The 55,287-nt window shown below is 58.9% G+C and carries 63 protein-coding genes and 4 pseudogenes (2 of these 67 only partly in view); 34 read left to right on the top strand and 33 right to left on the bottom strand.

The window, feature by feature from the left end:
• From JOE56_RS01910 to JOE56_RS01920, 3 genes are all read left to right on the top strand, one after another.
• Positions 1-251, top strand: the 3' portion of a protein-coding gene (locus JOE56_RS01910) for a 5-oxoprolinase subunit B/C family protein (protein ID WP_204514587.1). The gene continues 1,312 nt to the left of window position 1, outside the view; the window shows 251 of its 1,563 coding nt (coding positions 1,313-1,563); its start codon lies off the left edge, out of view; its stop codon occupies positions 249-251.
• Between the two features lie 2 nt (positions 252-253).
• The gene (locus JOE56_RS01915; RefSeq protein ID WP_204516047.1) at positions 254-2,020 is read left to right on the top strand and encodes an acetyl/propionyl/methylcrotonyl-CoA carboxylase subunit alpha; all 1,767 of its coding nucleotides are present in this window, start codon (positions 254-256) and stop codon (positions 2,018-2,020) included.
• Between the two features lie 65 nt (positions 2,021-2,085).
• Positions 2,086-2,820 carry an FCD domain-containing protein gene (locus JOE56_RS01920; protein WP_204514588.1) on the top strand — a complete coding sequence of 245 codons (735 nt, stop codon included), beginning with the start codon at positions 2,086-2,088 and terminating at the stop codon, positions 2,818-2,820.
• Between the two features lie 48 nt (positions 2,821-2,868).
• Here the strand turns inward: JOE56_RS01920 and JOE56_RS01925 are convergent, their stop codons facing one another.
• A complete protein-coding gene (locus JOE56_RS01925; RefSeq protein WP_204514589.1) occupies positions 2,869-4,173 on the bottom strand; it encodes an NRAMP family divalent metal transporter in 1,305 nt (434 codons plus the stop codon).
• An 11-nt stretch (positions 4,174-4,184) separates the two neighbouring features.
• Positions 4,185-4,829 (bottom strand): hypothetical protein, encoded by a 645-nt coding sequence (locus JOE56_RS01930; protein WP_204514590.1) that lies wholly within the window; start codon positions 4,827-4,829, stop codon positions 4,185-4,187.
• Between the two features lie 287 nt (positions 4,830-5,116).
• Between JOE56_RS01930 and JOE56_RS01935 the strand changes: the two genes are divergently transcribed.
• On the top strand, positions 5,117-6,073 hold the full coding sequence (locus JOE56_RS01935) for a DUF2382 domain-containing protein (RefSeq protein WP_204514591.1): 957 nt from the start codon (positions 5,117-5,119) through the stop codon (positions 6,071-6,073).
• A gap of 234 nt (positions 6,074-6,307) precedes the next feature.
• On the opposite strand, the gene JOE56_RS01940 is transcribed toward JOE56_RS01935, so the two are convergent.
• Positions 6,308-6,772, bottom strand: coding sequence for an XRE family transcriptional regulator (locus tag JOE56_RS01940; RefSeq protein WP_239530342.1), 465 nt, complete (start codon positions 6,770-6,772; stop codon positions 6,308-6,310).
• 194 nt (positions 6,773-6,966) lie between these two features.
• On the opposite strand from JOE56_RS01940, the gene JOE56_RS01945 reads away from it, so the two are divergent.
• On the top strand, positions 6,967-7,422 hold the full coding sequence (locus JOE56_RS01945) for a hypothetical protein (protein WP_204514592.1): 456 nt from the start codon (positions 6,967-6,969) through the stop codon (positions 7,420-7,422).
• Between the two features lie 35 nt (positions 7,423-7,457).
• Positions 7,458-7,808 carry a VOC family protein gene (locus tag JOE56_RS01950; RefSeq protein ID WP_204514593.1) on the top strand — a complete coding sequence of 117 codons (351 nt, stop codon included), beginning with the start codon at positions 7,458-7,460 and terminating at the stop codon, positions 7,806-7,808.
• Positions 7,809-7,944: 136 nt separating this feature from the next.
• Here JOE56_RS01950 and JOE56_RS01955 read toward each other — a convergent pair whose 3' ends face one another.
• The 3 genes from JOE56_RS01955 to JOE56_RS01965 form a co-directional block, all read right to left on the bottom strand.
• Entirely contained in the window at positions 7,945-8,160 is a 216-nt protein-coding gene (locus JOE56_RS01955; protein ID WP_204514594.1) for a hypothetical protein, read from the bottom strand.
• Positions 8,161-8,163: 3 nt separating this feature from the next.
• A complete protein-coding gene (locus JOE56_RS01960; RefSeq protein ID WP_204514595.1) occupies positions 8,164-8,307 on the bottom strand; it encodes a hypothetical protein in 144 nt (47 codons plus the stop codon).
• A gap of 232 nt (positions 8,308-8,539) precedes the next feature.
• Complete coding sequence (locus tag JOE56_RS01965; RefSeq protein ID WP_204514596.1) at positions 8,540-9,151, bottom strand: hypothetical protein; 612 nt, start codon at positions 9,149-9,151, stop codon at positions 8,540-8,542.
• A 422-nt stretch (positions 9,152-9,573) separates the two neighbouring features.
• Here JOE56_RS01965 and JOE56_RS11420 point away from each other — a divergent pair, with 422 nt between their 5' ends.
• Positions 9,574-10,140 (top strand): SulP family inorganic anion transporter, encoded by a 567-nt coding sequence (locus tag JOE56_RS11420; RefSeq protein ID WP_275577194.1) that lies wholly within the window; start codon positions 9,574-9,576, stop codon positions 10,138-10,140.
• Positions 10,089-11,297, top strand: coding sequence for a SulP family inorganic anion transporter (locus tag JOE56_RS11425; RefSeq protein WP_338028601.1), 1,209 nt, complete (start codon positions 10,089-10,091; stop codon positions 11,295-11,297). The genes JOE56_RS11420 and JOE56_RS11425 overlap by 52 nt, the downstream gene beginning before the upstream one ends.
• A gap of 14 nt (positions 11,298-11,311) precedes the next feature.
• Here JOE56_RS11425 and JOE56_RS01975 read toward each other — a convergent pair whose 3' ends face one another.
• From JOE56_RS01975 to JOE56_RS01995, 5 genes are all read right to left on the bottom strand, one after another.
• Positions 11,312-11,554, bottom strand: a complete 243-nt coding sequence (locus tag JOE56_RS01975; RefSeq protein WP_338028602.1) for a FitA-like ribbon-helix-helix domain-containing protein — start codon at positions 11,552-11,554, stop codon at positions 11,312-11,314.
• 538 nt (positions 11,555-12,092) lie between these two features.
• Positions 12,093-12,524 (bottom strand): HEPN domain-containing protein, encoded by a 432-nt coding sequence (locus JOE56_RS01980; protein ID WP_204514597.1) that lies wholly within the window; start codon positions 12,522-12,524, stop codon positions 12,093-12,095.
• Positions 12,517-13,110, bottom strand: a complete 594-nt coding sequence (locus tag JOE56_RS01985) for a MarR family transcriptional regulator (RefSeq protein WP_204514598.1) — start codon at positions 13,108-13,110, stop codon at positions 12,517-12,519. Before JOE56_RS01985 ends, JOE56_RS01980 begins: the two co-directional genes overlap by 8 nt.
• A gap of 153 nt (positions 13,111-13,263) precedes the next feature.
• Positions 13,264-13,563: a HigA family addiction module antitoxin gene (locus JOE56_RS01990; RefSeq protein WP_204514599.1), complete on the bottom strand. Its 300-nt coding sequence runs from the start codon at positions 13,561-13,563 to the stop codon at positions 13,264-13,266.
• Positions 13,564-13,571: 8 nt separating this feature from the next.
• The gene (locus JOE56_RS01995; RefSeq protein ID WP_204514600.1) at positions 13,572-13,853 is read right to left on the bottom strand and encodes a type II toxin-antitoxin system RelE/ParE family toxin; all 282 of its coding nucleotides are present in this window, start codon (positions 13,851-13,853) and stop codon (positions 13,572-13,574) included.
• Between the two features lie 130 nt (positions 13,854-13,983).
• Between JOE56_RS01995 and JOE56_RS02000 the strand changes: the two genes are divergently transcribed.
• Entirely contained in the window at positions 13,984-14,229 is a 246-nt protein-coding gene (locus JOE56_RS02000; RefSeq protein WP_204514601.1) for a ribbon-helix-helix protein, CopG family, read from the top strand.
• A gap of 260 nt (positions 14,230-14,489) precedes the next feature.
• On the opposite strand, the gene JOE56_RS02005 is transcribed toward JOE56_RS02000, so the two are convergent.
• From JOE56_RS02005 to JOE56_RS02015, 3 genes are all read right to left on the bottom strand, one after another.
• Positions 14,490-15,089 (bottom strand): class I SAM-dependent methyltransferase, encoded by a 600-nt coding sequence (locus JOE56_RS02005; RefSeq protein ID WP_204514602.1) that lies wholly within the window; start codon positions 15,087-15,089, stop codon positions 14,490-14,492.
• A 7-nt stretch (positions 15,090-15,096) separates the two neighbouring features.
• Positions 15,097-15,396 carry a HigA family addiction module antitoxin gene (locus tag JOE56_RS02010; protein WP_204514603.1) on the bottom strand — a complete coding sequence of 100 codons (300 nt, stop codon included), beginning with the start codon at positions 15,394-15,396 and terminating at the stop codon, positions 15,097-15,099.
• Positions 15,397-15,838: 442 nt separating this feature from the next.
• Positions 15,839-16,018: a hypothetical protein gene (locus tag JOE56_RS02015; protein ID WP_204514604.1), complete on the bottom strand. Its 180-nt coding sequence runs from the start codon at positions 16,016-16,018 to the stop codon at positions 15,839-15,841.
• Between the two features lie 373 nt (positions 16,019-16,391).
• On the opposite strand from JOE56_RS02015, the gene JOE56_RS02020 reads away from it, so the two are divergent.
• Together JOE56_RS02020 and JOE56_RS02025 are read left to right on the top strand one after the other, a co-directional pair.
• The gene (locus tag JOE56_RS02020; protein ID WP_204514605.1) at positions 16,392-17,036 is read left to right on the top strand and encodes a hypothetical protein; all 645 of its coding nucleotides are present in this window, start codon (positions 16,392-16,394) and stop codon (positions 17,034-17,036) included.
• Between the two features lie 14 nt (positions 17,037-17,050).
• Positions 17,051-17,215: a hypothetical protein gene (locus JOE56_RS02025; protein WP_204514606.1), complete on the top strand. Its 165-nt coding sequence runs from the start codon at positions 17,051-17,053 to the stop codon at positions 17,213-17,215.
• A 195-nt stretch (positions 17,216-17,410) separates the two neighbouring features.
• Here the strand turns inward: JOE56_RS02025 and JOE56_RS02030 are convergent.
• Positions 17,411-17,860, bottom strand: a pseudogene (locus tag JOE56_RS02030) (DUF933 domain-containing protein); the annotation flags it as partial.
• Positions 17,861-17,896: 36 nt separating this feature from the next.
• On the opposite strand from JOE56_RS02030, the gene JOE56_RS11550 reads away from it, so the two are divergent.
• Positions 17,897-18,058, top strand: coding sequence for an LLM class flavin-dependent oxidoreductase (locus JOE56_RS11550; protein ID WP_477021225.1), 162 nt, complete (start codon positions 17,897-17,899; stop codon positions 18,056-18,058).
• A 44-nt stretch (positions 18,059-18,102) separates the two neighbouring features.
• On the opposite strand, the gene JOE56_RS02040 is transcribed toward JOE56_RS11550, so the two are convergent.
• The gene (locus tag JOE56_RS02040; RefSeq protein WP_035123387.1) at positions 18,103-18,492 is read right to left on the bottom strand and encodes a heavy metal-responsive transcriptional regulator; all 390 of its coding nucleotides are present in this window, start codon (positions 18,490-18,492) and stop codon (positions 18,103-18,105) included.
• A 106-nt stretch (positions 18,493-18,598) separates the two neighbouring features.
• Between JOE56_RS02040 and merA the strand changes: the two genes are divergently transcribed.
• The 7 genes and pseudogenes from merA to JOE56_RS02075 all read left to right on the top strand — a co-directional run bounded on the left by merA (position 18,599) and on the right by JOE56_RS02075 (position 25,307).
• Positions 18,599-20,023 (top strand): mercury(II) reductase, encoded by a 1,425-nt coding sequence (gene merA, locus JOE56_RS02045; RefSeq protein WP_204514607.1) that lies wholly within the window; start codon positions 18,599-18,601, stop codon positions 20,021-20,023.
• Positions 20,024-20,072: 49 nt separating this feature from the next.
• Positions 20,073-20,375 carry a hypothetical protein gene (locus JOE56_RS02050; RefSeq protein ID WP_204514608.1) on the top strand — a complete coding sequence of 101 codons (303 nt, stop codon included), beginning with the start codon at positions 20,073-20,075 and terminating at the stop codon, positions 20,373-20,375.
• 27 nt (positions 20,376-20,402) lie between these two features.
• Positions 20,403-21,005, top strand: a complete 603-nt coding sequence (locus tag JOE56_RS02055) for a TetR/AcrR family transcriptional regulator (protein ID WP_204514609.1) — start codon at positions 20,403-20,405, stop codon at positions 21,003-21,005.
• Positions 21,006-21,082: 77 nt separating this feature from the next.
• Positions 21,083-22,255, top strand: a complete 1,173-nt coding sequence (locus tag JOE56_RS02060) for an MFS transporter (protein WP_204514610.1) — start codon at positions 21,083-21,085, stop codon at positions 22,253-22,255.
• 72 nt (positions 22,256-22,327) lie between these two features.
• Positions 22,328-22,976: pseudogene (locus JOE56_RS02065) on the top strand (LLM class flavin-dependent oxidoreductase); the annotation flags it as partial.
• A gap of 82 nt (positions 22,977-23,058) precedes the next feature.
• A complete protein-coding gene (cmtR, locus tag JOE56_RS02070) occupies positions 23,059-23,418 on the top strand; it encodes a Cd(II)/Pb(II)-sensing metalloregulatory transcriptional regulator CmtR (RefSeq protein WP_204514611.1) in 360 nt (119 codons plus the stop codon).
• Positions 23,415-25,307 (top strand): heavy metal translocating P-type ATPase, encoded by a 1,893-nt coding sequence (locus tag JOE56_RS02075; protein WP_204514612.1) that lies wholly within the window; start codon positions 23,415-23,417, stop codon positions 25,305-25,307. The genes cmtR and JOE56_RS02075 overlap by 4 nt, the downstream gene beginning before the upstream one ends.
• A 78-nt stretch (positions 25,308-25,385) precedes the next feature.
• Here the strand turns inward: JOE56_RS02075 and JOE56_RS02080 are convergent, their stop codons facing one another.
• A complete protein-coding gene (locus JOE56_RS02080) occupies positions 25,386-26,426 on the bottom strand; it encodes an NAD(P)-binding domain-containing protein (protein ID WP_338028604.1) in 1,041 nt (346 codons plus the stop codon).
• A gap of 163 nt (positions 26,427-26,589) precedes the next feature.
• On the opposite strand from JOE56_RS02080, the gene JOE56_RS02085 reads away from it, so the two are divergent.
• Complete coding sequence (locus JOE56_RS02085) at positions 26,590-27,357, top strand: ASCH domain-containing protein (protein ID WP_204514613.1); 768 nt, start codon at positions 26,590-26,592, stop codon at positions 27,355-27,357.
• 432 nt (positions 27,358-27,789) lie between these two features.
• Here the strand turns inward: JOE56_RS02085 and JOE56_RS02090 are convergent, their stop codons facing one another.
• The 3 genes and pseudogenes from JOE56_RS02090 to JOE56_RS02100 form a co-directional block, all read right to left on the bottom strand.
• A complete protein-coding gene (locus JOE56_RS02090; protein ID WP_204514602.1) occupies positions 27,790-28,389 on the bottom strand; it encodes a class I SAM-dependent methyltransferase in 600 nt (199 codons plus the stop codon).
• Between the two features lie 7 nt (positions 28,390-28,396).
• Positions 28,397-28,701: pseudogene (locus tag JOE56_RS02095) on the bottom strand (HigA family addiction module antitoxin).
• On the bottom strand, positions 28,637-28,993 hold the full coding sequence (locus JOE56_RS02100; RefSeq protein WP_204514614.1) for a putative quinol monooxygenase: 357 nt from the start codon (positions 28,991-28,993) through the stop codon (positions 28,637-28,639). Before JOE56_RS02100 ends, JOE56_RS02095 begins: the two are co-directional and overlap by 65 nt.
• A 245-nt stretch (positions 28,994-29,238) precedes the next feature.
• Between JOE56_RS02100 and JOE56_RS02105 the strand changes: the two genes are divergently transcribed.
• Positions 29,239-30,414 (top strand): CBS domain-containing protein, encoded by a 1,176-nt coding sequence (locus tag JOE56_RS02105; protein ID WP_204514615.1) that lies wholly within the window; start codon positions 29,239-29,241, stop codon positions 30,412-30,414.
• A gap of 225 nt (positions 30,415-30,639) precedes the next feature.
• Here JOE56_RS02105 and JOE56_RS02110 read toward each other — a convergent pair whose 3' ends face one another.
• From JOE56_RS02110 to JOE56_RS02125, 4 genes and pseudogenes are all read right to left on the bottom strand, one after another.
• Positions 30,640-31,614, bottom strand: a complete 975-nt coding sequence (locus JOE56_RS02110) for an NAD-dependent epimerase/dehydratase family protein (RefSeq protein WP_204514616.1) — start codon at positions 31,612-31,614, stop codon at positions 30,640-30,642.
• Between the two features lie 133 nt (positions 31,615-31,747).
• A pseudogene (locus JOE56_RS02115) lies at positions 31,748-32,239 on the bottom strand (DUF933 domain-containing protein); the annotation flags it as partial.
• A gap of 385 nt (positions 32,240-32,624) precedes the next feature.
• Positions 32,625-33,170 (bottom strand): transposase, encoded by a 546-nt coding sequence (locus JOE56_RS11195; protein WP_338028605.1) that lies wholly within the window; start codon positions 33,168-33,170, stop codon positions 32,625-32,627.
• Between the two features lie 494 nt (positions 33,171-33,664).
• Positions 33,665-34,039: a hypothetical protein gene (locus JOE56_RS02125; RefSeq protein ID WP_239271533.1), complete on the bottom strand. Its 375-nt coding sequence runs from the start codon at positions 34,037-34,039 to the stop codon at positions 33,665-33,667.
• Between the two features lie 94 nt (positions 34,040-34,133).
• Here JOE56_RS02125 and JOE56_RS02130 point away from each other — a divergent pair, with 94 nt between their 5' ends.
• The gene (locus tag JOE56_RS02130) at positions 34,134-34,733 is read left to right on the top strand and encodes a TetR/AcrR family transcriptional regulator (protein WP_204514617.1); all 600 of its coding nucleotides are present in this window, start codon (positions 34,134-34,136) and stop codon (positions 34,731-34,733) included.
• 72 nt (positions 34,734-34,805) lie between these two features.
• Here JOE56_RS02130 and JOE56_RS02135 read toward each other — a convergent pair whose 3' ends face one another.
• Both JOE56_RS02135 and ychF read right to left on the bottom strand, forming a co-directional pair.
• Positions 34,806-35,510, bottom strand: coding sequence for a class I SAM-dependent methyltransferase (locus tag JOE56_RS02135; protein ID WP_338028606.1), 705 nt, complete (start codon positions 35,508-35,510; stop codon positions 34,806-34,808).
• 270 nt (positions 35,511-35,780) lie between these two features.
• On the bottom strand, positions 35,781-36,866 hold the full coding sequence (gene ychF, locus JOE56_RS02140) for a redox-regulated ATPase YchF (RefSeq protein ID WP_204514618.1): 1,086 nt from the start codon (positions 36,864-36,866) through the stop codon (positions 35,781-35,783).
• A gap of 80 nt (positions 36,867-36,946) precedes the next feature.
• On the opposite strand from ychF, the gene JOE56_RS02145 reads away from it, so the two are divergent.
• The 4 genes from JOE56_RS02145 to JOE56_RS02160 all read left to right on the top strand — a co-directional run bounded on the left by JOE56_RS02145 (position 36,947) and on the right by JOE56_RS02160 (position 42,725).
• Positions 36,947-38,086, top strand: a complete 1,140-nt coding sequence (locus JOE56_RS02145) for a PucR family transcriptional regulator (RefSeq protein ID WP_204514619.1) — start codon at positions 36,947-36,949, stop codon at positions 38,084-38,086.
• Positions 38,087-38,208: 122 nt separating this feature from the next.
• On the top strand, positions 38,209-39,531 hold the full coding sequence (locus JOE56_RS02150) for a short-chain fatty acid transporter (protein WP_338028607.1): 1,323 nt from the start codon (positions 38,209-38,211) through the stop codon (positions 39,529-39,531).
• A gap of 5 nt (positions 39,532-39,536) precedes the next feature.
• Positions 39,537-41,525: an acetoacetate--CoA ligase gene (locus JOE56_RS02155; protein ID WP_338028608.1), complete on the top strand. Its 1,989-nt coding sequence runs from the start codon at positions 39,537-39,539 to the stop codon at positions 41,523-41,525.
• Positions 41,526-41,579: 54 nt separating this feature from the next.
• A complete protein-coding gene (locus JOE56_RS02160; protein ID WP_204514622.1) occupies positions 41,580-42,725 on the top strand; it encodes a DNA recombination protein RmuC in 1,146 nt (381 codons plus the stop codon).
• A 73-nt stretch (positions 42,726-42,798) separates the two neighbouring features.
• On the opposite strand, the gene JOE56_RS02165 is transcribed toward JOE56_RS02160, so the two are convergent.
• Together JOE56_RS02165 and JOE56_RS02170 are read right to left on the bottom strand one after the other, a co-directional pair.
• Positions 42,799-43,314, bottom strand: a complete 516-nt coding sequence (locus tag JOE56_RS02165; RefSeq protein ID WP_204514623.1) for a ferritin — start codon at positions 43,312-43,314, stop codon at positions 42,799-42,801.
• 51 nt (positions 43,315-43,365) lie between these two features.
• A complete protein-coding gene (locus tag JOE56_RS02170) occupies positions 43,366-44,421 on the bottom strand; it encodes a 4-hydroxy-3-methylbut-2-enyl diphosphate reductase (RefSeq protein ID WP_204516053.1) in 1,056 nt (351 codons plus the stop codon).
• 103 nt (positions 44,422-44,524) lie between these two features.
• Between JOE56_RS02170 and xseA the strand changes: the two genes are divergently transcribed.
• Both xseA and JOE56_RS02180 read left to right on the top strand, forming a co-directional pair.
• Positions 44,525-45,838 carry an exodeoxyribonuclease VII large subunit gene (gene xseA / locus JOE56_RS02175; protein WP_204514624.1) on the top strand — a complete coding sequence of 438 codons (1,314 nt, stop codon included), beginning with the start codon at positions 44,525-44,527 and terminating at the stop codon, positions 45,836-45,838.
• Positions 45,835-46,071, top strand: coding sequence for an exodeoxyribonuclease VII small subunit (locus JOE56_RS02180; protein WP_204514625.1), 237 nt, complete (start codon positions 45,835-45,837; stop codon positions 46,069-46,071). The genes xseA and JOE56_RS02180 overlap by 4 nt, the downstream gene beginning before the upstream one ends.
• Positions 46,072-46,105: 34 nt before the next feature.
• Here the strand turns inward: JOE56_RS02180 and JOE56_RS02185 are convergent, their stop codons facing one another.
• Positions 46,106-46,672: a DUF4245 family protein gene (locus tag JOE56_RS02185; RefSeq protein WP_204514626.1), complete on the bottom strand. Its 567-nt coding sequence runs from the start codon at positions 46,670-46,672 to the stop codon at positions 46,106-46,108.
• Between the two features lie 116 nt (positions 46,673-46,788).
• Here JOE56_RS02185 and glpX point away from each other — a divergent pair, with 116 nt between their 5' ends.
• The 5 genes from glpX to JOE56_RS02210 all read left to right on the top strand — a co-directional run bounded on the left by glpX (position 46,789) and on the right by JOE56_RS02210 (position 50,918).
• Complete coding sequence (gene glpX, locus JOE56_RS02190) at positions 46,789-47,907, top strand: class II fructose-bisphosphatase (RefSeq protein WP_204514627.1); 1,119 nt, start codon at positions 46,789-46,791, stop codon at positions 47,905-47,907.
• Positions 47,907-48,554 (top strand): carbonic anhydrase, encoded by a 648-nt coding sequence (locus JOE56_RS02195; protein ID WP_204514628.1) that lies wholly within the window; start codon positions 47,907-47,909, stop codon positions 48,552-48,554. Before glpX ends, JOE56_RS02195 begins: the two co-directional genes overlap by 1 nt.
• The gene (locus tag JOE56_RS02200) at positions 48,551-49,957 is read left to right on the top strand and encodes an aspartate ammonia-lyase (RefSeq protein ID WP_204514629.1); all 1,407 of its coding nucleotides are present in this window, start codon (positions 48,551-48,553) and stop codon (positions 49,955-49,957) included. The genes JOE56_RS02195 and JOE56_RS02200 overlap by 4 nt, the downstream gene beginning before the upstream one ends.
• A 169-nt stretch (positions 49,958-50,126) precedes the next feature.
• Positions 50,127-50,561 carry a hypothetical protein gene (locus JOE56_RS02205; RefSeq protein WP_204514630.1) on the top strand — a complete coding sequence of 145 codons (435 nt, stop codon included), beginning with the start codon at positions 50,127-50,129 and terminating at the stop codon, positions 50,559-50,561.
• Between the two features lie 3 nt (positions 50,562-50,564).
• Positions 50,565-50,918, top strand: coding sequence for a PadR family transcriptional regulator (locus JOE56_RS02210; RefSeq protein ID WP_204514631.1), 354 nt, complete (start codon positions 50,565-50,567; stop codon positions 50,916-50,918).
• 63 nt (positions 50,919-50,981) lie between these two features.
• Here the strand turns inward: JOE56_RS02210 and JOE56_RS02215 are convergent, their stop codons facing one another.
• Together JOE56_RS02215 and JOE56_RS02220 are read right to left on the bottom strand one after the other, a co-directional pair.
• Positions 50,982-52,301, bottom strand: a complete 1,320-nt coding sequence (locus JOE56_RS02215; protein WP_204514632.1) for a PhoH family protein — start codon at positions 52,299-52,301, stop codon at positions 50,982-50,984.
• Positions 52,302-52,474: 173 nt separating this feature from the next.
• A complete protein-coding gene (locus tag JOE56_RS02220; protein WP_204514633.1) occupies positions 52,475-53,248 on the bottom strand; it encodes an isoprenyl transferase in 774 nt (257 codons plus the stop codon).
• A gap of 87 nt (positions 53,249-53,335) precedes the next feature.
• Between JOE56_RS02220 and trhA the strand changes: the two genes are divergently transcribed.
• Complete coding sequence (gene trhA, locus JOE56_RS02225; RefSeq protein WP_204514634.1) at positions 53,336-54,079, top strand: PAQR family membrane homeostasis protein TrhA; 744 nt, start codon at positions 53,336-53,338, stop codon at positions 54,077-54,079.
• Positions 54,080-54,142: 63 nt separating this feature from the next.
• Here the strand turns inward: trhA and JOE56_RS02230 are convergent, their stop codons facing one another.
• Positions 54,143-54,436 carry a hypothetical protein gene (locus JOE56_RS02230; RefSeq protein ID WP_204514635.1) on the bottom strand — a complete coding sequence of 98 codons (294 nt, stop codon included), beginning with the start codon at positions 54,434-54,436 and terminating at the stop codon, positions 54,143-54,145.
• A protein-coding gene (gene mca / locus JOE56_RS02235) for a mycothiol conjugate amidase Mca (protein ID WP_204514636.1) crosses the window boundary here: on the bottom strand, positions 54,433-55,287 show its 3' portion. Its footprint extends 102 nt past the window's final position; the window shows 855 of its 957 coding nt (coding positions 103-957); the start codon falls outside the window, past its right edge; it ends in the stop codon at positions 54,433-54,435. The genes JOE56_RS02230 and mca overlap by 4 nt, the downstream gene beginning before the upstream one ends.

Genomic DNA, 55,287 nt, shown 5'->3' on the forward strand with positions numbered 1-55,287 from the left:
CTGACGAGGGCGGTCGTGGGCTCAAACGCGCAAGCGATAAGGGGGAACACGCTAGCGAAGGTATAGTGTCCGGGGCCATTCAGGTCCCACCAGAAGGGCTACCGGTGCTGTTTGTGGCAGATCACCCTGTCACCGGCGGATACCCTGTCATCGCAACCGTTGTGGCAGAAGACTTAGACCTCGTAGCCCAGCTTTCACCGGGCGCCCACGTACACTTCGACCTCATTGACGTTCCAGGAGAGCCAACGTGACGATACAGTCTGTTCTTATCGCTAACCGTGGAGAGATCGCGGTGAGGATTGCCCGCGCAGCAGCTGACAACGGTCTGCGGTCTGTTGCAGTGTACTCTGACGTTGACGCTAACGCCCTGCATACTCGGATCGCCGACGAAGCGTACCGCCTCCCTGGGATAACCCCAGCGGACACATATATGAACATTCCTGCGATCATCGAGATCGCACTCCGCGCGCAGGTCGACTCCGTTCACCCTGGTTACGGATTTCTGTCCGAAAATGCTGAGTTCGCAGCCGCGGTCACCGAAGCTGGTCTGACGTGGATTGGACCATCGGCTGATGTGATCGAAACCCTTGGCAACAAGGTGAAAGCACGAGATATTGCAGTGCGTGTCGGCGCACCCCTGGCTCCCGGTTCTGATGGCCCGGTCACGAGTTGGGAAGACGCTTACACTTTTGCTCACAAACACGGTCTACCGATCGCGATCAAGGCCGCGTTTGGCGGCGGTGGCCGTGGCTTAAAAGTCGTCCACGAGCTTCACGAGGTTGAAGATGCATTCGCCGCTGCCGGGCGTGAGTCCCGGGCTGCATTTGGCCGTGACGAGTGTTTCGTTGAGAAATTCTTAGTGAAGCCACGGCATGTTGAAGCGCAGGTTCTTGCTGATACGCACGGCAACACGGTTGTTGTCGGTTTGCGGGACTGCTCTTTGCAACGACGCAACCAAAAACTGGTTGAAGAAGCACCCGCACCGTTCCTCACCAGTAGCCAAGAAAACCAAATCCGCCAAGCGTCCATAGACATATGCGAAGCAGTTGGCTATGTGGGAGCCGGAACAGTCGAGTTCTTAGTTGCACGCGACGGAACCATCAATTTCCTTGAGGTCAATACCCGCCTGCAGGTTGAACACCCGGTCACGGAAATGACCACGGGTGTTGATCTCATTGGTGAGCAGTTCCGGGTTGCCAGTGGTGTGCCACTGTCCTTTGTTGATGAGGTTCGTGACGGGTCGCTGCCCCAAAACGGGCACGCGATTGAGTTCCGTCTCAACGCCGAGGACGTTGCTGCTGGCTATGTTCCGTGCCCTGGCACGGTCACCCGTTTTGAAGCCCCGACAGGGCCAGGGATCCGGGTTGATTCTGGGATTACTACGGGATCTGCCGTTCCGGGTGCATACGACTCAATGTTGGCTAAGCTCATTGTGCATGGAGCGACCCGTGCACAAGCGATCAGTCGGGCACGGCAAGCTTTTCGTGAACTTGTCATCGAGGGCGTTGCGTCTGTTGCCCCATTCCACCAAGCAGTTCTGAAACACCCAGCCTTCGTCGACGAGTTCGCAGTACACACCGCGTGGATCGAACAGGATTTCACAGGCGAATTCGAGGGTAGCAAGATCTATGCCGATCACAGCACCGACCAACCACTGAAACGGTTCGGCATTGAACTGAACGGGAAGCGCGTAGAACTTGGCCTCCCCGCTCAATTCCTCACACATATGGCCTATTCAACTCACCAGGGCGACGGAACGTGCAAACCTCGTGACACCTCGGCGGATACCAGCACACCAGCGAACATTGTCACCAGTCCGTACGCTGGCAACTTTGTTACCTGGAAAGTCACGGACGGCGAAGCGGTGGAAAAGGGGCAAACAATTGCGGTCATCGAAGCCATGAAGATGGAATCAAATATTGCAGCACCGGTTGCAGGAACGGTGGCGTGTGAAAACATCAACGCTGGTGACAGCGTGCCTGCTGGAACTACGATCGCCCAGATTTCCTCAACACCCTAAGATTCGTCGCCATAGGCACGCGCGCCGAGTCACTTTTAGTGTTCGAGATTTCGTAAAATGAATACGTGAATTTCAACTTCGTTTCTGCTCATCAACGCGCCACCCGAACACTTCTCGACGAGATTTCTACCGCGCACCTGCCACCGGGCGAGAAACTCAACGAAGTTGAACTGGCGAGTCGACTCGAAATCTCACGCAACACTCTGCGAGAAGCATTTATTGCTCTAGAAGACTACGGGGTCATCGTGCGTCAACCTCACCGGGGAGTTCACGTAACACTGCCAGATGAGGATCTGGTCGACGAAATCTTCCGTGTGCGGTCATTGCTTGAACCAGCTGTTTTACGTTGGTCGCGTGGGTTGAACATTGACGCTCTCCACGAATGCGTACAAGACGGTCAGCTGGCACGCGAAGCCCAGGACCATGACGGCGCAGGAGACGCAAACCAACGTTTCCACGCAACCATCATTGAGGGCGCAGGGTCGAGCTTCGCCGATGACATGATGACGCGAGTCCTTGCCATTATGCGCTTGGTCTTCATTCAAGTGTCGGCGAAACATGACGGTTTTCACTACCCGTACGTGGAACTCAACGACGAAATCGCCCAGCTTGTAGATTCAGGGCAACGCGAACAGGCCGCAGAAAGGATGCGTAGTTACCTGGAACGGTCACGCGATGAACTACGCGAACTTCTCAACAGTCCTGCGCCTACCGAGGTGGCTGACGCTCAAGGTTCTTCTGAAGTGGCTGCTGAGGCAACAAGTGAGGGAACGGAAAAGGTCAAGCCCGCCTCGGATTGAACCAAACTGTGTGGTCTAGCCATCATTACATGGCCAGACCAGACAGCCTCATCCTTGCCAAAGGGTCGCGATACCAGTAAGCGAGTTCCAGCCCAACCAGATGGTGAGGAGCCATGTGAGGGTTCCCACCACTGCGAGCCACTTTGGGTACGCATAGCCCTTGAGAAGGTCGCGGCGGGCCCACGCAACCCAGATAACCACGGCGAAACCAATTGGCAGGATTAAGCCGTTAAATGCTCCGGCGAAAATCAAGAGTGTCTGCGGTGCTTTGTTGAGCGCCAAGTAGGCAATCGCGCATACGACGATAAATCCTACGGTGAGCAGGCTGCGAACCCGTGCGCTGGTCTTTTGGGTGGTCACGAAGCTGATCGACGTGTAGGACGCACCGATTACCGATGTCAGGCCCGCTGCCCAGAGGACAACACCAAAGAATCGCAAACCGATTTCGCCGGCAGCAGCGCGGAAAGCGTCGGCTGCGGTGTTGTCATTCGACAGGGCTACACCTCCGGCAACAACACCCAGGATTGCTAAGAAGAGCAGGACACGCATGATTCCTGTGACGATTACGGACATGACCGAAACACCGGTGATGTGACCGACGTTTTCAGCGCCTGTGATCTTGGAGTCGATCAGGCGGTGAGCACCTGCGAAGGTGATGTAGCCGCCAACGGTTCCACCGATCAGCGTGGTGATAACCAGAAAGTCCACTTGTTCGGGGAGCACCGTGTTCTTCAGCGCTGCGCCAATAGGAGGCTGGGAGACGATCGCCACGTACAGCATGAGCAGGATCATGATGGCGCCCAGCGCAACAACGATCCGGTCAAGGGCTGCGCCTGCCCGTTTAAAAACGAACACTACGACAGCGATGAGCGCGGACACCGCTCCCCCGATTTTCGCGTCGACCCCGAGCATGGCGTTGATGCCCAAACCTGCGCCACCGATATTTCCGATGTTGAAGATCAAACCGCCTACAAACACAAAGGCGGCCATGACCCAACCAATTCCAGGCAGAACACGGTTTCCGAGTTCGTTCGCGCGTAAACCCGTCACGCCCAACACACGCCACACATTGAGCTGGATAGCAATGTCAACCAGTACCGACACAAGGATCGCGAAGGCAAATGCGACGCCGAGCTGAACGGTGAACACGGAAGTCTGTGTGATGAATCCGGGACCAATCGAGGATGTGGCCATGAGGAACATAGCACCGAGGATGGCTGTGCGGCTTGACCCGGTGAGCTTCGTGCGTTTCTGGGCGACGCTCTGGGTTGCCGCTTCTGGTGTGGTCGATGCTTCTTTGTTGACAGCCGATGAACCACTGCCGGGTGTGGGCTCAGGGTTGGGTGTGTTCATGGTTGACCTTGCTACCACACTTTGTACTTCTTGGATGAGAATTGAATGCCGTGCGAGTCCTTTCGGCAAATGACACCCAGGTCCTTATTCGTGGTGCATTCAAAGCCCTTGACGGCTAGCACTTTCCCGTACTCAAGAACCGAGGTCGAACCCTGGTGGTTGAGATATGCGGCGTCACTGACGGCAAACATCTCACCCTTTTTGCCTACTGGCAGACGAATAGCATTCGCTGGCTGCTCTTCTGGAGCGCCGTCTGCAGCGGGGACCATAGGCACATCGGCTGGAAAACGGTTGGACAGGCACCCGACTTCATCAGACGCGATCATGCAAAAGTGAACTTCTGAGGGCGTCTGGAAATAGTAGGCGTCTTCGTTCGAGTACATCAGCTTTTCGTGAAAGTCGGCCTTGTTGGCCTTGGGCCCACCAAAGTGTTCAGCAAACGGGGTCTTTGGCTTTGACGGCTCTTTCTTTGCGGATTTACTGTCTACAATGTCGCTGGTTTTTGTGGGCGCAGACTCGGAAGGAGCGGCGTCGCTCTCTTCCGTTGACTGGCTTTGGTTCTCAACGGTCGACTCACCGCCGGACTGTTGCGCAGATCCGCACCCTACCAGGGTAATGATGGCAGCAACGGCAAGGCACGCACGGAAAAGATTCATAGTCCCATTGTAGGTCATTCGCAATCCGAAAGACGTCCGAGGTCGCACCCAGCAGGCAACGACCTCGGCGACCGTATTTGTCATAGGTGGCGACGGTGGAGGTGCCCCTGAGGAGTGAGCTAGATCCCAGTACTCACGAAACAGTCAGGCCATGTTGAGTTTATGTGGAGGGCGCGTTCAACAGTTGTTCACTGACCGTCCGTAACGTCGCAAACGTCTCACCAAGACAGTGGCTGACAACAACCAATAGCAGCCACTACATCCGTTCGCTCGAAAGGACCAGCTCAATGACTTTCCAGAACAACATCGACGAACTGCAGAAATCCACTGTTATCGACCGCAATGGCGACAAGATCGGCTCGGTCGGACAGGTTTACGTGCACAACAGCACCAACACCCCGTCATGGGTCACCGTTAACACGGGACTCTTTGGCACAAAGGAAACCTTCATCCCACTGAACGAAGCCGAACTCAAGGGCGAGGAAATCCACGTGCCTTACGAAAAGGACTTCGTTAAGGACGCACCAAACATTGACGAAGACAGCGAACTGTCGCCTGAACAGGAAAACGAACTGTACCGCTACTACGGCGTGCAGGACGACAACGCTGATGCTGGTGTAGCCGGTGACGCTGACCGTGCAGGTGAAGCTGGTGACGCTGATCGCGCTGGTGAAGCTGGCGTGGCTGGAACCGCAGGTGTTGCTGGAACTGCTGGCGTTGCCGGTGCTGCTGGTGCTGCAGACGGACAGCGCGAGGGCGTTGTTGCTGATGACGCACACGCAACCGCTGACCGCGACGGTGTTGCTGCGCAGGAAGGTGTTGCTGCTGACGCACACGCTGCTGGAGACGTTAACGCTGACCAGAAGGTCACCTTGCACGAAGAACGCGTCAACGTTGGCAAGGAAAAGGTTGAAACTGGTCGCGTTCGCCTCCGCAAGCACGTTGTGACTGAAACCAAGAGCGTTGAAGTTCCTGTTGAGCGCGAAGAGCTGGTTGTTGAGCGCACCCCTGCTACTGGTGACGCACCTGCAGGCACCGTCGGTGAAGAGGAAGTAGAAGTTTCCCTCTCCGAAGAACGTCCAGTTGTTGACAAAGAAACTGTTGCAACCGAAGACGTTCACGTAGGCACCCGCACCGTGCAGGACACCGAACGCGTTTCGACCGACGTTGCACACGAAGAAGTTGACGTAGACAACGTTGACGGTGGCACCGTAGACCCAAACCGCACTGACAACCTGGGCTAAACGGCACTGAACGTTTCCCGCCGGGGACATCACGTGCATATGCCAGTGGCACATCGCGTTTGCGGTGTGCCACTGCTTTTTGCGCGTTTGGTTTGGCGAAAGGAGAGAGCCTGCCGTTAGGCTAAAGCACGACGAAAACTTGGACCTGAAATACGTTGACGTCCCTGTTCTGGATTCAATGCCACCACCGTTATTGCGTCTGGAGGTGTGACCGTAAAGAATCAGTACGGTTGCTCATTCAATATCCAGGTCAGCTTTGACCTCGTCCCAAGGAACCGCACCGTCGGCCTCGACCTCTGCGCGTGAAACTCGCGCGGCTTCAATGTCGGCACGATCCTCCGTAACCTCAATCTGTCGTTCCGTGTCACCCGCATCGGTGACGAGGGCGCGCTCTTCTGCAACGACGAGCACCTCTGCTCCCTTGAGAGCCTCACCGAGGACGTCGTTGACTGCCCATTCGAGGGAGTCGAGTGCATCTTCTCCCCCGCTGATGGCTTCAGCTTCCCGGTCGTTTACCCGGATGAGCGCAGCGCCACCGATCGGAACAACACCGTCTTCGTCAGCGCCGTGTTCCTCAACGATTCGTGCCCATGCGGCGTCCAAAGCGCCTGGTGTCAAGGCTCGCACGCGGACGCGATAGGTGAGATCTTGTGTGGTGTGTCGATCGAACCAGTCGTTGGATAACGTCCAAATTGTCATGTCTTAAGTATCAGGCCGGGCACCTGGCGTCGCAAGCAGTGCGCCTCATTTTTGAAGTGCTGGATTAAGGCGCCGACGAGCTCTGAAAGTCTCATCGATGTTCGATGCGCGGATAGCCTAGCTGACCGGCTCCATCCGGCATCGAAGACCGCTGGTGAACAGTTGAGGCTAAACCGGAAACTATGCTGACTGACGTGAACACGTTTCTTCTGACATGGAACCCCGTGTACGGCGGCCTCGATGAGTCGACGATCAAACAAAACATCGAGCTCACTTCTCAGGGCAAGCGTGCACCCGGCAGGTGGAACACCGGTGGTACCACCAGAAAGATTCAACCCGGCGACCGCGTATTTCTGCTTGTTCTGGGATCCGGCGATCACGGCATTTTCGCCAGTGGGTTCGTCACAAGCGCGGTGTACAAAGAGGTGCATTGGAATGATCCTCGGAAGTTGGCCAACTATGTCGACCTCGAGTGGGGCGAATTTCTAGAACCGGCTGACGCGCTGCCCGGCGATGTACTGCAGACAGTTTTCACCGCTAATCGTTGGCGCCCACGTTCAAGCGGAACACAAATTGTTCAGGGTCGCGAAAACGAGCTGGAACATATGTGGAGCGAGCACACCCAAGAGGTGCGAGCTCAGCGGACGTAGTTTAAGAGCTGGTCGCCACGGATACACTGGAAACCATGAGTGAAGCAGCATTCAGAATTCGCCAGGTCACCTTCGACTGCCACGACCCTTCTAAGCTAGCCCAGTTCTGGTCAACTGCAACGGGATGCGAGATCGTCGCCGACTACGGCGATTTCGTAATGGTCAATTCCACACCAGCTCTGGGGTTTCAGCGAGTTGAGCGCCCCACACCCGGGAAAAACCGTATGCATATCGACGTTGGCGGGGTTGAACGCAAAGCTCTGGTGGAGCGTCTAACATCCTTGGGCGCTACCACACTCAGTGACCACGAGGCACCGGGACTCGTATGGACAGTTATGCAGGACCCGGAAGGCAATGAGTTTTGTGTAGGCAATCCCGACTTATAGGTTCGAGGCTGACCATTCGGACCCCAACTTAGATCCCCCCCCCCGCGAAGTCCATGGGAAGCGGATGGGCTCGTTTGATGGCCATGCGAATAACGTCTGCGCGATGGTTGTGGAAAGCCTGGTACTCAGGCGAGTGTCACTCGTCGAAAATAAGCTCGATCGGCTCCGTTTCCCGCAGTTCGTGATCCCAGACGTAAAAGCGGTCGTCACCGGGTAGCTTGCCCTCCTGGTCCTCGGCGACGGGGACGGCGTTCTGCGGGAATCCGTCGGCTTCGGAGCGCCACGTTTCGGTTTCTTTCACTACGTGATCTGCTGAGCGGGCGAGACGGCGACGGTCGGAATCGTCATACACCGGTTAGAGGAACCAGTATCCCTCATCGGTATCGTCGATTTCGCCGCCGTTCTCCGACATCAGACGCTCGCGCAAAACGACTGTGAATGCGCGCCCCAGTGCTTCTTCGGCGGCGCCAATCCGTGATTCATCAACGGGAAAGACCATACAAGAAGTAAATTGGGCGCCCTCAGCCCTCGGCAACACCCTACACCTGCAATAGCGGCTCTGTGTGGAGCGCACTAGGGGTACTGTTTAAGCATTAAGCGCCACGAACTCATCAATGGCAACATAAGTTATTGCCTAATGTAACGAACACTCATGACATTCGGCCAACATTAAACAATTCGAAATTCTTCGTACTCACACGCCATGCGACCGCACATACGCCCTGCCGAAATCAGCGAAGCGTGTACTTCTGCGAAGAGACCTGAAGCCCGTGTTCACCCTGTATGCAGATGACACCGAGCTTCATGTCCGTAGTGCACTGGAAGTCCTCGACATCCAGAACTTCGCCGTAGCCGAGCACCTTTGCCTGTCCATCCTGCTTCATGAACTCCGTGTCGCTCATTCCGAACATTTCGGCCTTTTTGCCGGCGTACATACGGGAAGCATTAGCGGGCCCGTAACCGCCATCCGCTTGCTGGACCTCAGGGGCATTGGGCGGAGTGGCACCCATGTGCATACAGCCGACGAATTCGCTGGTGATCACACACTGGTGCTTACCCGACTGAGTCTGGAAGTAGTACTTGCCGTTGGCAGCGAAGCCCGCGGGGTCGACTTTCTTGCCATCGAAGGATGCACCCATCGCGTTTTTACCTGCAGGTTTTTCTTTTTCCTTCGGCTTTTGCGGCTCGTCAGAGTCCTGCGTTGGAGTGCTCTCCGTGGTGGCCTCACTCGGGGCTTCCTGCGCTGGTGTGCTGTCGCCGGTTGATACCGACGCTTTATCTGAACCACAGCCGGCAAGGGTCAGTGCAGCGGCAACAGCAATGGCAATGCGAACAGTCTTCATGCATTCACCTTTCGGGAACTTTCCACGACTTTCGTACAGAATACCTGCCCGCAGACACTTCTGGCAGGTCGCCCAAGATCACCCAATACCGGTTTCATTTAATGAGATGGCGGTTGCGCAGACCAGGGTTCAAACACTCATCGAGCCCGCGCCTGCTGACTTAGAGGATCGCAATGATGCAGACCCCGAATACACCCAGGAGAAACCGGAAGCTGCTCAAGAGCAAAGGCGACTTCAGCCGTGAGGAACTGACGGCCTTCCTTGAAAGCCTTGCTGAGCGTGTCCGCGCTGACGACGTCCATCCCCGATCTCGAGATTTACCGCCGAACAAACGCGGGCAGTGACAAGGTATCGCCGTCGCAGGCTGGCACCCTGTGTATCCTTTGAGCGTCGTTGACGCCTTGAAGGAGCAAGCAAGTCCCATGACCCACCCACGCGCCGTGTCAAAGGAAGGCTTCGGAGCCCGCGCTCTGCGTTTCGCACCGCGCCGCTCGGACTGGTCGCGCACGACGATCGGGCGCGACCTCTCCGCAGGGCTCAAGGTGGCCCTCGTCGCACTCCCCCCCCTCGCACTCGGCTTCGGCGTTGCGTCCGGCGTCGGCGCGGCAGCTGGAATCAAGACAGCCATCGTCGCGGGCATCCTGACCGCGGTCTTCGGCGGTAGCAACGTCCAGGTGAGCGGTCCGACCGGCGCAATGACCGTCGTGCTTATCCCCATCGTGGCCACCCACGGCGCCGACGGGGTGCTCGTCGTCGGCGTGCTGGCTGGCCTTATGCTGCTATTGCTGGCGGTCACCGGTGCTGGGCGGGCGATGAAGTACATGCCGCTACCGGTCGTCGAAGGGTTCACGGCTGGCATCGCGGTGATCATCGGCCTGCAACAGCTGCCTGCAGCACTCGGGGTCGAGGCGGAAGGCGAGAAAGTCCTCAGGTTGGCGTGGGACGCAATCACGGCTTGGCTCAGCGCTCCGGCATGGCAGGCCCCGTGATGACCCTCGCGGTGGCGGCCGGAATTGTGGTTGCTGCGCGCGTTCGTAGTGGCTTCCCCGCAGCACTGGTGTTGGTAGCTATCGCAACGGTCATCAACATGCTGGCAGGTAGCGGGCTCAAGACCATTGGTTACATCCCGTCGACCTTGCCTGCTCCGCGCTGGCCACAGATCCCGTGGGAGCACCTGGACTCGTTGCTGCTGGCAGCGGTCGCCGTCGCGGCTCTCGGAGCATTGGAATCATTGCTATCTGCAACAGTCGCCGACGCGATGACCGTCGGCGATCGGCACGACCCCGACCGTGAGCTCTTCGGGCAGGGCATCGCCAACGTCGTCGCTCCCCTGTTCGGCGGGATTCCCGCGACTGCCGCGATCGCTCGAACTGCCGTCAACGTGCGGGCAGGCGCAGGCACACGCCTGGCAGCGGTGTTCCACTCGTTACTCCTGCTCGTCGCCGTGCTGGCAGCGGCCCGGTGGGTGGGCGAAATCCCTCTCGCCGCGCTCGCCGGCGTGCTCATCGCCACTGCGATCCAGATGATCCACCCGCGGAACATCAGCTCGGTGATGCGCGCCACCAAGGGCGACGGGGCCACTCTTCTCATCACTGCAGTCGCCACTGTCGTGTTCGACCTTGTCGTCGCCGTGCTCATCGGCCTTGTTGTGGCGGGCTTCTTCGCACTGCGCGATGCCGCCCGCACGGTGGTGTTCGAAGCCACACCGCTGAGCAAGGGAGACCACAGCGATGAGGAGCGCGAACTCCTCGACGAACACATCGCCGCCTTCCGCCTCGAAGGCCCACTCTTCTTTGGCGCGGCGCACGACTTCCTCCTCGAGCTCGCTGAGGTCTCATGGGTCAAGGTCGTCGTGCTCCGCATGCGCTACGTCACGACAATCGACGCCACTGGCGCCCAGATGCTTGCAGACACAATCGGGCGCCTCGAGCGCGGAGGCACCCGGGTCTTACTTTCCGCAACGAAGCCCGAGCACGTTCCGGTGTTGCGCGAACTCGGCGTCTTCGACCAGCTTGCACACGAGAATCACGCCTTCGACAACACCCTCGACGCCATCGCTCACGCCCGGATGCACGTCGCGCGCATCCAGCATGAAGAGTCTGAGGGCGCACTAGAGACACCTCGGAACGACCAGCACGACGAGTAGCGCTCGAAGGACTATCATTCGAAGTACGCCACCCCTGCGACATCGTCGCGCGTCTGAATCGGCAACTCATCGACCCGACCGACTTCCCGCGCCACATCCAGAAGAGCCCTGCCTATGTGAGGCCGCCGGGCCGCCTTTGTCAGGATGTCGCGAACCTCGACCTCCATGGATCGCCCGTGCTCCTTCGCCTGAGATGCGAGCTGTTGCTTCACGTGGTCATCGAGACCACGCACGATGATGAATGCCAAAAGAGCCACCTCCTTCTGCTATCAACCATGAACGCTTTGCTGGAGACGAGCCAGGCCAGATCGACGGCGATGAGGCGTTCGATGTCGCACAGGGATTCCTGCGCTTGTCAGATTTATATTTCCAGTTGGAGGGCAGTCTCTTCCTCGTCGACGATGCTCGGCTGCCCGGACGTCGGGATCTTCTCGTGCTTGTCGCGGCCTTGGTCCCAGGTGGGGATTCGACGCAACTAAATGGGCGGGTATCTCGGTGGGATGATGGCTGGTTTCCAGCCGATGCTTTTACTCCTTAAGCATAGCCGTTGCGTTCGGTGCTGTGTTTGGAAAATGCACGCAGCCACACCCGGGTGACCCACTACCCTGGCCGCGATCATCGCCTCGTCGAACCCGGCCGAGATGGCCTGGTTCTAATCGCGAGCTTCCTCAAGCTGAGGAAGCCCCCTCCTGGGGCTCGTTCATCAACCTGCAGATCGCAGACGAGGACATCCCGCTTTCCATGTTGGAAGCCGGAGCGCTCCCTGTGCCGGAACCGCATGCTCGGAGGGCCGATTCAGCCAAGATTCACCTCGCATGCGGTAACGATCGCCGATGCTGCACTGATTGCTTCCCTGACGTCCTGGAGGGTCGCCGTCGGCTGATCATCGCTGGGATATTCTGTCGCGTTCCGCACCTGGCGCATCCATTCGAACTCCTCAAGTGCAGCGTCCTCGATGAACTCGGCGGCAGCCACTCCCGTGTTCCGGTGGGCTCCGCCAACCGGGCGCACCCGCAACCCCTTCGTGGCCAGCACGGCGACGAGCGCCTTGCGCGCAGCGTCGTAGGCCGCTGTGAACGCCATGGCCTGGTCATCGGAGCCGGCCAGCGCCTCAGCGGTGCGCACATGTTGTTTCGCCATCTCGATCACTGTCACCGCATATTCCCTGTTTACCGCGACCCTTTCCAGCCGGCGGTTCGCGAGCATCCGAGCGATGACGTCAGACATGAAGATTCCCAGTCATCACGTCAAGGGTGGGGCGTGAGCGCAACGTCGCCACGAACGGCGTCGGGTCATCCGTCTCCCAATCCTCGGTGGAAAGTCTGGTGACGTTCACCGGCACATCGAGTCGCTCCCCGGTTTCGGAAGCGATCGCCGCCAGCACCCGGCGCGGAGCAGAACCTAGGACGAGGACATCGATATCGTTAGGGAACTGCCCTGCTTCGCCGGCTCGTCGGGCTGCCCAGGATCCGTAGATCAGTACGCGCTCGACCCCCTCCACCCCGTCGAACTGCTCACGGAGAACGGGCACAGGCCCATAGGTGGCCTCGATAATCTCGCGCATGGGCCTGAACAGCGGATGCTCATCATCGGCTCGCACAAGTCGATTGCGTCCTTCATGACGGTCCCGGAGAATGCCACTCTCCACGAGCCGCCCCACCTCACGATGAACCACTGGGCTACTGACGCCGGTGCGGCGGCCGAGCTCAGCCAGCGTGAACTCCCGGTCGGGATGACTCAGGGATTCCGCAAGGATTGCCCCGACCGCGTCGGAGCGCACAAATGGAGTCAACTGTGAGCCGGGAACCTTCACAGAACGAGAATATATCTTCCACTTATGGGAAGTGTCAATGGTGCACGTCAGACGTTAAACCTGAGCTCCATCGAGTTCCGGCACTGAGAACCACCAGCGTCCACTGGCGTGCACGCTGCCAAGAAACGAGCTCCGCCAGCACTGCACGGTTGATCATGCCACCTGTAGTGGCGTGATCTTGGCTATCTGATCAGCCACACGCTCCTGCGCCAGCTCAAGCTCATAGCGACTCTGCAGATTGAGCCAGAACTGCGGCTCCACTCCAAAGTATCGCCCCAAACGCAACGCCGTGTCAGCAGTGATGGCGCGCTTGCCATGCACGATCTCGTTGATCCGCCGCGGGGGAACACCGATAGACACAGCGAGCTTGTGCTGCGTGATGCCGAATCCCTCAATGAAGTCTTCCATCAGAACCTCGCCAGGGTGAATCGGCACGTAAAGCTTCTCAGTCATCATGCACCTCAGTGGTAGTCCTCGATGATCACATTCTCCGGGCCAGCCTCGGTCCACACAAAACAGATCCGCCATTGGCTGTTAATCCGAATGCTGTGCTGACCCTTACGGTTGCCCTTCAACGCTTCGAGCCGGTTCCCCGGCGGAATACGAAGCGAGTTGAGCGACACCGCAGCATCAAGCAGATGCAACTTCCTGTTCGCCGACTTGTGAATCCGCGGATCGATCCTAGGCGCCGGTTCACGTAACCACACGAGCTCCGTGTCACGGTCGCCGAAAGATCTGATCACACTTTAAGAGTGCCAGGCATGACGCGGTGCGTCAATAACACTACACGTTAAACCAGAAGCTCGACGGGTTGTCAAGAGAAAGCAACCACACCCTAGCCACCAATCCAATTTTCGTATTACGAGTATATGTATGGAAACTATCGACGGACACCCTGTGAGCGAAGAGCTAATCGATGCGTGGGTAACCGAAGCTGATAATGGTTATGACGTGGAGGCACTTCGTCGTCGAGGAAGGAAACCGCGCGACAAGGACGCTGCGAAAGTTTTCTCCATTCGGCTTTCCGCCAGCGAAATAGCAGATCTCGACAAATATGCGGCGGCAAACGGATGGTCGGGATCGCAAGCAATCCGCGAAGCGTTAAAGAATGCCATTTAGAAGTGGAAGTCCGTCGGAGCGCCCTCAGCGGGAGTTGCGTCTCGAGCTCGACACCTCAATGAGACTACTCGAGATCGTCATTCCCGTCTGGGACGACGGTTCCGAAACGATAACTCACTCGATGAAGGCTCACAAACAATACCGCGCTCTGCTCGATTAGTCGTCTAGGCCGCGCAACCAGGCCCCAGCCCTCTTAGACGTTAAACCTGAGCTCCACCGAATCCCGTTGGTAGTTAACATGCGCAACGTTCTACTCGCACTCAGGAGTGATTCCACACCAATAGGTAGCGAAACAACGGGAGTCGCCGGAAGGAACACCCCGGCAAGCATGAGCGTGCCTGTGTTCGAACTTGTCGATAAGTCAAGGGAAACTCGAACTTTTTGGGTGCTGAATCTTCTACGTGATCACGGAGCTTTGCATAGAACCGGTGCTGAACTGCTCCGACAACATCGTAGACAAAGTCAACTGTGGTCGCACTCCTGGCTAAACCGAGAATTACCAACGTGCCACCCGGGGAAACTAGACTGCGTAGCCGGGCCAGCGCCACTTCAAACTCCGGCAAGTGATGAACCGTTGCTACTGCAGTGACAAGATCGAACTGCTGTTCCCCAAAGTCATGGATCATCACATCGCCATGCACCCACCTGATTCCATGCTCACGCCGACGCGCAATAGCTAGTACGTCATCACAGGCATCAATCGCCGTCACAATCAAGCCACGAGCACTCAACGCTTGCGCCAAAAGACCCTCACCACATCCCACATCGAGTGCGGTATGCATTGACGGTCGACACTGCTCAAGAATCAGATTATGATAGTGCCGATTATGATTCCAACCGTCCTGAATGGATTTCTCCATTCCTGATTCACGCAACCTGGTGCGGCTTGATCAACTCAAGCTGATCAGCAATCGCTTCACTCTCTACATCGAGGTCATAGTGCGACTGCAGGTTGATCCAGAACTGCGCCGTCGTGCCGAAGAATCGACCGAGACGCAAGGCAGTGTCGGCAGTGATACGGCGCTTGCCATGCACAATCTCGTTGATGCGTCGAGGCGGAACGCCGATAGACACTGCGAGTTTATGCTGTGTAATGCCCATTGGGTCCAGGAATTCCTCCATAAGGATTTCCCCGGGATGGATCGGAGGGTAAATCTTGTCATCCATGTCGCTTCCTAGTGATAGTCGACAATCTCCACGTCCTTGCCTGCAAAGGAGACGATCCCGACATCATCTTCCCATTACATAACGCCTCACATCAATAACGCTAGACGTTAAACCAGAACTATACCGCGTCGCCACGGTTAGGAACGTCAGGTTCGGGCAGTTGTTTTCGTCTCCCTGGCGCCTCGCGAAGCGTCGATCCACGTGACTACGCAATCGACTGCGACTGGCGACCCCATGGCGAGCAACAGAGGGAACCGTGCTTCCTGACCTGACGGGATGGTTCCGAGCGCACCCTCCTTGCGATGCTCGCAGAACACCGCATTCTCCGGCAGGTCCAGGAATTGGACGTTCACGTCGGACGCCGGCCCCGCGAGGTGTTGTGAAGCACGAGCGAGCAATGCCGCTGGGCCTTCAGCCGATCCTTACTGTCTGTCTACACGCTCTAGCGAACCTCGGCTCGCGGCCACACGCCTTCCGAGGGACCCAGCCCTGCCGGTTCCTCATCCTTGGAGGCTTCGACGAACTGTTGGAACTGCGCAGTAACCCTGCCCAGGAAGTTGTTGAGGTGGCTCATGAGGTCGCCCGCGTTGGCATACTCGAAGACGAGGGCGGTCTTACGCAAGGTCGCCTGTACTCTGCGCCTCGCGGATCACGATGCGCATCAGCGATCACAGAAGCTTCTCATCCGCTAGGTCGAACACGCGCTCAGGGTCGGCGAGCAGATGGGGCACCAGAGCGCAGTGCAGCGCCAGGGAGCTTCGGTCTTCGGGGTCAGCTCGTAGGCCACGACACTTATCCGCTCGGCGGACGAGCCCAAGCACCCAGCACCCACTTACCTGCGACCGGCACAGGCCGCAAAGCTAGCGCGACCCAAGGACGAGCTTGATGAACAACCGTCACCCCCTTGACAAGCGCGGATAGCACATGTATGCGTGGAGAACTACAGGGGGTCACCAGCTCCGGTTATTACATTCAGAAAGGAAGGGCACCAGATGATGCCCAGAACAATCCAAAACTATTCAACGACCACCCTGACCGTCGGAATTCTTGCATTTGGAGGGCTTGGCGCAACACCAGCCACCGCCGCCCCGACAGAGGGTCCTGCAGCGAACACCTCTCAGCCCACGCAAACCATCAACAGCCCGTCTCAGTCGAACATCAGCAAGGCTGACCGGTTCGTCCACCGCAGCGGCAACACGTACTCATTCGACGCCGAGAACGCCCGCTCAGTTCTCTCATCCTCGGAGACATCCCAGGTGCAGAGCGCAGTTGATGGTTGGAACACGAATCTCCAGGCAAACCAGAGCTCTGGCCAGACCCGGGCAGGGGAGACTCGGGGAGCTCCCGATCTGGTCAAGGGCGAGCACGGTTACATCAAGGCTCACTGGTGGGGCCTGGAGATCCATGTCGACAACTGGCTTGCTGGCAAGATCCAGAACGGCACTGCGACCAGCAGTGCTATCGCAGCTGGCGTCGGACCAGCCAGCTCTGAGACGGGGGTCGACGGTGTCGCCGGTGGCATCGTCTCAGCTGTTCTTGCAGCGTCAGCTGGGGTTCAGAGCCTGTGCCGCGACGACAAGGGCGAGGCCACCTATTACGCACCGAGTTCCCCAACCCGACCATCGTGTGCAATCCGCTAGCCTAGGAGGAAACTATGCGATTCCTAAAGTATTGCGCCTACACCACCTTGTTCGTCGGCGCATGCCTGTGCCTATTCAATGTATTCTCACGTGAGGAAGCACCTGCCGGGCCGTGGGGGATTATTCTCATCGTCATCGGTGTGGCCATGGTCAGCATCTTCCTCATCTCAAGGAGATAAGTCGAGCAGGAGTGACCGACGGGCAGTGACTTGAGTAGGTTCCCTTGGCGGACGGCCTCTTCATGAAATTGCCGTCCGCACGACGGTGGCAGAGATCGTCAGGGCACAGCTCTTTGAAACTCATACTAGTACCGAGACTGCGGCGGAGCGCCCGGATCATGAGGGAGCCCCAGCCGCACCCCATTGGTCAGAGGTTCAGACGTTGAACCTGAACTCCACGACGTCGCCGTCGGCCATAACGTAGTCTTTACCTTCCATGCGGACCTTGCCAGCCGCTTTCGCCTCGGCCATTGAGCCTAACTCATCCAGGTCCTCAAAGGACACAATCTCAGCCTTAATAAAGCCCTTCTGGAAGTCGGTGTGGATGACACCCGCCGCCTCAGGAGCGGTCCATCCCTTACGGATAGTCCACGCACGAGCCTCCTTCGGCCCAGCAGTCAGGTAGGTCTGCAAGCCCAGCGTATCGAACCCAACCCTGGCCAGCTTATCCAAACCAGGCTCGTCCTGACCGGTGGATTCGAGCATTTCGGCGGCTTCTTCAGGATCAAGCTCAATGAGCTCAGCTTCAAACTTAGCGTCCAAGAAAAACGCCTCAGCTGGAGCAACGAGTTCACGCATCTTCGCCTGCATGGCTTCGGCGGCCAGTGCGGGCCATCTGCGGAAAAGATCGCCAAGACTCATCTGGAGGTCGCCCAGGCCGCGGACGAAATCGGCGTGAACAACGCGCCCTTCCGTGTCCACCACTTCGTGCCGCAGGCCTACGCCCCGATGCCGCTGCTGGGTGCTGTCGCGGCCACCACCAATCACATCGAGGTGGGCACCGGTGTCATCGACATACGCTAGCGCATGTTCGTGTTATGGCTCTCGTTTTCTCGGTCCGCGTCCCTCTACAGGTACCGGCAGACCTGGTCTGGGCTGCATGTGTCGGGGTCCGGGTGCGCGGCGTCGTGCCGGAGGTCGGCGATGGTGCCGTGCAGGGTGGTGAGCTGGGCGATCTGCTGCTCGATCTCGGCCAGGCGCGCGTCGAGGAGGTCTCGCACGTGCTCGCAGGGCGCGTGGCCGCTGTCGCGGATGTCGAGGATTTGGCGGATCTGGGCGAGGGTGAGGCCTGCGGCCTGGCCACGGTGAACGAAGTCGATCCGGGCGACGGCGTCGGGCGCGTAGTCGCGGTACCCGGATGGCGTCCGGTCGGCCGGGGGCAGCAGTCCCTGCTCTTCGTAGAACCGGAGCGTCTTCGAGGTGGTGCCCGCGCGTTCGGCGAGTTCTCCGATGCGCATTGCGGCCTCCGATCATTCGGCAGGGGCCACGCTTGACCTTCCCCTGCACTGGAAGGTCCAGTATGGCTGAAACGGAACAGAAGTCCAAGCCTTGACGGGAGCAGCGATGCCTACGAAGTACGATCTCGCCATCATCGGATCGGGCGGCGGAGCGTTCGCCGCCGCGATTCGCGCGACCATGCTCGGGAAGTCGGTGGTGATGATCGAGCGTGGCACGCTCGGCGGCACCTGTGTGAACACGGGCTGCGTGCCGTCGAAGGCCCTCATCGCCGCCGCCGATGCACGGCACGTCGCCGCCGACGCCGCCGAGCGGTTCCCGGGGATCGCGACGACGGCAGGCCCAGTGGACATGCCCGCGCTGATCGCCGGGAAGCAGGCGTTGGTCGAGACGATGCGGGGCGAGAAGTACGCCGACGTCGCCGATTCATACGGGTGGCACGTCCGGCGGGGAGACGCCGGGTTCGCGGGCACCCCGGACGCGCCGGTGTTGGAGGTCACCGCCGCAGACGGAGCGGTCGAGACGATCGAGGCCGAGCACTACCTGGTCGCCACCGGTGCGTGGCCGTGGGCTCCGCCGATCGATGGCCTGGACGAGGCCGGGTACCTGACCTCGACCACGGCGATGGACCTGACCGAGGTCCCCGAGTCGATGCTGGTGCTCGGCGGCGGCTACGTCGCCCTGGAGCAGATGCAGCTGTTCGCCCGCCTCGGCTCCCAGGTCACCGTGCTGGTGCGGTCCCGGCTCGCGTCGAAGGAGGAGCCGGAGGTGTCCCGGACACTGCAGGAGGTGTTCGCCGACGAGGGCATCCGGGTGGTCCGCCGCGCGGTGCCGACCCGGGTGTCCCGGGACGCGGCGACCGGGCAGGTCGTGGTTACCGCGGATGTGTCCGGCGGCTCGCAGGAGTTCCGCGCCGACCAGGTGCTCGTCGCCCTCGGACGCCGTCCCGTCACCGACGGCTTGAACCTCGATGCGGTCGGGGTGAAGACCGGGGACTCCGGCAAGGTGGTCGTCTCCGACCATCTGCAGTCGTCGAACCCGCGGATCTGGGCCGCGGGCGACGTGACCGGGCACCCGGAGTTCGTCTACGTCGCGGCCCACCACGGCACCCTCGTCGCCGAGAACGCGTTCGCCGACGCCGACCGGTCCGTCGACTACTCCCATCTGCCGCGGGTGACGTTCACCGGACCGGCGATCGGCGCGGTCGGGATGACCGAGAAGGAGGTCGTCGCCGCGGGGATCCGCTGCGACTGCCGCGTGCTGCCCCTGGAGTATGTGCCCCGGGCGGTGATCAACCGCGACACCCGCGGGTTCATCAAGATCGTCGTGAACGCCGATACGAGCGAGATCCTCGGCCTCACCGCCGTCGCCAAGGACGCCGGGGAACTCGCCGCCGCAGGCGTCCACGTGCTCGGCAAGACCATCGCCGAAGTCGCCGACGCCTGGGCCCCCTACCTGACCATGACCGAAGGCATCCGGATCGCCGCGAAGTCCTTCACCACCGACCCGTCACTGCTCTCGTGCTGCGCATGAACGGCAACGCATGCAATCGGGGAGATCTCATCCGGAAGAGGTGCAGACGATGAGCGCCGATCACGACCGCGACGAACGGCGCGCCGGTCCCATCGTCGCCGCAGGGACCGGGCTGCTCCTACTGGCATGCTGCGCGCTTCCGTTACTGCTCTGCTGCGGCCTGCCGCTCATCGCGGCGGGCGGAGCACTCGCAGGCGTCGGAGGGCTCCTCGGCAATCCCTGGATCATCGGTGCCGGGATCGCCGTCGCGATGGCCGTCAAGGCCGGGATGCTCGTCAGGCTACGGCGGCGGCACCGAGGCCGCAGGACTGGGCAATGGGTGAGTCCTGTGATCAGCCCATTATGGATTTAAAAGTACATAACTGATACGCTATCAGCCATGGTTAGACCACGCGCTTTCGACGAGACCGCCGTCCTCGACGCCGCCGCGGCGGAGTTCCGCGTCCATGGCTTCGCGGACACCTCCACCGAGCAACTCTGCGAGGCGGCGGGCGTGCGTCGCAGCAGCCTCTACAACACCTTCGAGTCGAAGGACGAGCTGTTCGTCCGCTCACTGGAGCGGTACGTCCAGGCGACCGGCCTCGCGCAGGAGGGGGTTCTGCTCGACAGCGGACGGGATGGGCTGGCCCGCCTGGTCTCCCTGATGGACCTCGTACTCGACGAGGAGCGCGAGGCTGCCACCCATGGTCACGCCGCGGGCTGCATGGTGGTTGGCGCACGGATGACGCCCGATCTTGGCGCGAAGAGCGAGAGGGTCAAGAGCCTGCTGGACCATGCGCTGGAGCAACAGCTCGCCCTGATCGGGCAGGCTGTCCGCGTCGGTCAGCTCGACGGTTCGATTAGGAGAACCATGCCTGCCGCCGACGCGGCTCGGGCCGTCGTCGCCCTGATCTCTGGCATGCGCGTGCTCGCTCAGGCTGGCTCCACTCCGAACGAGCTGCGTCAGGCGGTGATGCTCGGACTGGACGGCCTGCGCGCCTGACGCACTGCCCGCACCCATGCAGGTGCGGGTTCATTTTTTACCCAAGTTCTGTACCTTAGAATCCAGAAAGAAGTCCTATGAAGAAGCACCTCTACCTGCTCATGGTCACCATCATGGTGACCGTCATGAGCGAGCTCCAGGTCGCCGGCATGATGCCATCGATGTCCGCCGACCTCGGCGTGTCCACCGGCCAGGTCGGCATGCTCGTGTCCATGTTCGCCGCAGGCATGGCCGTCGGCGGGCCGCTGTTTGCCTACTTCCTGCGGCACAGCCCGCCCAAGGGGGCCCTGCTCACCATCGTCGCCCTCTACGCGGTGATGCAGGTCCTCGTCCCGGTCATCGACGCCTACTGGTGGGTCGCCCTCATCCGCATCCTCACCGGTGCCCTGGCAGGAGCGTCGTTCGGCCTGTCGGTGACCTACGCCGCACTGCTGGCCCCGAGCCCGCAGAAGATCGGCGAATCCATCTCGATCGTCCTCGGCGGCATCATGGTCGGCACGGTCCTGGGGCTGCCCCTGTCACACTTCATCGCGGACCGCTGGGGCTGGCAGGCCAGCTTCTACGTGCTCGGCGTGCTGACCTTCGCTCTGTTCCTGGCCAGCGTCGCGGTGCTCCCCAAGCGCGACGCCCCGGAGCAGGAGGCGGCGGCCCAGGACGTGCGGAACCTGAAGATGCCCAGGCTGTGGGCCCGGTACCTGGTCAGCCTGCTGACCGTCGGTGCCGCCTACGCATCGTTCTCGTACTTCACCCCGCTGCTGGAGACCAGCGCCGGGTTCAGCACCAACGCAACGACGATCATCCTGCTCGCTTACGGCGTCTGCTCCTATATCGGCAACATGGTCGTCGGCAAGCTCGCCGACAAGCACGCGGTCGCCGTGCTGCGGATCGGACACGCGCTGCTGTTCGTCGCGCTGGCTGCCCTCGCGGCATTCGGATACGTCCAGCCGATCGTCCTGGTGATGGTCATCGTCGTCGGCTTCGTCGGCGTCACGATGAACCCCGCCCTGGTGACCCGCGTCGCCGAAGTTGGCGGTGCCGGGACGATGGTGAGCACCATCCACACGGCCGTGATCTCTGCGGGTGTCACGCTCGGCTCCGCGATCAGCGCCGTGACGATCGGGATGTTCGGCGACGACCCCGCCGTCGCGATGTGGACGGGGGCGGTGCTCGCGGTCCTCGCCGCTGTTGTGCTGGCGACTCAGACCGAGGCGCAGAAGAAGCAGCTGGTCGAGGCCGTCGCGGTCGAGTAGCAAGCGATTTGGGTGCTGGCGCTTCCCTGCGGCGTGCGCCAGCACCCAGACTCAATCAAGTGTCACAACCGCGACATGCGCTATGAAAACCCACTCTACCTCGCCGAAGAGGCCGCGTCGCTGTACCAAATTTCCGGTGGCCGCGTGGCCCTGGACGTCTCGCGCGGCGCCCCCCGAGGTGGCTGACCGCGGCTGGGAGGCCTTCGGCTATAAGGGCGAAGCACCCAACGGCGCGGACGTGGCACGAGCCCACCTCGAGGCGTTCATGGCTGCAGTGGACGGCAACGAATTCGCCACCACCGAGACCCTGGGCGAAATCCAGGCGGATCAGATCAGCCGCTACCGCGCCGCGTGGAAGGAAGCGGGCCACGATTGGACGCCGCGCGTGTCGGTGTCCCGCTCCGTCTTCCCCATCGTCGACGGCGCGGACATGCAGTTGTTCGGCATGCAGGCCTCCGGCTCCGACCAGGTGGGCACGCTGCCTGACGTCGGCGCCTCCACCTTCGGCCGCACCTACGCCGCCGAGCCGGACAAGCTCATCGATCAGCTCAAAGCCGACGCCGCCGTCATGTCCGCCGACACCCTGCTCATCACCATCCCCGCCGGGATGGGCGTCGACGTCAACGTGAAGATCTTGGACAACTTCGCCACGCATGTCGCCCCCGCGTTGGGTTGGCAGCCGAACGGCGAAAGCCCGGTTACCGGCTATCCCATCGCCTAATTCCCGCAGGTCGCAAACTCTTCGCTTCAATGTCAGTTCAGTGTGTTTTGAATAGTTCAGTACTTGCTGTATAGTTCAGCACATGCTGACTATTGCTTCACGCCTCGATGTCATGAACCGGCTCGGCCGAGCCATGGCGGATCCGACGCGCTCCAGAATCCTGATGACCCTACTCGACGGCCCGAGCTACCCGGCTGTGCTTTCGCGCGACCTGGACCTGACCCGCTCGAACGTCTCGAACCACCTGACCTGCTTGCGTGACTGCGGCATCGTCGTCGCCGAGCCGGAGGGCCGCAAGACCCGCTACGAAATCGCCGATCCGCACCTCGCGGCAGCGCTCAAGGCGCTAGTGAACGCGACCTTGGCTGTCGACGAAAACGCCCCGTGCATCGACCCTGAATGCTCGGTGCCCGGCTGCGGCGAGAAAGGTGCGGACGCATGAGTTCAGCATGTGGATGCGAACACGAACCAGCCGCGGAAATCGAAGATCTCGATCGGCCATGGTGGAAGGACCCCGAACTACTGCTACCGATCTTCTCTGGCGTAGCCCTCGGTATAGGCCTGGCGCTGAACTGGGCCGGATTGGAGACACCCGCGACAATACTGTTTTGGGTCGGCCTGCTGCTAGGGGCGTATACGTTCGCGCCTGGAGCGATCCGGAACCTTGTCACAAAGCGCAAGCTCGGCATTGGGTTGCTGATGACGATCAGCGCGGTCGGCGCGGTGATCCTCGGCTTCGTCGGAGAGGCCGCGGCTCTAGCGTTCCTGTACTCGATCGCTGAGGCACTGGAGGACAAGGCGATGGACCGGGCCCAGGGCGGACTGCGGGCACTGTTGAAGTTGGTGCCGCAGACCGCGACGGTGCTGCGCGACGGCACGGCGGTCGAGGTCGCAGCGAAGGACCTCGTGGTTGGCGAGCTGATGCTCGTTCGCCCCGGGGAGCGGATCCCCACGGACGGCATCATTCGTTCCGGACGCTCCAGCCTTGACACCTCAGCGATCACCGGAGAATCCATTCCGGAGGAGGTCGCACCCGGCGACGAGGTGCCCGCGGGAGCGATCAACTCCGCCGGTGTGCTGGAGGTCGAGACGACCGCAGCTGGAACGGACAACTCGCTGACCACACTCGTGGACCTGGTCGAGCAGGCACAGGCGGAAAAGGGCGACCGCGCCCGGATCGCCGACCGGATTGCCCGGCCCCTAGTGCCCGGGGTGATGATCCTGGCGGTGCTGGTCGGTGTGATTGGCTCGTTGCTGGGCGCCCCTGAGACGTGGATCACCCGTGCACTGGTGGTCCTGGTCGCAGCGTCGCCGTGCGCGTTGGCAATCTCCGTGCCGCTGACGGTCGTGGCCGCGATCGGCGCGGCCAGCCAGTTTGGCGTGGTCATCAAGTCCGGCGCGGCGTTCGAGCGGCTCGGCGGCATCCGTCACCTGACGGTGGACAAGACCGGAACCCTCACCCGCAACCAGCCCGAGGTTACCGGCGTAGTCCCGGCAGTGGGATTCGATCGGGCGCAGGTGCTTGCCTTCGCGGCGGCAGTTGAGCAGCAATCGACGCACCCCCTCGCCGCAGCTATCGTGGCAGCGGTGCCCAAAGCGCCCGACGCCCAGGACATCAGCGAGGAAGCCGGGCATGGCATCGGCGGCACCGTCGAAGGCCGACGGGTGCTGGTGGGTAGCCCCCGGTGGATCGACGCCGGGCCACTGAATGCAGACGTTAAGCGCATGGAGTCCGAGGGCCAAACCTGCGTGCTTGTCACCGTCGATGACGCCCTCGCCGGGGCGATCGGGGTCCGTGACGAGCTGCGGCCCGAGGTGCCCGAAGCTGTGCAGACCTTGCATGCGAACGACGTGAAAGTGAGCATGCTCACCGGCGACAACACTCGCACCGCCCGGGCGCTGGCTGAAATCGCCGGGATCGACGACGTGCGCGCCGAGCTACGCCCGGAGGACAAGGCAAGCATCGTCGCCAAGCTCTCCTCCAAGACGCCGACGGCGATGATCGGCGACGGCATCAACGACGCGCCGGCACTGGCGGGCGCGACGGTGGGTATAGCGATGGGAGCGACCGGCTCTGACGCCGCGATCGAGTCCGCTGACGTCGCCTTCACCGGCCACGACCTCCGGCTGATCCCGCAGGCACTGCAGCACGCTCGCCGAGGCAGCAGGATCATCAACCAGAACATCGTGCTGTCTCTGGCTATCATCATCGTGTTGATGCCGCTGGCGATCAGCGGCGTGCTGGGCTTGGCCGCCGTCGTGTTGGTTCACGAGGTCGCTGAAGTTATCGTGATTTTGAACGGCCTGCGGGCTGCGCAAGCGAAGCGCTGAGCCACACTTTCGTCCAGCGCGCTGGCTCTCCAATGCGGATCTTGGAAGGATCGAGCTGCTCAGGGACCAAGCGTCATCTCAAAACTTTTGATGCCGAGCTTTATCGACACGGCCCGCGACTACTTGGGCAGTGTGTTTGGCAAAGAGCCCAACACCCATCAGCGTTGCTGAGCCGTCCCCGGTCCAGTTGCCGTAACCGACCAGATGCAGATTCTGCACCGCAGGTTCGCGGCCACGCATGAGGTGCCGGAATGGGCCGAGAGCCGGACGGAAACCAGTGCACCAAATCAGGTGGTCGTGGTCGAGCTCGCTCAAGCTATCGAAGATGGGGGTAGCGCTGAGCTGACCGGAGTTGCGGAGCTCACGTAAATGGGGAAGCGCGACGATGTCCCCGAGGTTCGGGCCGGAATCGCCACCGAGAATCCGGCGGCGGCTGCGGAGAAAGAGATCGCGGCCATCGACATCATCAGGCATCCAGCGCGGCCGCTCAAGCGTGAACCATGTGACCTCCGACGCCCCGAGGAGGTCCGCGGCGATCTGGGCCCCCGAGTTCGCCCCGCCGACCACCGCGACCTTCGCGCCGCGGAATGGTTCGGGACCAGGGTAGGTCGACGAGTGCCACTGGCGTCCCTGGAAGGTGCCGGGATAGTGGGGCACGAAGGGCGCGGACCACGTGCCCGTAGCCGCGATAACGTGTTCCGCTGTGAATTGACCGACGCTCGTATCTAGGTAGAACACCCCTGCCTCATGGGACACGCTGTGAACGTGCACTGGGCGCCTAACCGGAAGGTCATAGCGTTTTTCGTAGCTTTCCAGATAGTCGATGACATGGCTTGCCGGCGGGTACCCCGGGTACCGCGGCATAGGCCAGCCGGGCAGATTGGAGAACTCCGCGGCGGAGAAAAGCGTCAGTGAAGGCCACGTGTGCAACCACGCTCCACCGGGTTCCTCTTGATTGTCCAAGATCAAGAAGTCCACTTTGAAGCGCCGCAGATAGTATGCCGTGGCTAGGCCGGACTGGCCACCACCGACGACGATGGCAGTGTGATGCTCCGTGGCGCTTCTCACCTCATCGGGCAAATGCCCACCCAGTTGTGTATCCGCGACCTCACCCTCCACAACCGTCCCTCGTTACATGTTAAACCGGAACTCCACCGAATTCCGTACGTGCCGAACGTCACGATGAAGAGCGAATGCGAGCGAGTGCAGGCACGCTCCAACAACCAGGGTACACGCTCGCAGACTTCGGCGCGGCTTGCGCACCGTTTGATAGCGTCGAGACATGATCAACACCGCGCTCCGACAGCTCGTGGACGCCGCTACCGACCATGCGAAGCAGTGCAACGATGACCACGACCACACCGTCGCCGCAGCATTGCTCACCAGGTCAGGCCGGACCGTGTTGGGGTTGAATGCCCACCATTTCCTAGGCGGCCCGTGCGGCGAGATCTCCGCTCTCGCCAACCACGCGGCTACGTGCCCCGAAGATCCGATCGACGCCATCGTCGCGGTGTACGGCCCGACAGGCCACGTGATTTCTCCGTGCGGAAAGTGTCGTCAGGTGCTGTTCGACACCGACCCCGCTATCGACTGCGTCGTCCGCGGCAGCAATGGCCTCGAAGCTCGGAGTGTCTCCGAGCTCCTTCCCCATGCCTTTGATTGGCGCGCCATGGAACTGCCGCAGAAGGTCTTCATGTGGGAAGGCTACGAGTCGGCCATCAGAGATGGGTCCAAGCGCCAAACTATCCGCGTCGACGATCCCTTCCATCCTGGGCCAGCACAGCTCGTCTTCGAGAAGGAGAGCGGCGAGGTCATCACTCTGGACGCGAACGTCACTTCCGTGGTTGCCACCCGCCGCCGCGACCTCACCGAGGAACACGCGCAGCAGGACGGCTTCGCTTCATTGGCCGATCTGCACGAAGCCCTCGACATGCACTACCCCGGACTCGAGATGGAGAATTGCGTCGACGTAGTGTCCTTCGAACTGAGCAAGATCGCAGGACCCGATCCCGACCCCAGATGTTGGGTTTCGAAGCGGAATTCGATCTAGTGAGGCGGATACCGAGCCTCTCGACATGGAGGTCAGTCGCCAACCGCTACGCGTTGGCGAAGATGGCGCTCTTCCTCATCACGAAGCCCTGCCGACCTCTCGCCCTGCCGCTCTTCCGCATATTGCAAAGCCGCCGCTAGCGTCTCCCTCAACGGGCGAACTCGCAGGCCAGCTTCGTAAGCCCTCCGGCCCCAAGAAATCCAGTACCACCGAGCAGCAAGATGTCCATGTCGTCAGCCTTGCATGACGACACCTGCCGACGCAAGCGCCTCCGCTCACAGCATCACGAGACGAGTTTCAGATGTTAGAGCGAAACTACGCCCCCATCTACCATCTACACGCAAAACCACCCTTGAACAGGGGTTTTACACGTTTAACCTGAGCTCCACCGAATCCCGTTGGTAGTTAACATGCGCAACGTTCTACTCGCACTCAGGAGTGATTCCACACCAATAGGTAGCGAAACAACGGGAGTCGCCGGAAGGAACACCCCGGCAAGCATGAGCGTGCCTGTGTTCGAACTTGTCGATAAGTCAAGGGAAACTCGAACTTTTTGGGTGCTGAATCTTCTACGTGATCACGGAGCTTTGCATAGAACCGGTGCTGAACTGCTCCGACAACATCGTAGACAAAGTCAACTGTGGTCGCACTCCTGGCTAAACCGAGAATTACCAACGTGCCACCCGGGGAAACTAGACTGCGTAGCCGGGCCAGCGCCACTTCAAACTCCGGCAAGTGATGAACCGTTGCTACTGCAGTGACAAGATCGAACTGCTGTTCCCCAAAGTCATGGATCATCACATCGCCATGCACCCACCTGATTCCATGCTCACGCCGACGCGCAATAGCTAGTACGTCATCACAGGCATCAATCGCCGTCACAATCAAGCCACGAGCACTCAACGCTTGCGCCAAAAGACCCTCACCACATCCCACATCGAGTGCGGTATGCATTGACGGTCGACACTGCTCAAGAATCAGATTATGATAGTGCCGATTATGATTCCAACCGTCCTGAATGGATTTCTCCATTCCTGATTCACGCAACCTGGTGCGGCTTGATCAACTCAAGCTGATCAGCAATGCGCTTCGCTCTCTACTTCGAGGTTGTATTGCGACTGCAGATTGAGCCAGAACTGCGGCTCCACTCCAAAGTATCGCCCCAAACGCAACGCCGTGTCAGCAGTGATAGCGCGCTTGCCATGCACTATCTCGTTGATCCGCCGCGGGGGAACACCTATGGGCACAGAAAGCTTGTGCCACGTGGATGCCGAATTCTTCAATGAATTCCTCCGTCAGAATCTCTCCCGGGTGAGCCGGAGGGCGATTGTCGGTGGTAGTCAACCATCTCAGCCTCCTCTGGCCTCGCAATGGTGTAGTCACATGGAATATGCGATGTTGCGTGACCCCACTCACTCGCTTTAACCCGCGCTTGGTGTGAATCGAACGATGCTTGATCAGTGAATTGTTCTGACACATTCCATACGAGCGGGTCGTCAGATTGAGTGACCTCGAAGCGCAGACACCCGGGTTCATCACGAGAGAGCGCAACGTGCTTTGGAAGGAACCGTTCAACGATCGAATCATCACTAACGTCCTTGCAAATCAGGGTGCCGTTCAGCTCGATCGTGCTCATAGAACACCTTCGCTAAAAGTCAGACGTTGTCACACATTAAACCAGAACTCCACTGCGTTCCGCAGCCAAGTAACCTGTGACGTCCTCAACACGCGTCGCGACGTTAGTTCTCGAACATAGGTTATCCTTGCACTAACTGGCCCCGCCCCAGCCATGAGCACATCGATGGCTAGTGGGCATAGTCGCCCGCTCCGATGCAGAACTACCCACTTGCGCCAATCGCCACTACCTAGTAGGTGAACATAATGACGACCAACGACGCAATCAACACTTCCGATACGCCCACAGATAAAGATCGGCAATCGCACCACGATGAACTCCATAAGTTTGTTTCATCCAACAAAACTAGTGTCCAACTGGCCACCAGCTACGTACTTGAATGCTTCGGTCGATCGCGCCGTGGAGCCATCGTCAACCGTCGGATCAATGAGTGGCTCGCAGAGAACCAATTGGAAATGTTCCCGGATATCAGTTCAGCCGACTATTACGGCGACGTCGAGATCCGACGCCTCTCCTCGGACTCCGAACCGCAAACGCCAAAACCTGATAAATCGTCAAACGAATCCGCCTCAGAGAAATCGGCAGTGGGTGGCTGGGTTTTGTCTTCCTTAAAGAGTGACGCCGATGAGCTAGATAGCCTTCAGTACGGGGACTCAGTAAGCGACGCGATTGAACTAATGCAACAACGAAATCGCACCAAGTTGCCACTCTTCTTCTCGAAGAACGACAGGTCGACTCTCATCGGTACGGTGACCATCTCGGACCTCACCTTTGACAAAGTATCCGATGACAAAGTATCCGACCAGACGAAACTTATTAATGTGGCCACAACCCAGGTTCCAGTAGTAGGAACGAATGAGAAGCTTTTCGACTGGGTCTCGACCATTCTTCAGCACGGATTTATCTACGGAAAAAACGCAAGAAACGAGATCGTACAGATCTACACTACGTGGGACCTAGCGACCCATCTAAACTCGATCGCCGCAATGTTCCTGCGCGCTAACGAGATCGAAGAGCTTCTACGGGGGGTTCTCGCGGATGTTCCGGAAGCGAAGCTCAAGAAGGCCATAAAGAAGGGCCCACTGACAGACGTGTATATAGACACAGAACAAAGCATTACACTAACGAAGGAAGAAGTTGACGCCAGCGGGCCAGATGACTCCGAGAAGTCGTATGCGCAAAAGCTAACGTTTGCGGACTACATCAAGGCCGTAGCTGACGACACGATATGGTCTGAGGTGTTTCGCGCGGGTCGCATCTCCGACGAGGACAAGCCACGATGCATCCGAAGCCTGAACGATGCTCGCCTCGCACGTAACCGTGTGATGCATTTCAATCGATCAGAAATACCTGAAGACATGATTCCATCATTCGAGGCCTTGGCAGTGTGGTTGCGCCAGATAATGCAGTCGAAATCTTAGCGAGAGTCAGCAGCTGAATCGCATTCTGAAGGCCCACTTCGAACCCTTTCCATATTGCACAGAGGAAATTGATCCCGCGGGCCAGATCCCTTCCCCCTCCAGGCAGAGTCAACGGATCTTCGGCGTTTTCGCTCAGCCGGATCCGGACGCATTCTCACAGTCAGTCACGGAACGAAAATAGATTCAGCACGGTTCCCACTGCCACCAAAACTCTTCCCGCCGAAGTTAATTACCAGCTTCTAACCGCCGGCGCAGCTCGACCTCGTCCTGATCACTAAGCCCTGCTAGCCTCTCGACACTCCGCTCTTCCTCGTACCGCATAGCGTCCGCCAGTGTCTCCTTCAACGGGCGAACGTGTAGTCCGGCTTCGTACGCGGCTTTACACTCGAGCAACGCGATGTTGCGCCACTGCGGGCCGGGGACCCACAACGGCAGCGACTTCGGTCCCATCCATGGGTTCACTTCGAACGCAAGTAGCTCTTCGTCGGGGACAGGTCGCGCCGTCGCCCGCGATGCAGTGAGATCGCGGGAAATCGTATACACCTCCGCCAATGTGGCGGCGTGGCCGGTCGCGTTGAATGTTCCCTCCCGAGCGACCTCCGCAGATTCGACGATCCAGTCAGCCAGGTCCTCCGCATCGATCATGGCGATGGGGAACTTCGGGTCCGGAACAATGACATCGTCGCCCGTTGGGTGCGCGAAGCGCCACGGGTAGTAACCGCTGCGTCCTGTGCCATCACCGTAGCCTGCGATCAGACCGGGACGCACAATCATCACCGATCCACTGACAGCCCGATAAGCCGCTTCGCAGGCGGACTTGGCCGCCGGATACTGTTCCATGCTCTCCATGGCGTCGAGATCTAGCGGCTCGACCACAGGATCGGACTCGGCAGAGATTCTCCCCTGATCCGCGTACACGCTGCTCGAAGATACAAACACACGGTGCTTAGCTTGGAGTTTCGCGGCTGCGTCCCGCGCGTGCTTAGGCTGACTCGTCAGATCGACGACCGCATCCCAGGGCCGCGTGGCAACCTTGTCATACGCATCTTCACGGTCACGGTCTGAACCAACAAACTCGACCCCAGCGGCTGGCTCCCCCGTGCCTCGTGCGAGGCACGTGACGCGGTGCCCCCGTGCAAGCGCAACACGTGCGATGTGTCGTCCAAGAAATCCTGTACCACCAAGCAACAAAATATCCATGCCACCAGTCAAGCATCGCGGCGCCTCTCGCGCGAGCGACTTCGCTCTCGGCATAGCCGGGCTAGATTCAAAGGTCAGAGCGGAACCAATCCCACCTGTTCTCCACTTGCAGCACTACTTCTGACGAGCAGGTTTATACGTTAAACCTAAACTCCACCACGTCGCCGTCGGCCATAACATAGTCCTTACCTTCCATACGGACCTTGCCAGCCGCTTTCGCCTCGGCCATCGAACCCAGCTCATCCAGGTCCTCAAACGACACGATCTCAGCCTTAATAAAGCCCTTCTGGAAGTCCGTGTGAATGACGCCGGCCGCCTCGGGAGCGGTCCATCCCTTACGGATAGTCCACGCACGAGCCTCCTTGGGGCCCGCCGTCAGGTAGGTCTGCAAGCCCAGCGTATCGAACCCAACCCTGGCCAGCTTATCCAAACCAGGCTCGTCCTGACCGGTGGATTCGAGCATTTCGGCGGCTTCTTCAGGATCAAGCTCAATGAGCTCAGCTTCAAACTTCGCGTCCAAGAAGATCGCCTCCGCTGGCGCAACGAGTTCGCGCATCTTCGCCTGCATGGCTTCGTCGGCCAGCCCGTCTTCATCCGTGTTGAACACGTAGATGAACGGCTTGGCGTAGGTGCTGTTCGGTGTCGTCACGTCCGGATCGCAGTCCTTCAACCAACCGGTCCGGTCAGTACATCTGATATGGGTGTAGTTCTTGTCAAGAGGGCAAGACGATGCGCCACCGGGCTGGATGCCTGGTGGCGCATCGTCCTTTGCTGACCCGAAGTGGTGTTGATGAGAGGTTTCGCGTGTCTGTCGACGGCAATGTCAGCCTGATATTCGCGGGTTGGTTACCGCAGGACGGTGCTTTCGGCTCGGCACCCCACGCCTGTCTAGCATCGAGCGTCACCGCCGATGAGGGTGGCTGCTCATAGGTGTATCGCGAGTCGTTCCGTTCGCTGCGTCACCCCTTCGCTAACCGGTCCTCGGGCCAAGTTCATGGGGGCCTCGGGGCTTATTCCTCGAGGACGGCCAGCGACCAGCACCATCCCGCCAACTCGCGGGCGATCGCGGCGTTGGCCACGTTGTTGGGCTTCTTACGCTTCTTGAACTGCATCCAGCGTTTGTTGAGGCGCCGGTTGCCCAGGTCCCCGCGGGCCCTCGCCACTGGGGAGGCGAGATCCCAACGGTCACGGACCATCTTGCCCACCACGTAGCGGTGCTGATGATGGCGGGCGACCTCGACCAATAGCCGACGCGCATGACCATCGCCGGTCTTGGTGATCGGCCCCAACGACCGTGACTGTCCCGAGGAGTTCTCCGAAGGAACCAGGCCCAGGTAAGAACCGATCGAGTTGCCGCTGAACCTGCTCCAGCCGCCGATCTCGACCGCCAGCCCTAACCCGGTCAGTGTCGAGATCCCCCGCAAACACCCGAGCCGGCGCACGACATCGGTATAGGGGCTATTCTCGGCCATGGCGGTGATGCGTTCATCGAGACGATCGCGGCGCGCAGTGATCGTGACAACACTGCCGTAGGCCTCATCGAACGCGGCCTGCACCAAAAGCGAGTCGAACCGTTGCCTTCACAGCCAGGCACCGTGGGCACCCACCCATGCCTGCCCACCGGAGTAGACGATCCCATGACGCAGAACAGATTCGACAATCAGTGTCTGGATCTCATCAAGTCACTGCGGTGAACGCGTCCAATCGGAGAAGGGTCGAGGAGATGTTCGGCATCAAGCGCGTCGGTCTTCACCCTCGATCCCGAAGGCCGTTGCAGTTTGGATGCAGCCGAGACCACGGTGCGAGTGTCGCTGCCCTGCAAGGTTCTGGCCAAGCCATAACCGGTCGGGCCGGTTTCGCCGATGGCCGCCACTGGGCCGGGCAGGGCCTTGATCCAGGCCAGCACTCGTGCGCTCAGTAAACAACCAGGGCCTCCCACATATGTTGGAAAGGCCAGACGGGCCACTCCTGTCCGGCAACCCACGAATCGTTACGCGGTGAGGCCCCGGCTCGCCAGAGCCTCATCCCCGATCGGGGTCACCCATACCGTCTAGTTGACACCCATGAACATGTAGACCGTAGTGACCTTGCCCTGTTCATCACGGAACACGAGGTCGGCGCCACGGCCCACGGTCTCAGCGTTCGAGGCGAGCATCGACCAGCGCAACAGCGTCGCGTCACCTGACTGGATCTCCTGGTCGTACACGAAGCGAAGCCCCTTGCCTGCGATCATCTCCTCGTGCACGCGACCGATGTGAGCGACGATCGCGTCGACGCCCTCGATGGTGATTCCGAGTGAAGAAACCGACATCTTCCCCTCTGGCGTCCAGACCTGTTCGATCACGGCCTTGCGGCGGTCGGCGTCGGGCTCGATCCAGGTACGCAGGTACTCGACGGCAAATCCGGTGGTGCTGTCTGCGGTCATGGCAGAGATCTCCTTGTCGGATAGATTGTTATGCTGACATTGTCAGCATAATAGGTTCGTGGACAGTGTCAACATGACGGGTTAACCTGGATCCATGAGCCCTCGTGATTCCGCGCCGACCATCTCAGCGATCCTCTCGTCAGCCGATGAACTGCTGGAATCAGGAGGACCTGAGGCCGTCACGCTCAGAGCCGTAGGCGAAGCGGCGGGCGTCTCGCGCATGACGCCCTACCGCCACTTCACCGACAAGGCAGCCCTGATGCACGCTCTCGCAGAACGCACGCTCACCGAGATGGCTCAACGCATCCGCTTGGCCGCAGCCGAAGAGGACGATGCCCGCGCGAGGCTTCGCGCGGGCAGCATGGCCTACATCGAGCATGCCCTTGAGAATCCCCACCACTACCAGCTCATCTTCGGCGATGCGCCACTGACCCAGCCAAGCCCGGAGCTGGAGGCCGCAGCCGACGACGCTATGCACGCGATCGAAGAGATTGTCGGCGACGCGCAGGCCTCCGGCGCGCTCCGCAACGCACCGCCCCGAGAACTCGCGACAGTGCTCTGGGTGCTCCTCCACGGGCTCGCCGCTCTCCAGATCACCCGACATCTGCACGAACCACGCACCATCGACGGCGACCAGCACCTCGGCACCCTGCTTGATCTCGCGCTCGAACAGCTCAACCCGGCCACTCAGTAACTCCACGAGTTCGGCACCCCGTGGGGCCGCAAAGTAGTTCAGTCCTAGTCTGCGCGTCTTTCGATTCCGAGCCTATTCGGTGCTTCTTGATGCGCGTGTCGCGAGAATTGCGCCATGCGGCCGGGTGGTGCGGTCGGTGCGTGTCTCGATGTGCGTGACGGTGAAGCCGGCCGCTTCCACTTTGGCGGTCAAGAGGTCGATTGGCCAGTAGTACGCCGTGGTGATCGCGTGTTCGAATGGTTCCAACTTCGGGCCAGTGAAGAAGCCGAGTGCGAGGCCACCGCCTGGGTGGATGCCCCGCGCAAATTCGGTGAGCGTGGTACTGATCTGCTCGGGGGCGGTATGGATAAGCGAGTACCAGGCGAGTATCCCGCCGAGCGAAGCGTCATCGACGCCGAGGGATTCGGCTTTACCGATCCGGTAGCGCACGCCGGGATAGGTTTCTCGCGCATTCTCGATGAACTCCGAAACTGGGTCGACGCCCTCGGTGTCGATTCCGAGGCCCACGAGGTAGTGCGTCCACTGGCCCGGGCCGCATCCCACGTCGAGCACCGGCCCCTTGATGTTGCGCGCCCATCGTTCTACGAGTGCCAAGTCCGGCGCGGCTGCATGCTCAATGCTCCCGAGTGCTTCGATGTACTCGGTTGCCCGATCACTGTAGTAGGTTCGGACGGATTCAACACGATCGGTCATGAGCACCACTTTCTCGCGGGTAGTTGAGGAGGGCCTGACGTTGCCGGTGGCAGACAGAGGAGAGGAGCGAGGCGCGTCCCGCACATGGCACCGAAGAAGGAACTCTGGTATCGGCGTAGTTCCTTGTCGCGCTTTCACTAACCGACTTCACGTTCGTGAACGGATCGGACGGACGGTGAAGAACGCGAACCCCGTCAGGAACACGGCGTTCAGGGCGGTACCCACGAGCAGGGTCGAGGTGGTGTGCCGGTCGGCCAGGCGTGGTCCATGACGACGAAACGGCCGTCACCAGTGCCGGGGTGCTGGAGCGCGCCACAGTCTGGTTCAGAGCCAGAGGCTGAACGACGCACTCGGCTAAACGTTAAACCTAAACTCCACCACGTCGCCGTCGGCCATAACATAGTCCTTACCTTCCATACGGACCTTGCCAGCCGCTTTCGCCTCGGCCATCGAACCCAGCTCATCCAGGTCCTCAAACGACACGATCTCAGCCTTAATAAAGCCCTTCTGGAAGTCCGTGTGAATGACGCCGGCCGCCTCGGGAGCGGTCCATCCCTTACGGATAGTCCACGCACGAGCCTCCTTGGGGCCCGCCGTCAGGTAGGTCTGCAAGCCCAGCGTATCGAACCCAACCCTGGCCAGCTTATCCAAACCAGGCTCGTCCTGACCGGTGGATTCGAGCATTTCGGCGGCTTCTTCAGGATCAAGCTCAATGAGCTCAGCTTCAAACTTCGCGTCCAAGAAGATCGCCTCCGCTGGCGCAACGAGTTCGCGCATCTTCGCCTGCATGGCTTCGTCGGCCAGCCCGTCTTCATCCGTGTTGAACACGTAGATGAACGGCTTGGCAGTCATGAGTTGCAGTTCCTTGAGCTGGTCAACATCGATACCAGCCTTCTCTGCCCCCTGGAACAGCGTGGTGCCACCTTCCAGTAGCTCCTTCGCCTGGTCCATTGCTACAAGGACATCCGGCTCCACAGTCTTACGCTTCACCTCTTTTTCAATCCGAGGTCGTGCGTTCTCCAGAGTCTGCAAGTCCGCAAGGATAAGTTCAGTCGAAATCGTGTCCATGTCGCCAGCCGGGTCTTTCGAACCCTCTACGCGCGTCACATCCGGGTCGCTAAACGCACGGGTCACCTGGCAGATCGCGTCAGCCTCGCGGATGTTGGCCAGGAACTTGTTTCCGAGCCCTTCACCTTCAGACGCACCCTTCACAATGCCCGCAATATCAACGAAGCTCACGGTTGCAGGCAGGATCTTCTCTGAGCGAAAGATCTCAGCCAACCGGTTCAGGCGCGGATCCGGGAGCGGAACCACACCCACGTTGGGGTCGATCGTCGCAAACGGGTAGTTCGCTGCGAGTACTTCAGCACGGGTCAAAGCGTTAAACATGGTCGACTTACCCACATTGGGCAGTCCCACAATTCCAATAGTTAAAGCCACGGGATATAAGTCTAGCTGAGTAAACAACCGCAATATAAGAGACATCCTCGAGCGGCTCCCCTGAATGGCACAATCACGGCATGGTCACTTCTGCCAAACGCGAGCGCATCGCACAGAAACTTCGTGCAAACAAGGACACCCTTCTCCCAGTCATCATTGACTACGTTCGCAAAGAGTGCCCACTGTACATCGATGTCACGGACAGTGAGATAGAAGAGTCGCTAGAACAAAACATCGAAATGTGTATCCGTGCAGGAGTGACCCGTACCGGAAACTTGGACTCGCATTTTCTTAACTGGGCACAGATTTCACGTTCCCGCTTCGAAAAATCGGTGCCTATGGAAGAGATCTTTCAGACCTATCGCTTCAGCATCGAGCTCATCGTCGCTGAGTTAATCGTTCAGCTCAACGATTCCGGTTGCACCGCAAGCGAACAGACATCTGCAATCACCCAAGTTTGGAAGTCCGCCAATGCGTATACGGTCAAACTCGCTCAGGTATACAACCATCATCAGCAAATGCAAGCCTCACAAGACCAAGCGCAGAAAGCGATACTTTTTGACGCGATCAAGAACGGCGCCCCACTGGACAAGCAGTCCCATCAAGCTGCAGACTTCTTCCAACTCAATGAGCGCACACTTTACAGCTACTTCATCGTGGCAATCCCTAAAAATTCAACGCTACCGGCGCATGAGGTTTTAAGGACCTTAGAGTCACGACTGACCAACGGACGCGGACTATGCATAGCAACCAGATCAACCGTCGAAGGGTTCTCCACTGAGCAAATCTCTTTCCCCCGCACCAGCATCGCAATTGGCCCGCCAAGAGTGCTCAGTGAGCTCCACTATTCCCACAACATGGCACACCAAATCTCGCGGACTTCTGTTGGACGTAAACCAGGAACACACTTCATCTCGGATGTAGGCTGGCGCGTCGCCGTTCTCTCACACCCCGAGGTGCTCCTCCCCTACAAAGAGAAGTACGTAGCTCCGCTGGAACGCTCAGGCGCAGACGCTTCTGCACTTCTCCACTCGCTTGAGACCTATCTTGCTAACGACGCAAATGCAACAGTTTCCGCACGAAAACTTCACTGTCACCCAAACACACTGAGGTATCGGATCACGCGCTTTGAGGAACTGACCTCATGCTCAGTCGAGCGTACTGAAACGCGCGTTGAACTTGTCTGGCTCTTCGAAGCGTTAAAAGTACACGAGCTTTAACGGTTGTAACCACGAACAAATCCCATCACCAAGCTTTGTTCTGCGGAACAAAGGCACGAGCTCGCGCCACTCCTAGCATTGAGACAGCGTTTATGAAGACGGTCGATTGCAAAGGAGCAACCGTGAAATCGTTATCTCGAAGCCTCAACATACTGGTTGAAAAGTACTTACCGAGCGCATTCCTTTTCGCACTCATTTTGACAATCATCGCTGCCGCCATGGGTGTACTTATGGGCGGAGCTAGTCTCCCCGACGTTGCCAACATGTGGTACGCCGGGTTCTGGAAGTTCCTCGAGTTCGGCATGCAGATGGTTGTCGTTCTTGTCACCGGGTATGCCCTAGCCAAGGCTCCTTTAGTCAATCGACTTCTAGCCAGGTTCGCCACTATCCCAAAAACACAGTTCACCGCGCTCACCGTCGTCATGGTTGTTTCCGGCGTTCTCGGAATCATCAGCTGGGGACTCGGGTTCGTGGGCGGAACTATCATCGCGATTGAAGTCGCTCGACGAACGAAAGTAGCGGATTTTCGACTTCTCGTAGCATCCTCATACTCAGCGGTGATTGCAACTCAACCTATGTCCTTAGCACTCACAGCTCCCCTCCTCGTCAACACACCAGGTCACCCGTTGGAGGAGAAAATTGGCCTCATCCCTGTAACAGAGACAATCTTCAGCCCCACCATGCTTACGGTGTCGATCGTGGGCTTTCTTGGAATCTATGCAGGCTTTGCTTTCATGGCCCCAAAGCCTGATGAGGTTGTTCCTCTTAGTGGTGAATTATCTGAACCGGCTGAGGAAGCGAAGCCCCAAACCGTGGCTGAAAAGATCGACAACAGCATCATCATCAACACGATTGTTGTCATATTCGGAATCATCGCCATCAGCCTTTACTTCATCGCAAACGGTTTCAACCTCGAGCTCAACATCATGAACTTCGTCTTTCTCGTGGTTGGAATCGGGTTACACGGCAGCCCAGCCAAGTACGCCAAGTGCATCACTGACGGTATCCCCGCGGCTTCCGGAATTGTCCTCCAGTTCCCGTTCTATGCAGGCATCATCGGGATCATGGCTGGCTCTGGCCTCATCGTCATGATCGGTCAGTGGTTCGCTTCCATCTCCACCGAAGCGACGTTCCCACTTTTCACGTACATCGCCGCGATGATCGTCAACATCTTTGTTCCATCTGCCGGTGGCCAGTGGCAGGTTCAAGGGCCGGTCATGATTGAAGCTATCCAAAACATGAACATTAACCCTGCCACCATTGTGAACGCCGTTTCCGTTGGTGACATGACAACCAACCTGTTGCAACCGTTCTTTGTGCTCCCCACTTTGGGTCTAGCAAAACTGGGCCTCAAGGACATTTGGGGATACTGCATGACCGCAATGCTCATTTTGATGGTCATTTCCGGAACAATTTTCCTCCTCGTACCAGTTTTAGGATGGTGACAAACGTGACCGATAACGCCCCAGTCGAGTTCTGGTCCCCCACCCAGGAATCCATTGACCAGAGCCAACTCGCCCGCTTCACACGGTTTCTCAACGCCTCATACAACGCCGCCGTCGACCTCGGCGACTACCAGGCACTGCACACATGGTCGGTTGAGCACGGCGACCGCTTTTGGGCAGCTGTGTGGGACTATTTCGACGTTCGCGGGCAACGCTCCGATGCGCCCGTTTCGCATACCGTCAGTGACACAGAAACTACGTGGTTCAGCGGCTCACAGGTCAACTACGCTGAAAACATTCTTCGCTGGGCCAACGAACGCCCCGATTCTCCCGCACTCATTGGGCTCCACGAAACTGCGCAACGCGAAGAGATCAGTTGGAAAGAGCTCGCTGGCCAGGTAGGCGCGCTCGCACAGCATTTCCGCTCCCGAGGTGTCCGCCCAGGTGACGTCGTTTGCGCAGTTCTGCCGAACATCCCGCAAACGGTCGTTGCTCTCCTAGCCACCGCATCCGTTGGCGCGGTCTGGACCGTGGTCAATACAGACTTTGGTACCCACGGAGTCAAAGAACGCTTTGAACAACTCCAGCCAAAAGTACTCCTCACAACAGACAGTGTTCGTTTCGGAGGCAAAGTCGTTGACAAAACATCGCAGCTCCCTGAACTTCTTGAAGCATTGCCTACTGTTGAACATCACGTGCTTGTCGACACAGACGTAGACTTTGGCACAACATTGCCCGCTGCCTCTGCACGTTTAAGCGACATCCTCACGTCACCCCAAGAACCAGACTTCACCCGCGTGGAGTTCAACTCGCCCTTGTGGGTTCTCTACTCCTCAGGAACAACGGGCAAGCCCAAAGGAATTGTGCACTCCCACGGTGGTGTCGTGCTTGAGTCCCTCAAAGCAAACGCACTTCAATACGATCTGCACCCCGGTGACCGTACACACTTTGCTGCGTCGACCACGTGGGTCATTTGGAACATGATGATCGCGACACTCTTCGTGGGAGCAACCGTCGTCACTTACGACGGCTCTCCTTCCCACCCAGACGCTCTTCAACATTTGAAGATTGTCTCTGAGGAACAGGTTGCCTTCTTTGGCACGGGTGCCGCCATTTTAACCATGGGAGAAAAGTCTGGCCTGTCTAATGCTCACGACTGGGACTTCTCGCATTTGCGGTTCGTTCTCTCTAGCGGTTCGGCACTGCCCCCTACAACGTGGAACTGGCTCCGGGAACAGATCGGAAGGGACTTCCATTTGGGTTCCGACTCCGGAGGCACCGACATCGCTACCGGCATCATTGGTTCAAACCCGTGGGACGTACAAAACATCGGGGAACTTCAAGGCCCGTATCTGGGTGTTGACGCGCGCTCCGTTGGACCTGACCAGGAAACCGTCACTGATGAAGTTGGCGAGCTCATTATTGCCAACCGGATTCCGAGTATGCCCATCTACCTGTGGGGCGACACCGACCGGTCCCGTTATACCGACACCTACTTCTCAACCTACAGCGGAACTTGGCGTCAGGGAGATTGGGTGACAAACACCTCGGCGGGAGGGTGGATTGTGCACGGCCGTTCCGACTCAACCATTAACCGAGGTGGGGTCCGCATGGGGTCTGCAGATATCTGCCGAGTTGTCGACGAAGTTGATGGCGTGACGTCTTCGATGGTTATCGGAGCAGAGCTCAAGAACGGTGGCTACTACATGCCACTGTTCGTCGTTACAACACGTGATGAGGATGAGCACAACGAACTCGAAAAGGAAATTGTCGCTGCGATTCGACAAAAAGTATCTCCGCGATATGTGCCCGACGCTGTCATTTTTGCTCCTGACGTTCCCCTTACGCGAACTGGCAAACTCATGGAAGTTCCGGTCAAACGCTTGTTTCAGGGGGCCTCCCCCGACTCACTCAACCGCACGGCAAGTCAGAACCCCGAGGTGCTCGACTGGTATTCGAATCAAGCCACCAAGTTCGCGCAATCGGACGACTGATAGCCATACTTAAAAATCAAAAACTGTGTCAGTGCCTCGTGACACAGTGAGGACATGAACATTTCAGTTGTCACCGTTGTGTTTGTGGCACTCATTCTGGGCCTGATTGCCGGGGCCGTGCTGGGTCTTTTAGCAGGCTCAGCACGGGCACGGTCACGTTACTCTGTTGAGCTTGCACAAGCCCAAACAAAAACAGAGCTCCTCACAGAGCGGACCGCAAACCTCGAAGCAGACGCCGCGATCGCAGCTGAACTCACTGCAGCCGTCGGCCCCCTTGCAGCCAGTGTGCGTGAGTTGAAAGCTCACATGCATCAGCAGGACCACGAACGTATCGACCAGATCGCTCGACTGTCCGAGAACATCACGTCTCTGACACAACAGAACGCTCAACTTCACGCATCGACAGCACAGTTGTCTAACGCGTTACACTCCACGTCAGCGCGTGGCGACTGGGGCGAAGTACAACTCACACGCATCGTCGAATACTCCGGCCTACTCCCCCACGTCGATTTCGACACCCAAGTCACCACCCAACACGGTCGCCCCGACATGGTCGTCCACCTCCCCGGCGGAGGCACCATCGTCGTCGACGCGAAAGTCCCACTCTCCTCCCGGCTAGGCGAAGGCAACAGCGAGTCAGCCAAACAGCACGCTCAAGCACTCTTACGCCACGTCGACGCACTTGCAAGCAAGACATACTGGAAGTCCTTCGACCACTCCCCCGAATTCGTCGTATGCTTCATTCCTACCGACGGGCTACTCTCACACGCCGCAACCACCTACCCGGCCCTCATCGAACAAGCACTCAGCAAGAACGTCGTCATCGCCTCACCATCAACCCTGCTCGTCCTACTCAAAACAGTTGCTCTCAACTGGCGCCACTACAATATCTCCACCTCGGCAGCACAGGTACTCAAACTGGGAACTGAACTCTACGAACGCACTGGACTACTCACAGAACGACTCATCAAACTCGGCACTGCACTTGACCGCGCCACCCAGGAATACAACAGCTTCATCGGATCATTCGAAACCAGATTCCTCGTCACTGCTCGCAAACTCACCCACACCGGAATCACCAACACACAACTCGACGAACTCAACGGCATCACCACATCCACACGCACCGTCACCGCACACGAACTCGCCTACCCCACCAGTCCAAATTCCCAGTCTCAACACCTCGACACCGGCACCTGACCCGCATTGTCTCAACATCCGCATACAAAAGGGCGCCTCCGAAACCTCGGAGGCGCCCCACACTCGTTAAAACCTATTCAGACTCAGTTCCAGACGACGTACGCGAACCCAGCTCCGCGTCCAACCGCAGCAAGCCGTTACCATCGTCACCAGCCAACACCAGCTGATCGACGATCTCGCCCACTGTTGCTTCTTCCTCAATCTGCTCATTCAAGAACCAGTTGAGCAATGGACGCGAGTCCAAGTCACCCTGCGCATCGGCCGCACGGTACAGCTCACGAATCGCTTCGCTCACCTTCTCCTCGTGCGCCAACGCAGCCTTGAAAATATCCACCGGCTTCAGTTCAGCACCCACCTTAGGCGCCGGAATGTCGCCGATCTGTGCATGACCACCACGGTCAACAACATGATCAATGAACTTATTCGCGTGCACGATCTCCTCATCAGCCTGCGCACGCAACCACTGAGCCATGCCCGGGAAACTCTGAGCGTCGGCAACAACCGCCAACTGGCGGTACGTCATCGACGCCTCAAACTCCAAGGTGATCTGCTCGTTAAACTTCACTTCTAACGCATCAGCAAGCTTCATGTTTCCTCCTCAAAAAGCTTAAAACTGAAACAACCACACGGCACTCCATGCTTACCGCAAATCGTGCTCGCGGTTGGCCCCATTCTTCTTGTTCGACGTGTTCTCACCGGCGGCTTTCAAATCAGCACGCAACTCACGAGGCAAACTAAACATCAAGTCCTCCTCAGCAGTCCGCACCTCATCAACATCGGCATAACCGTACTCAGCCAAAAGCTCCAACACGCTCTTCACCAACAAGTCCGGGACGCTCGCACCACTCGTTACACCAACCGTGGCCACACCGTTAAACCAGTCCTCATCAATCTCACGCGCAAAATCCACGCGGTACGACGCCTTCGCCCCATGCTCCAAAGCAACTTCAACAAGCCGCTTCGTGTTCGACGAATTATTCGACCCCACCACAATCACCAAGTCACACTGGGGTGCAATCTTTTTCACCGCCACCTGACGGTTCTGCGTCGCATAACAAATATCGTCACTAGGCGGATCAATTAACTGCGGAAAACGCTCACGCAGAATCGACACCGTCTCCATGGTCTCGTCGACACTCAACGTTGTTTGCGAAATCCACACCAGCTTTTCTGGATTACCCAGATCAACCTCACGAGCCTCAGCGGGGTTCTGCACCAGCACAATCGACTCAGGCGCCTCACCCATGGTGCCCTCAACCTCTTCGTGGCCTTCGTGCCCCACCAACAGAATGGTGTACCCCTGCTTAGCAAACCGCACAGCTTCCCGGTGTACCTTCGTCACCAACGGGCACGTCGCATCAATCGTCTTCAAGTCCCGCGTGGCTGCTTCTTCATGCACTGCAGGAGAAACTCCGTGAGCAGAAAACACCACTCGCTCACCCTGCGGAACTTGCTCAGTTTGATCCACAAAAACCGCGCCACGTTCCGTCAACGTCTCCACGACGTGACGGTTGTGCACAATCTCCTTGCGCACATACACCGGCGCACCATAGTGCTCCAGCGCCCGCTCCACAGCAATCACAGCCCGGTCAACACCAGCACAGTATCCGCGCGGTGCTGCCAGAAGAACCTTCTTCTCACCATCAGGCTGTTCAATCTCACCAGGCGCTTTACGAGTTCTGGGCATTGACGGCATTGGCATAGTTACAGTAGACACATAACCATTCTAAGAAACCCCGGCACCAAGAGCCAGGTTAAACTGCCCACACACGAACATTCACACCACGAACGGACGAGTCATGGCCCCACGGATCAGCGGCACACCCGGCACAGTCGGTGCTGAACCCCCCAACAGCCTGCCCGCCACCGCACTTGAAACCACCCCCGAAAACCCGTGGCCCGTCTCGCTTTTAAGCCAAAACATCAAGAACTACATCGACCGCATGTCCGTCGTGTGGGTCGAAGGCCAAATCATCGAATTCAACCCCCGCGGACGCGCCTCCTACCTCACCATCCGCGACCTCAATGACCAAGTCTCACTGCCCGTCCAGGTCTTTTCCGACGTCCTCGACAGGCTCGAAACCCCCATCAAAGCCGGCGACCACGTAGTCGTACAACTCAAAGCAAACTTCTGGCTCAAAGCCGGTCGTCTCTCCATGCAAGCCCGCGACATCCGGCACGTTGGACTGGGCGAACTGCTCGCCCGCCTCGAACGCCTCAAACGCATGCTTGCCTCCGAAGGTCTCTTCGACCCCGCGCTCAAGAAACCCATCCCGTTCTTACCCACCAAAATCGGGCTCATTACCGGCCGTAACTCCGACGCCGAAAAAGACGTCATCCGCAACGCCACCCTACGCTGGCCGTCCGTCCAATTCGACATCATCAACACCGCCGTTCAAGGCACCGGCGCTGTCACCCAAGTCATCGCTGCTCTCGAAGAACTTGACGCTCACCAAGACGTTGACGTCATCATCATCGCCCGAGGTGGCGGCAGCTTAGAGGACCTCCTCCCCTTTTCGAATGAGTCCCTCATCCGAGCCGTCGCAGCCACACGCACCCCAGTCGTTTCGGCAATTGGTCACGAAGCCGACCACCCAATCCTTGACGAAGTCGCAGACCTCCGAGCCTCCACCCCCACAGATGCCGCCAAACGCGTCGTCCCGGACTTCCACCAAGAAGTCATGGGCATCATGCATGCCCGGGCCGTCCTCACCGGCACCCTAGAACGCTTCATCACCAACGAACAGCGGGGACTCGACAGTGTCCGGAGCCGCCCCGTACTGGCCAATCCACACACCATGATCACCACCCGAGCTGACGAAATCGCCGACTGGCGCACACGCGCCACCTCACTTACCCGGCGCACGCTCCACCACGGAGAAGCAACCATCGAGCACCTCCGCACCCAAGTTCGTGCGCTCAGCCCGCTCAACACGCTAGCCCGCGGTTACGCGATCGTGCAGGACACCTCGGGCGCGGCAGTCCGCAACACCAACGACCTCAACGCCGGCGACCAGCTCACCGTCACAGTCGAACACGGCACATTCGAGGCAACCGTCACAACAATCCACCCGCAACGGCCAGACACACCCCAACCAAAGGACACACCATGACCAGCATCAACGAAATGAGCTACGAACAGGCTCGCGAAGAACTCATGAACACGGTCAAGGCTTTAGAAGCTGGAAACCTCAACCTCGAAGAATCCTTAACCCTGTGGAAACGCGGCGAACAACTCGCTGACCGGTGCCAAGCTTGGCTCGACAGCGCCCGCGACGCACTCGACAAAGCTCAAGCCAAACAGTCTGGCGAAAGCGAAACTGACTCAGAGCAAGAAGCAGAGTAAGTTCAACGAACCGCGCAAACCACGCACACGTCACCTAGTGTTTCTCCAACGCACGCTTCACAAACATGTCAACAGACTCACCTGTTGCAACGGCCTGCACCACAAACCAGGTGCCATTAACCTGACCCACGAACGCTTGTTCACGGTTCTTACCTTCATAGGTTGTGAAGTTCACGCCTTGGATACTCTGCTCGCCAACAGGGGCGAACTCTTTGACAAATGACTTCGCCCAGTCCTCGTCAGCCTGAGCCTGGCGAATCGACAACCACTGATCATCCGGCCCCACATATGAGGCGTACCACGTCTGAACCGACGGCTCACCCATTGGCGCCAGTCGGGCCTCGTTTGAGTGCCAGTCCTGCGGTGTTTCAAACCACGCAACCGGCCAATCAACCGCATCATCGGCCGTCTTACCAATACCCTCAGCGTCCACCTTTCGAATGGGGTCGCCCTTTGGCTGAGGCGCGATCATCAGCGCCAGCACCATGATGAGAACACACGCCAATAACGCGATCACCATGTTCATCCAGTTGGCTTCCAACCGGAGTTTCCGCATTTCTGCGCGCGATCCAGGCTGAGGTTGGGCAGATTTTTCAGTCACCCCAGTATTGTGCCCACACTGTGTACAACTGACAAACGCACCCTGAGAAACCTCTCCTGCCAACGTTCTCTTATACCCACCACAAACTGAAGCGTCGTTAGTGGCACAATGAAGGTATGACAGAGCTGAATGCGTCACAAGAAAAGGCTCACCACAATGGCGGGCGTGCAGAAACCGAACCCGTTGCTGTCACCGACGAATGGTCTCAGCGACTCCGTATCGAAGAAGGCGAACCCGATCGTAACCTCGCGCTCGAACTCGTTCGCGTGACCGAGGCGGCAGCAATTGCCGCTGGTCCGTGGGCTGGCCGCGGTGAAAAGCTCGCCGCTGACGGGGCTGCCGTAGCAGCAATGCGCAATGTGATCTCGACTGTTCGCATGGACGGCACCGTCGTCATTGGTGAAGGTGAAAAAGACGAAGCCCCCATGCTGTTTAACGGCGAAAAAGTAGGTGACGGCACGGGCGCTCACGTTGACGTCGCCGTTGACCCCATCGACGGAACCACCCTGACCGCTAAAGGTATGCCCGGCGCGATCGCCGTGATGGCGGTCTCCGAAGGCGGCTCCATGTACGACCCATCTGCCGTGTTCTACATGGAGAAGCTGGTCGCCGGTGCCCAGTACGCCGACGTTGTTGACCTACGCCTGCCCGTAGGCGAAAACATCCGTCGCGTCGCCAAGATTAAAGGTAGCGCCAAGGACGCTTCGGCCGTCACTGTCGTTATTCTGGACCGCCCACGCCACAAGGAACTCATCCAAGAAGTCCGTGACGCTGGCGCGCGCATCAAACTGATCTCAGACGGTGACGTCGCCGGTGCAATCGCAGCGTGCCGCCCCAACACCGGAACCGACCTCCTCATGGGAATCGGTGGAACCCCAGAAGGCATCATCACCGCATGCGCAGTGAAAGCCATGGGCGGGGTTATCCAAGGACGTCTGTGGCCACAGTCTGACGAAGAACGCCAAGGCGCAATCGACGCGGGTCTTGCGTTGGACACCGTCCTCTCCACCGACGACCTGGTCAAGAGCGACAACTCGTACTTCGTCGCAACCGGTATCACCACCGGCGACCTGCTCGACGGTGTGCGCTACGAAGGCCAGCACGTCATGACCCACTCGCTGGTCATGCGTTCCAAGTCAGGCACCGTGCGCAACGTGTACGCCGAGCACCGCATTGAAAAGACCCACTCGTACGAAGAAGCTGCCCGCGAAGCAGCCCGCAGGGGTCTCGTTTAATGCCGAACTCTCGCGCATATACCACCCCACAAGCTGCGTTCGACCGTCTCATTGACGGAAACAAACGCTTTGTGACCGACACCCCTGAACATGCCCAGCAAGACTCCACGAGGCGTCGCGAACTGCGCACAATTCAGCTCCCCTACTCGACCCTGTTCGGTTGTTCTGACTCACGTGTCGCAGCTGAACTGATCTTCGATGTTGGTCTAGGTGAAATGTTCGTGGTTCGCACCGCCGGGCAGGTGACCGATTCGGTCACCATCGGCAGCCTGGAATACGGCGTCGAACAACTGGGAACACCTCTTGTGATTGTTCTGGGGCACGACTCGTGTGGCGCCGTCACCGCGTCAGTCGACGCCTACCAAAACGGAACGTTCCCTGGCGGTTTCGTCGACGACGTCGTATCCAACATCCTTCCCGCCGTCGCCCGCGCCCACTCAAAAGGCAAGAACGACATCGGGTCAGCTGTGGAGCAAAATACCGTCGACACGGTGGAACGCCTCTACGCACGTTCCTACACCATCCGAAAAGCAGTAAACGAAGGCCGTACCGCACTCGTGGGGCTCACCTACGCCCTGGCGGACGGAAAAGTGAATGTTGTTGCCGTTCGCGGCGACCTCAACACCGACAGCAAGGAGACACAGTGAGCCAAGAATTCCGCATTGAACACGACACCATGGGCGAAGTGAAGGTCCCCGTCAACGCCCTGTACCGTGCTCAAACCCAGCGCGCAGTCGAAAACTTCCCCATCTCTGGCAAACCACTCGAAGCTGCCAACATCGCCGCCCTGGGGCACGTGAAGAAAGCATGCGCACGCGCCAACAACGACCTCGGCGTTCTTGACGACACCCGCGCCAAGGCGATCATCGCAGCCGCTGAGGAAGTCATTGCAGGGACTCACAACGGCGAATTCCCCATCGACGTGTTCCAGACCGGTTCAGGTACCTCGTCGAACATGAACACCAACGAGGTCATCGCAACCCTGGCCAACCGCACTGTTGACGGCCAGGACAGCGAAATCCACCCCAACGACCACGTCAACGCGTCACAGTCGTCCAACGACGTCTACCCCACCTCGGTACACGTGGCCGTCACCCAGGCACTGGTCAACGACTTGGTTCCTGCTATGGACCACCTGGCGAGCGCGCTGGAAGAAAAAGCTACCGAATTCCGCAACATCGTCAAGGCCGGCCGCACCCACCTAATGGACGCCACCCCAGTGACCCTGGGACAAGAGTTCTCCGGTTACGCAGCTCAGGTTCGCAACGGGATTGAGCGCATCGAATCCTCGCTTCCGCGCGTAGCCGAAGTTCCTATGGGTGGAACCGCAACCGGCACCGGTATTAACACGCCACAAGGCTTCCCACAGGCTGTTGTAAAGTACTTGGCCGAACAGACCGGCCTGCCTATCACGGAAGCTCGCAACCACTTCGAAGCACAGGCCAACCGCGATGGTCTGGTTGAAGCATCCGGTCAGTTGCGCAACATTGCGTACTCGTACATGAAGATCAACAACGACATCCGCTGGATGGGCTCAGGCCCCAACACGGGTCTGGGTGAACTGCACATTCCTGACCTGCAGCCCGGTTCGTCGATCATGCCCGGTAAGGTCAACCCGGTCATTTGTGAAGCGGTCACGCAGGTGTGCGCGCAGGTCATTGGTAACGACACCACCGTGTCGCTGTCCTCGACCAACGGGGCGTTCGAACTCAACGTGGGTATTCCGGTCATGGCATCGAACCTGCTGGAGTCGATCCGTCTGTTGGCTAACTCCAGCCGTGTCATGGCAGACAAGATGATCAAGGGGCTAGAAGCCAACGAGGAACGTTGCCGCTTCCTCGCAGAGGCTTCGCCATCGATCGTCACCCCGCTGAACAAGGTCATCGGTTACGAAGCTGCCGCCAAGATCGCTAAGCACGCCGTCAACAACAAGATGACGGTGAAGGAAGCAACGGTGGCGCTGGGCTACGTAGAAAACGGCACCATCACCGAAGAGGACCTGGACAAGGCCCTCGACGTGACCACCATGCTGGGTGAGTTCAACCGCTAATTAAACCGACCAGTCGGTAGAAAGCTCGGCCCTAAGAAAACCCGAGGTGTCCTGCAGTTTCGCAGGACACCTCGGGTATTTCTGTGGTGTCAAGACCCTCATCAGCAACCTTGCCACATGTACTGTACCAGTGGTACACTACCAGTAAGAACAAAGAAAGAGGAGCACCATGAAACCGCAACTAGTCAACTCAACTCGAACACTTCTCCCATTCACGGCGGCACTCATCGCAGGCATGACAATCATCCAAATCGTCATCGCCTTCACCCCAGGAGGACCCGGAGTCTTGGGCGCCCTCCTCACCGCAGCCGTGGCCATCGGGTGCATGCTCTGGCAATGGCGCAACATCAAGACGATCGCAAAAATCCGGTTCGGCAAAGCTATCGTCCATGCAGTGATGTTCGGGACCATCACAACGTCATTTAGTTTGCACGCGCTGATACATTTCGCAATCGCAATGCGCGCCGGTGATGTCGCTTCGGTCGCCCAAGAGTTCTTCACAACGTCATGGGTTGGCGCAACACTGTGCATGAGCGCACTGTGGGGAGCAGGCTTCGTCGCTTCGCTAATCGGGGCCATTGCACAGCGAGGCTGGGAGGACTGACCCATGGCACCCAATCATCAGCCCGAACTAGACGAATGGTTGGAGCACAAAGTGTCATCCTGGGTCGAAACGTACAAGAAAGCGATGCTCACACCCACCGTTCTCGCCATAGTCGAGGCCCACGAAACCCTCACAGTTCAAGAACTCAACTCCCACATCGAGGCGGATATGGGCTGGCAACTCACCGAACGCGGACTCTACCGCACTATCAAACGCCTCGAGGACAGTGAGTTCCTGTCTATTACCAGCGAAGAAGCACCCCGCACGGGAGCCAAACGAAAGCTCATTTCGCTTTCTCCTCTCGGTTCACGCATGCTCGCTGGTGTTCGGCAAAACCTCGTCCAGTTACCTTCATAAAAACCACCCCGAGGTGTCCTGCAGTTTCGCAGGACACCTCGGGTTTTTCTGTGGCTGGCTCACCTACACCAGATCGAAGTCTTCAAGCACGCTCGTCACCAGTGCCGCGATCGCGGAACGCTCCGAACGGGTCAGAGTGATGTGCGCAAACAGCTTGTTGCCTTTGAGCTTCTCGATGACTGCGGAGATACCGTCGTGACGACCCACCCGCAGGTTGTCACGCTGTGCTACATCGTGCGTGAGTACCACCCGGGAATTTTGCCCCAAGCGTGAAAGCACAGTGAGAAGGACGGTTCGTTCCAGCGACTGTGCCTCGTCGACAATGACGAACGCGTCGTGCAACGAGCGACCTCGAATGTGCGTGAGCGGGAGAACTTCCAACATGCCACGGTGCATCACCTCATCAATAACGTTGCGGGAGACCAGTGCTCCCAAAGTGTCGAAAACTGCTTCTGCCCACGGGTTCATCTTGTCTGACTCATCGCCAGGCAAGTACCCCAAGTTCTGGCCACCAACGGCATACAGTGGCCTAAACACCATGATTTTTTCGTGTGTGCGGTCTTCCAGGACCGCTTGCAAGCCGGCCATGAGAGCCATCGCCGACTTACCAGTTCCAGCACGCCCGCCCAGGGACACAATGCCCACTTCTTCATCGGTGAGCATGTCCAACGCGATCCGCTGTTCAGCCGACCTTCCATGGATCCCAAACACGTCACGGTCACCACGAACCAGCTTGACCGTCCCCGTGCCCGCCTGCTCATTGAGCGCTACCACGCGCCCCAAACCGGAACCACGCGGAGAGGACAAAACCAGCCCAGTATTTAGCACCTCGGCGCCGGCAGCCTTGGTCTCAACGAAACCAGAGTCAAACAGCTGCGCCATCTCTGCCTCATCCAGCATGAGTTCACTCAGACCCGTGTAACCGGAATCGACGGCCAGTTCAGCCAAGTACGCTTCCGCAGCCAGACCAAGCGCAGACGCCTTCACACGCATAGGCACGTCCTTGGTCACTACAACGACCGAATGCCCCTCAGCCTGCAAATTACGCGCAACGGCAAGGATACGGGTGTCGTTTTCAGCGCGGTCGAAAGCCACCGGCAAACCAGACGCATCAACGTGATTGAGTTCGACACGCAACGTGCCACCTTCAGTACCAATTGGAATCGGCTCATCCAAACGGCCGAACTCCTCGCGCAACTCATCCAGCAACCCCAACGCTCGGCGCGCTGTAAAACCGAGTTCTGAATGATGCCGTTTCGCTTCCAACTCACCAACAACGATGAGCGGAATCACAACATCGTGCTCGTCGAAACGAAAGATCGCACGCGGGTCAGAAAGTAGAACAGAAGTATCGAGTACGTACGTGTGAACAGTGGTAGTCATGGGCTCCCCTGTACTTAAGGTCCAAGGTGCCCGGCTCAATCCTTCCCCGACGAGGCTGACACCTCGGGTTGGTCCCTCACCAACTGTCTCCAACCTAACGTGAGAATCCATGCCCGAGGTGGGGCGCACCTCGGCGGGTCGGTGACGTTTAGATGAATGAGTTGTGAACTGGTTTACTTACCGTAGCGGCGCTGTCTTTGGGAGTAGTCGCGTACGGCCCGCAAGAAGTCGGTCTTCCTGAATGCCGGCCAGTACGCCTCGCAAAAGAAGAATTCGGAGTATGCGCTTTGCCAGATGAGGAACCCGCTCAACCGCTGTTCTCCCGAGGATCGGATGATGAGGTCGGGGTCCGGCTGGCCCTTGGTGTACAAGTGTTCTGCCAGGCGTTCTTCCGTGAGCGCGTTAATGGCGGCTTCCATGCTGGTGCCCGCGGCGGACTCTGCCCGTAAATACGATTTGATCGCGTTCACGATTTCCTGGCGTCCGCCATATCCCACAGCAACATTGACGTGGACGCTTGGCTGACCGCCTCGTGAGCTCTCTTGCGCGGTTTCTAACCTGGCGCGCAACGGCTGGGGAAGTACGCTCAAATCACCAACAAGGTTCACCGCGTACTTGTCGGACTGAGCGATCTGCTCAACCATGTCCGAAATGATGGCGACCAGGGTTTCAACTTCTTCCGGCGTGCGCTGCAGGTTTTCCCGCGACAGCACATACAGGGTGACCACTTCGATGCCAATTTCATCGCACCAACCCAGGAACTCAACGATCTTCTGGGCTCCGGCCCTATGCCCCTGCTCGGTTGTGGCACCGAACTCCTTGGCCCACCTGCGGTTGCCATCGGTAATCACACCCACATGCCGTGGAATCCGGTCAGAAGGGACGAGTTCGCGCACGATCTGACGGTTGTACAACCGATACAGCCAGCCTGCGATTTGCCCGCGCACGCGCCCTCCTCTCACTCTCTACGGCTAGTTTATAACCTGATTATGGACAGGGTCTGTGGCCCTGGGCCCACGGCCTAGAATGGAGGTATGGGCGCACATGACACACTCGATCCGGTTGAAGACAGAAAACGAGCAGCAGCGAATTCTCAACGCGCCCGCCGGTTGCGCAATTTGCGCGTCGACATCACCCGGTTTATGGAGATCCGCCCCAGTTGGCGTGGTTGGATTCACGCAGGAGCGTTTCCTTTGGCCGTCCTTGGCGGACTGACCGCTGTCATTTTGTGCCCTACAGTCTTGTCACGTTTAGCCTCCGCAATTTTCGCCATCACGGGCATGATGCTCTTTGGCACATCCGCCATGTACCACCGAGGTTCGTGGCGTGTCCGCGTGCGCATCCTGTTGCGCCGGCTCGACCACGCAAATATTTTCCTCATCACGGCCGGAACGTACACACCTCTCGCAGTTCTGCTCCTGGACCCACCAGCGTCGTGGTGGCTTTTGGGCATCATTTGGACAGGCGCCATCTTGGGCGTGATTTTCCGACTCATCTGGATCGGTGCGCCACGCTGGCTTTTCGTCCCTGTCTACATCGGTATTGGAATCGCCGGAATTGGTTTCATCCCGTCCATGTGGATGCACAATCTGGCCGCAGGAATCCTCATTGTGATCGGAGGAGCGTCCTACATTACCGGCGCTATCATTTACGGCTTGAAGCGCCCCAACCCGTTCCCAACGCAGTTCGGTTTCCACGAAATTTTCCACACCGCAACGGTCATTGGTTACGGATGCCACTTGGCAGCGATCCTCGTGTCAGCGGTGGCGGCGTACTAAGGCGTCGTTTGGGTGGGCTCCACGTGTTGAAGCTCAGTTCAAGGTCGCCGAGGTCGTTCCCGGCTAGGATTCGTCCTTTGGGTTCCGCTGTTTTTGCTCCAGGATCGATTCAGCTTCTTCACGCGATTGACGCGGGTCCACACGAACGGGCAAAGCGTTGGACTCAACCGCGCCGTCACGGGCACGGATCTTCCGCACTTTACGCGCAGCGAGGTTTGCCAGCACGATCCCTGCAATGACAACTGCGAGCGTGACGAGGAACCCGATAGTCCCAGGCGTCACGAGCTCTTCGTCTGGGATGGGTGCTTGCGAGGGTGGAGCAGTCGCTGCCCACAGAGCAATAGCGACCATTGTCATGACTGTTCTCCTGAACGTTGGGCGCACGCTTTCTTCAGTTCGTCGTCGCCCACAACCGTACCGTCTTCTAGGGCGACTCCTGCGAAGAGATCGCTTTCGGCAAAGTCAGTATGGGGGTCGAGGTCTCGCCCGGTGTTATCGACTGCAAGCTCAAACTCCTCTGTTGGCCAGTACTCCGAGGCGAGTTTGCGGATGTCAGAGAAGAACCCACCGTTGGGGTCGATTTGAGTTGCGTGGGCCAAGAGCGCCCGGCGCGCTGTATCCATGAATTCTTGCGATTCGATGCGCGCGGTCAGCCAGGTTTCCCTGCCGGGGCGTTCTTGGTACTTCTTGACCATGCCTTCTAAGGGCGATTCCAGTCCTTTTTCCTCCAGCAGAGTGTGAACTCGCATCCACTTAGCCGGCGAAAGGTCCTGGTTGTAGTACACCTTTTGTACGTTCCACGGTTCACCCAGTTCCGGAAGTTCGGTTTGATCAGCGGCAGCTCGAACCGCTTCCATTGTCACGGTGTGCGTGTGGATGTGGTCCGGATGTGGGTAACCGCCAAGTTCGTCGTACGTGGTAATGACGTGTGGCTTAAATCGACGAATGATGTTGACCAGGGGGCGTGCAGCCACGTGCGCAGGAACCCGATAGAAGCAGCCGTGTGGCACTTGGGTTTCAAAGTCGCCTTCCGGAAGACCTGAGTCGACAAAACCGACCCACTGGTGTTCAGCCCCAAGAATTGAGGCCGCGTTGGCCATTTCACGGCGACGCAGTTCCGCAATGTCGCGTTCTGCTGCCGGTGAGTCAGCTAAAGCAGGGTTGAGAATGTCGCCGGCTTCTCCCCCAGTCATGGTTGCAATCAGGAC

Source organism: Brevibacterium paucivorans, assembly GCF_016907735.1.
GTDB classification, from domain to species: Bacteria; Actinomycetota; Actinomycetes; order Actinomycetales; family Brevibacteriaceae; genus Brevibacterium; species Brevibacterium paucivorans.

Bases quoted from the DNA above. Each gene is read 5' to 3' on its own strand.
- JOE56_RS01925 (WP_204514589.1), bottom strand. From the start codon at position 4,173: ATGAACACACCCAACCCTGAGCCCACACCCGGCAGTGGTTCATCGGCT.
- JOE56_RS01930 (WP_204514590.1), bottom strand. From the start codon at position 4,829: ATGAATCTTTTCCGTGCGTGCCTTGCCGTTGCTGCCATCATTACCCTG.
- JOE56_RS01935 (WP_204514591.1), top strand. From the start codon at position 5,117: ATGACTTTCCAGAACAACATCGACGAACTGCAGAAATCCACTGTTATC.
- JOE56_RS01940 (WP_239530342.1), bottom strand. From the start codon at position 6,772: ATGACAATTTGGACGTTATCCAACGACTGGTTCGATCGACACACCACA.
- JOE56_RS01950 (WP_204514593.1), top strand. From the start codon at position 7,458: ATGAGTGAAGCAGCATTCAGAATTCGCCAGGTCACCTTCGACTGCCAC.
- JOE56_RS01960 (WP_204514595.1), bottom strand. From the start codon at position 8,307: ATGGTCTTTCCCGTTGATGAATCACGGATTGGCGCCGCCGAAGAAGCA.
- JOE56_RS01965 (WP_204514596.1), bottom strand. From the start codon at position 9,151: ATGAAGACTGTTCGCATTGCCATTGCTGTTGCCGCTGCACTGACCCTT.
- JOE56_RS11420 (WP_275577194.1), top strand. From the start codon at position 9,574: ATGACCCACCCACGCGCCGTGTCAAAGGAAGGCTTCGGAGCCCGCGCT.
- JOE56_RS01980 (WP_204514597.1), bottom strand. From the start codon at position 12,524: ATGTCTGACGTCATCGCTCGGATGCTCGCGAACCGCCGGCTGGAAAGG.
- JOE56_RS01990 (WP_204514599.1), bottom strand. From the start codon at position 13,563: ATGACTGAGAAGCTTTACGTGCCGATTCACCCTGGCGAGGTTCTGATG.
- JOE56_RS02000 (WP_204514601.1), top strand. From the start codon at position 13,984: ATGGAAACTATCGACGGACACCCTGTGAGCGAAGAGCTAATCGATGCG.
- JOE56_RS02005 (WP_204514602.1), bottom strand. From the start codon at position 15,089: ATGGAGAAATCCATTCAGGACGGTTGGAATCATAATCGGCACTATCAT.
- JOE56_RS02010 (WP_204514603.1), bottom strand. From the start codon at position 15,396: ATGGATGACAAGATTTACCCTCCGATCCATCCCGGGGAAATCCTTATG.
- JOE56_RS02020 (WP_204514605.1), top strand. From the start codon at position 16,392: ATGCCCAGAACAATCCAAAACTATTCAACGACCACCCTGACCGTCGGA.
- JOE56_RS02025 (WP_204514606.1), top strand. From the start codon at position 17,051: ATGCGATTCCTAAAGTATTGCGCCTACACCACCTTGTTCGTCGGCGCA.
- JOE56_RS02040 (WP_035123387.1), bottom strand. From the start codon at position 18,492: ATGCGCATCGGAGAACTCGCCGAACGCGCGGGCACCACCTCGAAGACG.
- merA (WP_204514607.1), top strand. From the start codon at position 18,599: ATGCCTACGAAGTACGATCTCGCCATCATCGGATCGGGCGGCGGAGCG.
- JOE56_RS02050 (WP_204514608.1), top strand. From the start codon at position 20,073: ATGAGCGCCGATCACGACCGCGACGAACGGCGCGCCGGTCCCATCGTC.
- JOE56_RS02055 (WP_204514609.1), top strand. From the start codon at position 20,403: ATGGTTAGACCACGCGCTTTCGACGAGACCGCCGTCCTCGACGCCGCC.
- JOE56_RS02060 (WP_204514610.1), top strand. From the start codon at position 21,083: ATGAAGAAGCACCTCTACCTGCTCATGGTCACCATCATGGTGACCGTC.
- cmtR (WP_204514611.1), top strand. From the start codon at position 23,059: ATGCTGACTATTGCTTCACGCCTCGATGTCATGAACCGGCTCGGCCGA.
- JOE56_RS02075 (WP_204514612.1), top strand. From the start codon at position 23,415: ATGAGTTCAGCATGTGGATGCGAACACGAACCAGCCGCGGAAATCGAA.
- JOE56_RS02085 (WP_204514613.1), top strand. From the start codon at position 26,590: ATGATCAACACCGCGCTCCGACAGCTCGTGGACGCCGCTACCGACCAT.
- JOE56_RS02090 (WP_204514602.1), bottom strand. From the start codon at position 28,389: ATGGAGAAATCCATTCAGGACGGTTGGAATCATAATCGGCACTATCAT.
- JOE56_RS02100 (WP_204514614.1), bottom strand. From the start codon at position 28,993: ATGAGCACGATCGAGCTGAACGGCACCCTGATTTGCAAGGACGTTAGT.
- JOE56_RS02105 (WP_204514615.1), top strand. From the start codon at position 29,239: ATGACGACCAACGACGCAATCAACACTTCCGATACGCCCACAGATAAA.
- JOE56_RS02110 (WP_204514616.1), bottom strand. From the start codon at position 31,614: ATGGATATTTTGTTGCTTGGTGGTACAGGATTTCTTGGACGACACATC.
- JOE56_RS02125 (WP_239271533.1), bottom strand. From the start codon at position 34,039: ATGACCGCAGACAGCACCACCGGATTTGCCGTCGAGTACCTGCGTACC.
- JOE56_RS02130 (WP_204514617.1), top strand. From the start codon at position 34,134: ATGAGCCCTCGTGATTCCGCGCCGACCATCTCAGCGATCCTCTCGTCA.
- JOE56_RS02145 (WP_204514619.1), top strand. From the start codon at position 36,947: ATGGTCACTTCTGCCAAACGCGAGCGCATCGCACAGAAACTTCGTGCA.
- JOE56_RS02160 (WP_204514622.1), top strand. From the start codon at position 41,580: ATGAACATTTCAGTTGTCACCGTTGTGTTTGTGGCACTCATTCTGGGC.
- JOE56_RS02165 (WP_204514623.1), bottom strand. From the start codon at position 43,314: ATGAAGCTTGCTGATGCGTTAGAAGTGAAGTTTAACGAGCAGATCACC.
- JOE56_RS02170 (WP_204516053.1), bottom strand. From the start codon at position 44,421: ATGCCGTCAATGCCCAGAACTCGTAAAGCGCCTGGTGAGATTGAACAG.
- xseA (WP_204514624.1), top strand. From the start codon at position 44,525: ATGGCCCCACGGATCAGCGGCACACCCGGCACAGTCGGTGCTGAACCC.
- JOE56_RS02180 (WP_204514625.1), top strand. From the start codon at position 45,835: ATGACCAGCATCAACGAAATGAGCTACGAACAGGCTCGCGAAGAACTC.
- glpX (WP_204514627.1), top strand. From the start codon at position 46,789: ATGACAGAGCTGAATGCGTCACAAGAAAAGGCTCACCACAATGGCGGG.
- JOE56_RS02195 (WP_204514628.1), top strand. From the start codon at position 47,907: ATGCCGAACTCTCGCGCATATACCACCCCACAAGCTGCGTTCGACCGT.
- JOE56_RS02205 (WP_204514630.1), top strand. From the start codon at position 50,127: ATGAAACCGCAACTAGTCAACTCAACTCGAACACTTCTCCCATTCACG.
- JOE56_RS02210 (WP_204514631.1), top strand. From the start codon at position 50,565: ATGGCACCCAATCATCAGCCCGAACTAGACGAATGGTTGGAGCACAAA.
- JOE56_RS02215 (WP_204514632.1), bottom strand. From the start codon at position 52,301: ATGACTACCACTGTTCACACGTACGTACTCGATACTTCTGTTCTACTT.
- trhA (WP_204514634.1), top strand. From the start codon at position 53,336: ATGGGCGCACATGACACACTCGATCCGGTTGAAGACAGAAAACGAGCA.
- JOE56_RS02230 (WP_204514635.1), bottom strand. From the start codon at position 54,436: ATGACAATGGTCGCTATTGCTCTGTGGGCAGCGACTGCTCCACCCTCG.